Annotated in this window: 49 protein-coding genes, 1 tRNA gene and 8 pseudogenes (1 of these 58 cut by a window edge); 39 read left to right on the top strand and 19 right to left on the bottom strand. The window is 57.1% G+C overall.

The window, feature by feature from the left end; translation table 11 throughout:
* The 5 genes and pseudogenes from ACZ1GM_RS13660 to thiD all read left to right on the top strand — a co-directional run bounded on the left by ACZ1GM_RS13660 (position 1) and on the right by thiD (position 4,300).
* Complete coding sequence (locus ACZ1GM_RS13660) at positions 1 to 171, top strand: NepR family anti-sigma factor (protein ID WP_472676934.1); 171 nt, start codon at positions 1 to 3, stop codon at positions 169 to 171.
* Positions 171 to 770: a sigma-70 family RNA polymerase sigma factor gene (locus ACZ1GM_RS13665; protein WP_472676935.1), complete on the top strand. Its 600-nt coding sequence runs from the start codon at positions 171 to 173 to the stop codon at positions 768 to 770. The genes ACZ1GM_RS13660 and ACZ1GM_RS13665 overlap by 1 nt, the downstream gene beginning before the upstream one ends.
* A gap of 87 nt (positions 771 to 857) precedes the next feature.
* Positions 858 to 2,033, top strand: a complete 1,176-nt coding sequence (locus ACZ1GM_RS13670; RefSeq protein ID WP_472676936.1) for an AI-2E family transporter — start codon at positions 858 to 860, stop codon at positions 2,031 to 2,033.
* Positions 2,034 to 2,115: 82 nt separating this feature from the next.
* Entirely contained in the window at positions 2,116 to 3,453 is a 1,338-nt protein-coding gene (gene glmM / locus ACZ1GM_RS13675) for a phosphoglucosamine mutase (RefSeq protein WP_472676937.1), read from the top strand.
* Positions 3,454 to 3,569: 116 nt separating this feature from the next.
* A pseudogene (gene thiD, locus ACZ1GM_RS13680) lies at positions 3,570 to 4,300 on the top strand (bifunctional hydroxymethylpyrimidine kinase/phosphomethylpyrimidine kinase).
* 11 nt (positions 4,301 to 4,311) lie between these two features.
* On the opposite strand, the gene ACZ1GM_RS13685 reads toward thiD, so the two are convergent.
* The gene (locus ACZ1GM_RS13685) at positions 4,312 to 5,184 is read right to left on the bottom strand and encodes an LOG family protein (protein ID WP_472676938.1); all 873 of its coding nucleotides are present in this window, start codon (positions 5,182 to 5,184) and stop codon (positions 4,312 to 4,314) included.
* Between the two features lie 69 nt (positions 5,185 to 5,253).
* A tRNA-Gln gene (locus tag ACZ1GM_RS13690) sits at positions 5,254 to 5,327 on the bottom strand.
* A gap of 186 nt (positions 5,328 to 5,513) precedes the next feature.
* Here ACZ1GM_RS13690 and ACZ1GM_RS13695 point away from each other — a divergent pair.
* Together ACZ1GM_RS13695 and ACZ1GM_RS13700 are read left to right on the top strand one after the other, a co-directional pair.
* Positions 5,514 to 6,718 (top strand): annotated as a pseudogene (locus ACZ1GM_RS13695) (Ppx/GppA phosphatase family protein).
* The gene (locus ACZ1GM_RS13700) at positions 6,715 to 7,395 is read left to right on the top strand and encodes an RlmE family RNA methyltransferase (protein ID WP_472676939.1); all 681 of its coding nucleotides are present in this window, start codon (positions 6,715 to 6,717) and stop codon (positions 7,393 to 7,395) included. The pseudogene ACZ1GM_RS13695 and the gene ACZ1GM_RS13700 overlap by 4 nt, the downstream one beginning before the upstream one ends.
* Before the next feature lie 24 nt (positions 7,396 to 7,419).
* Here the strand turns inward: ACZ1GM_RS13700 and ACZ1GM_RS13705 are convergent, their stop codons facing one another.
* Positions 7,420 to 8,079 (bottom strand): c-type cytochrome, encoded by a 660-nt coding sequence (locus ACZ1GM_RS13705; RefSeq protein ID WP_472676940.1) that lies wholly within the window; start codon positions 8,077 to 8,079, stop codon positions 7,420 to 7,422.
* A 153-nt stretch (positions 8,080 to 8,232) separates the two neighbouring features.
* Here ACZ1GM_RS13705 and ACZ1GM_RS13710 point away from each other — a divergent pair.
* Positions 8,233 to 9,124, top strand: a pseudogene (locus ACZ1GM_RS13710) (prephenate dehydratase).
* Positions 9,125 to 9,136: 12 nt separating this feature from the next.
* On the opposite strand, the gene ACZ1GM_RS13715 reads toward ACZ1GM_RS13710, so the two are convergent.
* Positions 9,137 to 10,219 carry an isoaspartyl peptidase/L-asparaginase family protein gene (locus ACZ1GM_RS13715; RefSeq protein ID WP_472676941.1) on the bottom strand — a complete coding sequence of 361 codons (1,083 nt, stop codon included), beginning with the start codon at positions 10,217 to 10,219 and terminating at the stop codon, positions 9,137 to 9,139.
* A 77-nt stretch (positions 10,220 to 10,296) separates the two neighbouring features.
* Between ACZ1GM_RS13715 and ACZ1GM_RS13720 the strand changes: the two genes are divergently transcribed.
* Positions 10,297 to 11,454, top strand: coding sequence for a mechanosensitive ion channel (locus ACZ1GM_RS13720; RefSeq protein ID WP_472676942.1), 1,158 nt, complete (start codon positions 10,297 to 10,299; stop codon positions 11,452 to 11,454).
* 541 nt (positions 11,455 to 11,995) lie between these two features.
* Here the strand turns inward: ACZ1GM_RS13720 and ACZ1GM_RS13725 are convergent.
* Positions 11,996 to 12,778 (bottom strand): HvfC/BufC family peptide modification chaperone, encoded by a 783-nt coding sequence (locus ACZ1GM_RS13725; protein ID WP_472676943.1) that lies wholly within the window; start codon positions 12,776 to 12,778, stop codon positions 11,996 to 11,998.
* Positions 12,775 to 13,611, bottom strand: a complete 837-nt coding sequence (gene bufB, locus ACZ1GM_RS13730; RefSeq protein WP_472676944.1) for an MNIO family bufferin maturase — start codon at positions 13,609 to 13,611, stop codon at positions 12,775 to 12,777. Before bufB ends, ACZ1GM_RS13725 begins: the two co-directional genes overlap by 4 nt.
* Before the next feature lie 274 nt (positions 13,612 to 13,885).
* Here bufB and ACZ1GM_RS13735 point away from each other — a divergent pair, with 274 nt between their 5' ends.
* The 9 genes and pseudogenes from ACZ1GM_RS13735 (at position 13,886) to ACZ1GM_RS13775 (ending at position 20,120) form a co-directional block, all read left to right on the top strand.
* Positions 13,886 to 14,170 (top strand): BufA1 family periplasmic bufferin-type metallophore, encoded by a 285-nt coding sequence (locus tag ACZ1GM_RS13735; protein WP_472676945.1) that lies wholly within the window; start codon positions 13,886 to 13,888, stop codon positions 14,168 to 14,170.
* A gap of 33 nt (positions 14,171 to 14,203) precedes the next feature.
* Positions 14,204 to 14,668, top strand: coding sequence for a DoxX family protein (locus ACZ1GM_RS13740; RefSeq protein ID WP_472676946.1), 465 nt, complete (start codon positions 14,204 to 14,206; stop codon positions 14,666 to 14,668).
* Positions 14,669 to 14,698: 30 nt separating this feature from the next.
* Entirely contained in the window at positions 14,699 to 15,229 is a 531-nt protein-coding gene (locus ACZ1GM_RS13745; RefSeq protein ID WP_472676947.1) for a sigma-70 family RNA polymerase sigma factor, read from the top strand.
* 1 nt (position 15,230) lies between these two features.
* Positions 15,231 to 15,872 (top strand): DUF1109 domain-containing protein, encoded by a 642-nt coding sequence (locus ACZ1GM_RS13750; RefSeq protein WP_472676948.1) that lies wholly within the window; start codon positions 15,231 to 15,233, stop codon positions 15,870 to 15,872.
* Between the two features lie 136 nt (positions 15,873 to 16,008).
* Positions 16,009 to 17,151: a flavodoxin-dependent (E)-4-hydroxy-3-methylbut-2-enyl-diphosphate synthase gene (ispG, locus tag ACZ1GM_RS13755; RefSeq protein WP_472676949.1), complete on the top strand. Its 1,143-nt coding sequence runs from the start codon at positions 16,009 to 16,011 to the stop codon at positions 17,149 to 17,151.
* Between the two features lie 15 nt (positions 17,152 to 17,166).
* Entirely contained in the window at positions 17,167 to 17,571 is a 405-nt protein-coding gene (locus ACZ1GM_RS13760; protein ID WP_472676950.1) for an NAD(P)-binding protein, read from the top strand.
* The gene (locus ACZ1GM_RS13765) at positions 17,495 to 18,616 is read left to right on the top strand and encodes an NAD(P)-binding protein (RefSeq protein ID WP_472676951.1); all 1,122 of its coding nucleotides are present in this window, start codon (positions 17,495 to 17,497) and stop codon (positions 18,614 to 18,616) included. The genes ACZ1GM_RS13760 and ACZ1GM_RS13765 overlap by 77 nt, the downstream gene beginning before the upstream one ends.
* Entirely contained in the window at positions 18,606 to 19,196 is a 591-nt protein-coding gene (locus ACZ1GM_RS13770) for a thioredoxin family protein (RefSeq protein ID WP_472676952.1), read from the top strand. Before ACZ1GM_RS13765 ends, ACZ1GM_RS13770 begins: the two co-directional genes overlap by 11 nt.
* A gap of 32 nt (positions 19,197 to 19,228) precedes the next feature.
* Positions 19,229 to 20,120, top strand: a pseudogene (locus tag ACZ1GM_RS13775) (histone deacetylase family protein).
* Positions 20,121 to 20,123: 3 nt separating this feature from the next.
* Here the strand turns inward: ACZ1GM_RS13775 and ACZ1GM_RS13780 are convergent.
* A complete protein-coding gene (locus ACZ1GM_RS13780; protein ID WP_472676953.1) occupies positions 20,124 to 20,675 on the bottom strand; it encodes a hypothetical protein in 552 nt (183 codons plus the stop codon).
* A gap of 36 nt (positions 20,676 to 20,711) precedes the next feature.
* Between ACZ1GM_RS13780 and ACZ1GM_RS13785 the strand changes: the two genes are divergently transcribed.
* Positions 20,712 to 21,452 (top strand): murein L,D-transpeptidase catalytic domain-containing protein, encoded by a 741-nt coding sequence (locus ACZ1GM_RS13785; RefSeq protein WP_472676954.1) that lies wholly within the window; start codon positions 20,712 to 20,714, stop codon positions 21,450 to 21,452.
* A 12-nt stretch (positions 21,453 to 21,464) separates the two neighbouring features.
* Here ACZ1GM_RS13785 and ACZ1GM_RS13790 read toward each other — a convergent pair whose 3' ends face one another.
* On the bottom strand, positions 21,465 to 22,877 hold the full coding sequence (locus tag ACZ1GM_RS13790; RefSeq protein ID WP_472676955.1) for a L,D-transpeptidase family protein: 1,413 nt from the start codon (positions 22,875 to 22,877) through the stop codon (positions 21,465 to 21,467).
* A 162-nt stretch (positions 22,878 to 23,039) separates the two neighbouring features.
* On the opposite strand from ACZ1GM_RS13790, the gene ACZ1GM_RS13795 reads away from it, so the two are divergent.
* The 5 genes and pseudogenes from ACZ1GM_RS13795 (at position 23,040) to ACZ1GM_RS13815 (ending at position 29,227) form a co-directional block, all read left to right on the top strand.
* Positions 23,040 to 23,699, top strand: a complete 660-nt coding sequence (locus ACZ1GM_RS13795) for a DMT family transporter (protein WP_472676956.1) — start codon at positions 23,040 to 23,042, stop codon at positions 23,697 to 23,699.
* A gap of 18 nt (positions 23,700 to 23,717) precedes the next feature.
* Positions 23,718 to 23,936 carry an EamA family transporter gene (locus ACZ1GM_RS13800; protein WP_472678581.1) on the top strand — a complete coding sequence of 73 codons (219 nt, stop codon included), beginning with the start codon at positions 23,718 to 23,720 and terminating at the stop codon, positions 23,934 to 23,936.
* A 414-nt stretch (positions 23,937 to 24,350) separates the two neighbouring features.
* Positions 24,351 to 27,024 (top strand): annotated as a pseudogene (gene acnA / locus ACZ1GM_RS13805) (aconitate hydratase AcnA).
* 181 nt (positions 27,025 to 27,205) lie between these two features.
* Positions 27,206 to 27,739, top strand: a complete 534-nt coding sequence (locus ACZ1GM_RS13810) for a rhodanese-like domain-containing protein (protein ID WP_472676957.1) — start codon at positions 27,206 to 27,208, stop codon at positions 27,737 to 27,739.
* A gap of 81 nt (positions 27,740 to 27,820) precedes the next feature.
* On the top strand, positions 27,821 to 29,227 hold the full coding sequence (locus ACZ1GM_RS13815; protein WP_472676958.1) for a hypothetical protein: 1,407 nt from the start codon (positions 27,821 to 27,823) through the stop codon (positions 29,225 to 29,227).
* A gap of 522 nt (positions 29,228 to 29,749) precedes the next feature.
* Here ACZ1GM_RS13815 and ruvB read toward each other — a convergent pair.
* The 3 genes and pseudogenes from ruvB to ruvA all read right to left on the bottom strand — a co-directional run bounded on the left by ruvB (position 29,750) and on the right by ruvA (position 31,920).
* A pseudogene (gene ruvB / locus ACZ1GM_RS13820) lies at positions 29,750 to 30,791 on the bottom strand (Holliday junction branch migration DNA helicase RuvB).
* On the bottom strand, positions 30,788 to 31,312 hold the full coding sequence (locus ACZ1GM_RS13825) for a hypothetical protein (RefSeq protein WP_472676959.1): 525 nt from the start codon (positions 31,310 to 31,312) through the stop codon (positions 30,788 to 30,790). The pseudogene ruvB and the gene ACZ1GM_RS13825 overlap by 4 nt, the downstream one beginning before the upstream one ends.
* Positions 31,312 to 31,920, bottom strand: a complete 609-nt coding sequence (gene ruvA, locus ACZ1GM_RS13830) for a Holliday junction branch migration protein RuvA (RefSeq protein ID WP_472678582.1) — start codon at positions 31,918 to 31,920, stop codon at positions 31,312 to 31,314. The genes ACZ1GM_RS13825 and ruvA overlap by 1 nt, the downstream gene beginning before the upstream one ends.
* Before the next feature lie 351 nt (positions 31,921 to 32,271).
* Here ruvA and aroC point away from each other — a divergent pair, with 351 nt between their 5' ends.
* Complete coding sequence (gene aroC, locus ACZ1GM_RS13835) at positions 32,272 to 33,342, top strand: chorismate synthase (protein ID WP_472676960.1); 1,071 nt, start codon at positions 32,272 to 32,274, stop codon at positions 33,340 to 33,342.
* 394 nt (positions 33,343 to 33,736) lie between these two features.
* Positions 33,737 to 35,942 (top strand): annotated as a pseudogene (gene katG / locus ACZ1GM_RS13840) (catalase/peroxidase HPI).
* An 89-nt stretch (positions 35,943 to 36,031) separates the two neighbouring features.
* Here the strand turns inward: katG and ACZ1GM_RS13845 are convergent.
* Genes ACZ1GM_RS13845 through ACZ1GM_RS13855 form a run of 3 tightly spaced genes read right to left on the bottom strand, consistent with a single transcriptional unit; the run spans position 36,032 to position 38,535 of the window.
* Positions 36,032 to 36,592 (bottom strand): Smr/MutS family protein, encoded by a 561-nt coding sequence (locus ACZ1GM_RS13845; protein WP_472676961.1) that lies wholly within the window; start codon positions 36,590 to 36,592, stop codon positions 36,032 to 36,034.
* Positions 36,589 to 37,845: a murein transglycosylase A gene (gene mltA / locus ACZ1GM_RS13850; protein WP_472676962.1), complete on the bottom strand. Its 1,257-nt coding sequence runs from the start codon at positions 37,843 to 37,845 to the stop codon at positions 36,589 to 36,591. The genes ACZ1GM_RS13845 and mltA overlap by 4 nt, the downstream gene beginning before the upstream one ends.
* 33 nt (positions 37,846 to 37,878) lie before the next feature.
* Positions 37,879 to 38,535 carry a Tim44/TimA family putative adaptor protein gene (locus ACZ1GM_RS13855; protein ID WP_472676963.1) on the bottom strand — a complete coding sequence of 219 codons (657 nt, stop codon included), beginning with the start codon at positions 38,533 to 38,535 and terminating at the stop codon, positions 37,879 to 37,881.
* 274 nt (positions 38,536 to 38,809) lie between these two features.
* Between ACZ1GM_RS13855 and secB the strand changes: the two genes are divergently transcribed.
* From secB to ACZ1GM_RS13875, 4 genes are all read left to right on the top strand, one after another.
* On the top strand, positions 38,810 to 39,352 hold the full coding sequence (secB, locus tag ACZ1GM_RS13860; RefSeq protein WP_472676964.1) for a protein-export chaperone SecB: 543 nt from the start codon (positions 38,810 to 38,812) through the stop codon (positions 39,350 to 39,352).
* Positions 39,353 to 39,486: 134 nt separating this feature from the next.
* A complete protein-coding gene (gene murJ / locus ACZ1GM_RS13865; RefSeq protein WP_472676965.1) occupies positions 39,487 to 41,058 on the top strand; it encodes a murein biosynthesis integral membrane protein MurJ in 1,572 nt (523 codons plus the stop codon).
* Between the two features lie 23 nt (positions 41,059 to 41,081).
* Positions 41,082 to 42,140, top strand: coding sequence for a tryptophan--tRNA ligase (gene trpS, locus ACZ1GM_RS13870; protein ID WP_472676966.1), 1,059 nt, complete (start codon positions 41,082 to 41,084; stop codon positions 42,138 to 42,140).
* A 146-nt stretch (positions 42,141 to 42,286) separates the two neighbouring features.
* A complete protein-coding gene (locus ACZ1GM_RS13875; protein ID WP_472676967.1) occupies positions 42,287 to 43,027 on the top strand; it encodes a DUF4136 domain-containing protein in 741 nt (246 codons plus the stop codon).
* Between the two features lie 76 nt (positions 43,028 to 43,103).
* Here ACZ1GM_RS13875 and dut read toward each other — a convergent pair whose 3' ends face one another.
* From dut to ACZ1GM_RS13895, 4 genes are all read right to left on the bottom strand, one after another.
* Positions 43,104 to 43,565, bottom strand: a complete 462-nt coding sequence (gene dut, locus ACZ1GM_RS13880; protein WP_472676968.1) for a dUTP diphosphatase — start codon at positions 43,563 to 43,565, stop codon at positions 43,104 to 43,106.
* A complete protein-coding gene (locus tag ACZ1GM_RS13885) occupies positions 43,558 to 45,300 on the bottom strand; it encodes a bifunctional phosphopantothenoylcysteine decarboxylase/phosphopantothenate synthase (RefSeq protein WP_472678583.1) in 1,743 nt (580 codons plus the stop codon). Before ACZ1GM_RS13885 ends, dut begins: the two co-directional genes overlap by 8 nt.
* A 233-nt stretch (positions 45,301 to 45,533) precedes the next feature.
* On the bottom strand, positions 45,534 to 47,096 hold the full coding sequence (gene ubiB, locus ACZ1GM_RS13890; RefSeq protein ID WP_472676969.1) for a 2-polyprenylphenol 6-hydroxylase: 1,563 nt from the start codon (positions 47,094 to 47,096) through the stop codon (positions 45,534 to 45,536).
* 3 nt (positions 47,097 to 47,099) lie between these two features.
* Positions 47,100 to 47,831: a class I SAM-dependent methyltransferase gene (locus ACZ1GM_RS13895; RefSeq protein WP_472676970.1), complete on the bottom strand. Its 732-nt coding sequence runs from the start codon at positions 47,829 to 47,831 to the stop codon at positions 47,100 to 47,102.
* A gap of 123 nt (positions 47,832 to 47,954) precedes the next feature.
* Here ACZ1GM_RS13895 and mutM point away from each other — a divergent pair, with 123 nt between their 5' ends.
* The 5 genes and pseudogenes from mutM (at position 47,955) to ACZ1GM_RS13920 (ending at position 52,572) form a co-directional block, all read left to right on the top strand.
* Positions 47,955 to 48,770 carry a bifunctional DNA-formamidopyrimidine glycosylase/DNA-(apurinic or apyrimidinic site) lyase gene (gene mutM / locus ACZ1GM_RS13900; protein ID WP_472676971.1) on the top strand — a complete coding sequence of 272 codons (816 nt, stop codon included), beginning with the start codon at positions 47,955 to 47,957 and terminating at the stop codon, positions 48,768 to 48,770.
* Positions 48,771 to 49,025: 255 nt separating this feature from the next.
* Positions 49,026 to 49,286 (top strand): 30S ribosomal protein S20, encoded by a 261-nt coding sequence (gene rpsT, locus ACZ1GM_RS13905; protein ID WP_472676972.1) that lies wholly within the window; start codon positions 49,026 to 49,028, stop codon positions 49,284 to 49,286.
* Positions 49,287 to 49,741: 455 nt separating this feature from the next.
* On the top strand, positions 49,742 to 51,205 hold the full coding sequence (gene dnaA, locus ACZ1GM_RS13910; protein WP_472676973.1) for a chromosomal replication initiator protein DnaA: 1,464 nt from the start codon (positions 49,742 to 49,744) through the stop codon (positions 51,203 to 51,205).
* 191 nt (positions 51,206 to 51,396) lie between these two features.
* A pseudogene (locus ACZ1GM_RS13915) lies at positions 51,397 to 52,172 on the top strand (HesA/MoeB/ThiF family protein).
* Entirely contained in the window at positions 52,165 to 52,572 is a 408-nt protein-coding gene (locus tag ACZ1GM_RS13920) for a YidH family protein (RefSeq protein ID WP_472676974.1), read from the top strand. The pseudogene ACZ1GM_RS13915 and the gene ACZ1GM_RS13920 overlap by 8 nt, the downstream one beginning before the upstream one ends.
* Before the next feature lie 103 nt (positions 52,573 to 52,675).
* On the opposite strand, the gene ACZ1GM_RS13925 is transcribed toward ACZ1GM_RS13920, so the two are convergent.
* Positions 52,676 to 53,392, bottom strand: coding sequence for an NAD-dependent deacylase (locus ACZ1GM_RS13925; RefSeq protein ID WP_472678584.1), 717 nt, complete (start codon positions 53,390 to 53,392; stop codon positions 52,676 to 52,678).
* Positions 53,393 to 53,439: 47 nt separating this feature from the next.
* Here ACZ1GM_RS13925 and dapB point away from each other — a divergent pair, with 47 nt between their 5' ends.
* The 4 genes from dapB to ACZ1GM_RS13945 all read left to right on the top strand — a co-directional run.
* Positions 53,440 to 54,168: a 4-hydroxy-tetrahydrodipicolinate reductase gene (gene dapB / locus ACZ1GM_RS13930; RefSeq protein WP_472676975.1), complete on the top strand. Its 729-nt coding sequence runs from the start codon at positions 53,440 to 53,442 to the stop codon at positions 54,166 to 54,168.
* Positions 54,169 to 54,177: 9 nt separating this feature from the next.
* Positions 54,178 to 54,990, top strand: coding sequence for an ion transporter (locus ACZ1GM_RS13935; RefSeq protein WP_472676976.1), 813 nt, complete (start codon positions 54,178 to 54,180; stop codon positions 54,988 to 54,990).
* A gap of 38 nt (positions 54,991 to 55,028) precedes the next feature.
* A complete protein-coding gene (nth, locus tag ACZ1GM_RS13940) occupies positions 55,029 to 55,679 on the top strand; it encodes an endonuclease III (protein WP_472676977.1) in 651 nt (216 codons plus the stop codon).
* Between the two features lie 108 nt (positions 55,680 to 55,787).
* A protein-coding gene (locus ACZ1GM_RS13945; protein ID WP_472676978.1) for an acyltransferase family protein crosses the window boundary here: on the top strand, positions 55,788 to 56,542 show its 5' portion. The gene runs 253 nt beyond the window's last position; only the first 755 of its 1,008 coding nucleotides appear in the window; its start codon is at positions 55,788 to 55,790; the stop codon falls past the right edge of the window.

Genomic DNA, 56,542 nt, shown 5'->3' on the forward strand with positions numbered 1-56,542 from the left:
ATGATGTCGAACCGACAATCAAAGACAATGCCGCAAAAAGGCGGTAGCACGAAGTCCGAGGAGGGCGCCGAATGGGCTGATAGCCTGCGTCAGCTTTATGACTCGGTCGTGGATGAGGAGCTGCCCGATAGCTTCAAAGATCTGTTGGCCAAATTGGATAACGATTCCTGATGGCTTCGGCGGAGCGTACGAAAAACGAAAAAGCAGACTTCAGGCGCGAGTTGACTGAAGTCGTCCCGCATCTGCGTGCTTTTGCGCGTGGCCTTTGCGGACGCGCCGATATGGCCGATGACCTAGTCCAAGAAGCTTTGCTAAAAGCATGGGCTGCTCAGGAACGATTTGAGCCAGGCACCAGCATGCGTGCATGGACATTCGTGATCCTTCGCAACGTCTACCTGACAGATATGCGCCGCAATCGTTTTCGTGGCGAATATGATGAGGGCGTCGCCGAGCGCATACTGACTGCTCCTGCCGGACAGGAGGAGCCACTACACTTGTCAGACATGCACCGTGCTCTGTTAACCTTGCCGCCTGAGCGGCGCGAAGCTCTGTTGCTCGTTGGCGCTGGGGGCTTTTCCTATGAGGAGGCGGCGAACATTTGCGGCTGCGCGATTGGTACGATCAAGAGCCGTGTCGGGCGAGCTCGCGCGGCACTGAATGATATGCTGACAAGCGGCAACATTCCGCAAAGATCAAGCGATGACGAGATTGCACATAAAGCGATTCTGGAAGAACTCGATCAAGTGGCAGCGGGCGAAATCACGCAATAACACTGTTATTCCTACAGGGCTGATCACCATGATTGACAATGCCGCGGGCCTTGCTTGGATCGCCAACCAAGGACATGAGGGTCGGCCATGAACAGCGACAACGATCCCATCAAAAATGGCAATGGCGCGCCAACGAGCAAGCGCATGGCATTTGCTGCGCAAGAGCTACGCCTGATCTCGACGCTGGTCATGCTCATCAGCATTGGACTTTTCTTCGCGCTGCCATTCGTCTTGTCGATCGGGTCAGTGGTGTTTTTGCCGATCACGGCGGCACTGATCCTCACCATAGTACTTTCGCCACTGGCCGATTATCTCGCCAAGTTGGGATTGCCCAATGTGCTGGCATCGTTTGTTGCCTTGCTGCTGGCTTTGGCGATCATCATTGCCTCTTTTGCGCTGATTTTGCTGCCTGCAGTGGCGCTATGGGATACTCTGCCTGATTTGTATCGAGGCGTGCTCTCCCGCTTTTCTGAACTGCGCGACCAGTTGGCATGGGTTGCAAACCTCAACGCCGAGATAGCGGCATTACTGCAACGCGGCGGTTCACAGGAAGTGGTAGTCGCAACCCCAAGCCTGCTGGAGGAGCTTGCCCTGGCAACCCCCAGCGTTGTGATTGAGGTTATCCTGACAATTCTCATGGCGTTTTTCATGATCGAGGCACGTGTACGCCTGCGCCAGCGGCTGTTGACTGCACGCACGTCTTTCGGGGCGAGCATCAAGGCTGCAACGGTGCTGCGCGAGATACAAGATCGTGTCGCTTCCTACATTTTGACGGTTGGTCTCATCAATGTGGGTGTTGGTATCGTCGTCGCGCTGGGGGCATGGATATTGGGAGTTGATGCTCCGATCATGTGGGGCGGACTGGCCGCGCTGCTTAACTTCATTCCCTATATCGGGCCGACCTTGATGATCGCGCTGCTCGCAGTATTCGGGATCGGCACGACAGAAACAGTCTTGCTTGGCCTGATCCCTGCTGCGGCATATCTCGGCCTTCATACGATTGAGGCGAATATCATCACACCTGCAGTGCTCGGCGCGCGCTTCACGGTCAATCCGGTCATGATCTTGATCGCTCTGAGCTATTTCTCGTGGATCTGGGGCATTCCAGGAGCGCTCTTATCTGTCCCGATACTTCTTACGCTAACTGCTCTGTTCGACCATATCGGCACCCCCAACATAGTCGGCTTTGTCTTTGGAGAACCGTTGTTCGAAAACAATCGCCTTGTCTTGGGGCTTGATGAAGACGGGCGTAAACTGTCGTAAAAGGCTACCAAATCAGGGCCACATAGCCTATCCGCCGAACCATTAGCCAACAGGCCAGTTTGGGATGGAATTTCGATAGAAGATGGCACGCAAATTTTTCGGGACTGATGGAATTCGCGGGCGCACCAATAAGGGCGCAATGACCAGCGAAATGGCGATGCGCGTGGGGCAAGCCGCCGGTGCGCATTTTCGCCGCGGTGATCACCGGCATCGCGTGGTGATTGGCAAGGATACGCGCCTTTCAGGCTATATGATGGAAAGCTCGCTCGTCGCTGGCTTTACCAGCGTCGGAATTGACGTGATCATGACTGGTCCGCTGCCTACACCTGCAATCGCCATGTTGACGCGCGAGATGCGCGCTGACCTGGGCGTGATGATTTCCGCCAGCCACAACCCGTATGAAGATAATGGCATCAAGCTGTTTGGACCAGACGGCTTTAAGCTGTCCGATGAAGATGAGCTGGCCATTGAGGCGCTGCTCAGCGAAGAACCGCAATTGGTGGATGCCACTGAGGTTGGTCGCGCACGGCGGATTGAGGACGCACGTGGGCGTTACATTCATGCGGCGAAGCAATCCATCGCATCAGATGTGCGGCTTGATGGCCTGAAGGTGGTGGTCGACTGCGCGAACGGCGCAGCCTATCAGGTCGCGCCATCAGTGATCTGGGAGCTGGGAGCGGAGGTCATCCCACTGGGCGTCTCGCCTGACGGGACAAACATCAATGATGGGGTAGGCTCCACCGCCCTTGATGCGATCAAGGCAAAAGTCATCGAAAGCGGCGCGCATATCGGTATCGCGCTAGATGGCGATGCAGACCGACTTATTGTGGTCGATGAGCGCGGCCAGACTGTTGACGGCGATCAGATCATGGCGCTGATCGCAACGCGGATGGCTGAGAAAGGCCAGCTGACCGGCGGCGGGGTCGTTGCGACAGTTATGTCAAACCTTGGTCTGGAGCGGCATTTGCAAAGCCAAGGTCTGACGCAGGAACGGACAAAAGTCGGTGATCGCTATGTTCTTGAACGCATGAAAGAAGGCGGCTTCAACGTCGGCGGCGAGCAATCTGGACACATGATTCTGCTGGATCATGGCACCACAGGCGATGGCACGGTGGCGGCGCTGCGCGTGCTCTCCAGCCTCGTGCGGGCAGGAAAGCCTGCAAGCGAATTGCTCCACCAGTTTGATCCGGTCCCACAATTGCTCAAAAACGTTCGCTTCGAAGGTGGCAAACCGCTCGAAAATGAGACGGTTAAGCAAGCTATTGCTGAGGCCGAGGCAGAGCTCGCAGGAACAGGCCGCTTGGTCATTCGCCCGTCTGGGACGGAGCCCGTTATCCGTGTGATGGCGGAAGGCGACGATGCCGCTCAGGTCGAGCGGGTTGTCAACAGCATCTGCGATGCGGTCCGCGCGGCGGTTTAATGACCGCCAAAGTCCCATTACAGAATTCCAAGCGACAACCGCCCCGCATTCTCTCCATTGCCGGATCGGACAGTTCGGGCGGTGCGGGCATTCAGGCCGACCTGAAAACCGTCACCATGCTGGGCGGGTATGGCATGACCGCCATTACCACTGTGACAGCGCAAAACAGCGTTGGTGTTCAGTCGATTGCCCCCATGAGCGGCGACGTGGTGCTCCAGCAAATCCGAAGTTGTATCGAAGATATTGGTGTTGATGCGATCAAAATCGGCATGGTGCACGATGTTGCTATAGTTAGCGCCATCATTGACGGAATTGAGAGCATCAGTGCCCCTGTTCCGGTTGTCATTGATCCGGTTATGATAGCGACTTCGGGTGCCACCCTGATCGCGCCCGATGCGATCGCGGCGATGCGCGAAACACTGTTTCCATTGGCGACGCTTATCACACCCAATCTGCCGGAGCTGGAACATCTTACCGGGCGCACTTTGCCCACTGGTGATGAGATGGCGGAAGCCGCAGAGATATTGGCCGCAGAGACCGGCGCGGCAATCTTGGCAAAAGGGGGCACGCCGATGATGACCGCATCATCGATATACTGATGCCCGCCGAAATCCCGCAAGGAGCGCGCGCGGTATCTTTCAACCATGCGCGAATCAATACGAGACACACGCATGGCACGGGATGCACATTATCCGCGGCGATTGCGACGCTGCTGGGGCACGGCCAACCTTTGGAAAATGCCGTTCGCCTGGCGAGGCAGTTTGTATATCAGGCCATTGCGAATGCGCCCGGCTTTGGCGAGGGTAGCGGACCGCTAGGCCACCAGGCAGTGCGATCCTTGTTTTGAATTACCAAACCCTAGCGGCCTAAATCGTAAAACTCCGCAATGTGCGCCCAGGCCTCATCGGCGGTCTCGCACCAATGGAACAGGTCCAGATCCTTGTGGCTGATCGTTCCTTCATCCGCGATCGCTTCAAAATCAACCACGCGCGTCCAGAAATCCTTGCCGAACAGCAGGATCGGCAGCGGCTTCATTTTCCCGGTCTGGATCAGCGTTAGCAGTTCGAAGAATTCATCGAAGGTCCCAAAGCCACCGGGGAACACCGCCACGGCCCTTGCACGCAGGAGGAAGTGCATCTTGCGCAGCGCAAAATAATGGAAGTTGAGCGACAGGTACGGCGTCACATAGGCGTTGGGCGCCTGCTCATGCGGCAAAATGATGTTGAGGCCGATGCTCTCTGCCCCGGCATCGCTCGCGCCGCGATTGGCCGCCTCCATGATCGATGGCCCGCCGCCGCTGGTCACGACAAATTGACGCTTTCCATCCTCGATAATGGATTTCTCACTGACCATTTTGGCAAGCGTGTGCGCCTCTTGGTAATACTTCGCCTTGGCCGCAAGGTTGGCGGCGACGCGTTGCTCCTGTTCGGTCCCATCCTTTGCCGCATCAATCTTCGCCTGCGCCTCTTCCGGCGAAGGAATGCGCGCTGAGCCATACATCACCAGTGTCGAACCAACACCGGCCTCGTCCAGAAGCATTTCCGGCTTCAGCAGCTCCAGCTGAAAACGGACCGGGCGCAATTCATCGCGCAGCATGAAGTCAACATCACGAAAAGCGAGTTTGTATGCAGGATGCTCGGTTTGCGGCGTGCCATGCGGTCCGTCATCAGCAAAATCAGCCTCCTGCTTAGCGCGGTAGAATCGGCGATCTTTCAAGTCTTTTTCAGTCATTTCTTGGCCCTACTGTTCAGATTGAGCAGGGGCAAGGATTGACCATTTCCCGATGCAATTGTCTGTTTCTGGATGCCCCGTGAGGATTCGAACCTCAATTGACGGAGTCAGAGTCCGTAGTCTTACCATTAGACGACGGGGCATCATTGAAATCGCAGGCGAGTCGCACTCGGCGGCTGCGGTGAGGCGCGGCATCTAGGCACGCGACAATCCGAGGTCAAGGCTGGCGTGAATGCCTGCATCTTGCCCATTTCCCCGTGCAGCGCTATTCTAAGTCCAAGTTCTTGCAGGGCACACCCTTGCAAGTGAGTTTGGAAAGATCAGTAACTATGGCGGGATACGCTCCGCCGGGCAGGAAAAGGAAGGATCGCAACAAAAGGGGCACCAGGTCCGGCAAAGTAGCCGATTTTCGCTACAAGAGACCCCAGCGATCCGACGAAAAGAAAGTGCAGGCGAGGCCGTCCGAGACTATCGGTGCGGCAAATGACCGGGGCAGTCCGCATGAATGGAATGGCTCCCGGCAAGCATATGCTGCGTTGGATTTAGGCACCAATAACTGTCGCCTCTTGATCGCGCGCCCTTCGGGCGAGCATTTCACCGTCATCGATGCGTTCAGCCGAGTTGTGAAGCTTGGTGAGGGTCTCGCTGCAAATGGGCGACTGTCCGATGCGGCGATGGATCGTACGCTTTCCGCATTGAAGGTCTGCGCAGAAAAACTGCGCCGCCGCCGCGTTCATCTGGCACGCTCAGTCGCGACCGAGGCATGCAGACGCGCCTCCAATGGTGCAGACTTTATCGCCCGCGTCCGTGAAGAAACAGGGATTGCGCTCGACATAATTTCTGCTGAGGAAGAGGCGCGTCTTGCGGTTTTGGGGTGCCATATCCTGCTGGACGATGGTGCCGGCCCTGCAATCATTTTCGATATTGGTGGCGGGTCGACTGAGCTTGTGCTGATTGAACCTGGTGCTGCAGTGCCGCGTATTCTCGATTGGGTCAGCGTGCCCTGGGGGTCGTCTCGTTGACGGATAGCGTCCGCTCCCCTGACGGGACGCGCGACGGACGCGCCGCGCGTTATGCGGAAATGCGTGATCTGGTTCGTTCAAGCTTCGACCAATTCGCGGAACGGATCGCACCGATGGCCGAAACCGCAAAAGCGATGCGTTTGCTCGGCACAAGTGGCACCGTGACCACTCTGGCCAGTCTGCACCTTGAGCTTCCCCAATATGACCGCAAGGCAGTGGACGGCTTGATCGTCCCTTCTCAGGCGATGCGCGATATTTCCGAGCGACTTTCCACGATGAGCGGAATGGACCGCAAGACACTGCCCTGTATCGGCGATGATCGTGCCGATCTGGTGGTGGCAGGATGCGCGATCCTTGAATCGATCCTGGACATCTGGCCAGCCCGCAAACTTGGCGTCGCCGATCGCGGAATTCGCGAAGGCATCCTGCGAAGTCTGATCGCCGCAGATGCCATGGGTGAACAGCACCGGTATGATTTGCAACGTTTGCGCAGCGCGACGCCGAAGCGATGAGCCGATCTGGCAAAGATGCCGACCGACGGGTTCGCACAGCGAAAAAGCGTACAGCGTCTTCGACCCGCTGGCTGGAACGCCAGCTCAACGATCCCTACGTCAAGCAAGCAAAAGCAGAGGGGTATCGCAGCCGCGCTGCTTATAAGCTGATCGAACTGGATGAGAAATTTCGTTTCTTGAACGGCGTGAAACGTGTCGTCGATCTAGGCATCACCCCGGGGGGCTGGAGCCAGGTGGTTCGAAAGAAGGCACCAAAGGCAGGTATTGTGGGGATCGATCTGCTTCACACAGAACCCATCGAAGGTGTGACCATCTTTGAAATGGATTTCATGGACGATGATGCTCCGGCGAAGCTCAAGGCAGCGCTCGACGGCCCACCTGATTTGGTTATGTCAGATATGGCCGCGAATACGGTAGGTCATAAGCAGACGGATCACTTGCGCACGATGGGCCTCGTTGAGGCCGCAGCATGGTTCGCAATTGAAAATCTTGAGGATGGCGGCACATTTCTGGCCAAGGTCTTGGCTGGCGGGACCGACGCTGAACTGCTCAAAATGCTGAAATCGCATTTCAAAACCGTCAAGCATGCCAAGCCGCCAGCGAGCCGAAAAGGGTCGTCAGAATGGTATGTGATTGCCCAAGGTTATAAAGGAGCGGGATTTAAGGGAGGCGGCTAGCCCCCTCCTTTGCGAAACGCTACCTTAAGCTTCGCCTTCGTTGATTTGCGCCGCAGCGTCCTGTTCGGCCTCTGCTTCAGCCGCGACGTCTTCTTCCGCCTCAGTTTCCGCTGCTTCAATCTCCTCGTCGCCATCTGCGGTCGCAGCGACGAATTCAGGGATCTCAAGGTTAGAGCCATTGGCGTTCATATAAAGCATGACCGCTGCGCGATCCTCGACCTTGGACAGGCCAGCAAAGCTCATCTTGGTGCCATTGGCAAATGCACGCGGGCTCTTGAGCCATGCGCTCATTGTGTCCCAATCCCAAGCACCGCCTTTGCTAGCGAGAACGTCTGAATACGCATACCCTGGCGCACCACCACCAACGGGCTTGCCCATAATGCCATACAGGTTCGGACCGATGCCGTTGGCCCCGCCCTGATTTACAGTGTGGCAAGCGGTGCACTTCGCAAACACGCTTTCGCCCTTGGACACGTCTACGCCGTCCATGGTCATCGCTTCTGCGATGGTCATCTCAGCCGCGGCGCCGCCGCCATCCTCAGGCGCATCGATGAAATAGCCCGGCTCCTCTGGGCTCACCGGCTTGTCAGCCTGAAAATAGATGCCTGATACGATCGCGCTACCCAGCGCAATAATTCCGGCAAAAAGCACCCAACCCGATGCTGTGTTGAACTTGTCGTCCATGCGTGTTGTACCCACGTTCTATCGAAATGTTTGTCTAGCGCGCCGCATTAGTATTGAGCAGCGATCTTCGCAAGTGCGATCACGACATTGCTGCTTGCACAGTCCGCAAATAGGCTTGCGAGGAGCGTGAAGCCCCGATAGCGCCGATCACCTATGCGTAACTTTGCCAAACCCGCTCAAGACATTGTCGCCAAAATGCGCGATGCGGTCGCTCTCGATCCAGCACGTGTCATCGCGATTGGCGGTGCACCTGGGTCAAATTCACACCAGGCTGCGCTCCAATTTGCGCCTGATGCCCTCCCCCTGCCCTGCTATGGCTTTCAGGACGCATTGGATGCTGTGAAATCCGGCGAGGCAGGATGCGCGATGATCCCTATCGAAAATTCTCAGCATGGCCGGGTCGCGGATATCCATTTCCTGTTGCCGGAAAGCGGGCTTAGCATTGTCGCAGAGCACTTCATGCGGATCACGCACGCATTGATGGGGGTCGGCACTGGCCCCTATGATGTCGCATACAGTCACCCCCAGGCGCTCGGCCAATCTCGCATGTTCCTCAAGCAACAGAACATGGTTGGGCTCAGCCACGCGGACACGGCAGGTGCCGCTGCATTCGTCGCGGAAAAAGGCGATCCCAAAATCGCGGCAATTGCTCCGCCCATGGCCGCTGAACTCTATGGCCTGAATATCGCACAGTCAGAAGTCGAAGACGCACAGGACAACACCACCCGCTTTGTTGTGCTGGCTAAGGAGGAACGGGATCCCGCGACTATCGAAGGGACCGCGATGACGACTTTCATCTTTGAGGTGAAGAACATCCCGGCACGCACTTTACAAGGCGCTTGGCTGTTTCGCGACCAACGGCGTCAACATGACCAAGCTGGAGAGCTACCAGAAAGGTGCGAGTTTCGCCGCGACGATGTTTTACGCGGATATTGTCGGCGCGCCGGGTGACGAGCATGTGGATCGCGCGCTCGACGAGCTCGCATTCCAATGCAACACCGTGCGGATGCTGGGTTCGTACGCGCAGGTGCGCGAGCGCGGCTGATATAAGGTTGCGTTACTCGTCGCCACCAAAGATCGCGACTTCACTCAAGCCATCGCTATTGGCCCTGCCGCGATACATTCCGGCGGTATTGAAGCTGTAGAGTGCATGGCCATCCGGCGTGACGAGAATGATGCCACCGTCACCGCCAAGCTGTTTGACTTCGGCCATGACGGTATCTGCCATCAGCTGCGCTACTTGTTGCTCGGGCTCGCCATCAATGGGTCCGGCCTGCATCGCGGAAAAGTCCGTACCACGTACAAAGCGCAACAGCGTGCAGATTTCATGCGCTACGCCGACACGAATAAAGTACTCTCCCCATCCGGTCGCCGAAACTGCGCATGAACGATTGTCGGCGTAAGTGCCCGCGCCGATAACCGGGGCATCACCGATCCGGCCCCAGCGTTTGCCCGTCATGCCTCCGGTGGAAGTGCCTGCGGCAAGGTTACCGTCCTGATCGAGCGCCACCGCGCCGACCGTGCCAAACTTGTGATCTACATCCAGCGCGGAGAGCCGATCTGCCTTCAGTCTTTCGAGAGCGCGTTTGCGGCTTTCGGTTTCGAACCAGTCTTTACCAACCGTCTCAATATCCTGTGTCGCAGCAAACTCTTCTGCCCCATCCCCGCTTAAAAACACATGCACGCTTTCCGTTCGCACTTTGTCGGCGAGCAGGATCGGGTTCTTGATTGATGTGACCCCGGTAACGGCACCAGCGCTCCGATCGCGGCCATCCATGATAGAGGCGTCGAGTTCATTCGCGCCCTCCCAGGTATATACCGCGCCACGCCCGGCATTGAATTTCGGGTCATCTTCCAACAGCACAATGGTCGCCTTGATCGCATCCATCGCGCTGCCGCCGTCTGCCAGGATTGCGGATCCTGCATTCAGGGCTTTTTGCAACGCCGCTTCATATTCCGCCTCAAGCTCCGGCGTCATCCGCTCACGCGTGATCGTGCCTGCACCCCCATGGATCGCGATAGACCATTTCGGGTCAGACGCGTCCTCAGCGCGAACCTGTGACGACAACGTCAGTCCGCAGACAAAAAGAACCGCCAACAGCGCCTTCAGAATCGTAAATCTTGTTACATTGGCCGTCATTTACGGTTTGTTCCTTCGGTTATCTGTGCGTCCGTGCTAACCTCTCGGTGTATTTCACGCAAATGGTGGGGGAAACTATGCTTTCGCAATATGAATTTGACCAAGCGCTGGCGATGGAGCTGGCTACAAAAGCCGCTCAGGTCGTCGGTTTTCTAGTCGTCACATGGGTTCTGGCCAAGGCGGCCAAGTGGGCCTTCGCAAAATTGGTTGATCGAGTCGAATTGCTTCAACGCGGCACCAGCAGTGGATCATCGATAGGCGAATCCCTGGGTAAAATTGTGTCGCTGTTCATCTGGCTATTCGGCCTGATGGGGATTTTGAGCGTGCTGGAACTGGATGCGGTCGCAAGCCCGATCAACTCACTGCTTGAAAATGTCGTAGGGTTCATTCCTAATTTGGTCGGCGCAGGCCTGATTTTGTTCATTGGCCTGATGATTGCTGGCATCGTACGTGACATCGCGACCACTGCGATGCAAACCATCGATCTCGACAAGTGGGCCAATAAGGGCGGCGTTGATAACGTCACCGGCAACACCGCGATCAGCAAGACGATTGGTCTGATCATATACGTGCTTATCGCGATCCCGGTCGGCATTGCGGCCTTGGGCGCATTGGACGTGACGGCCATTTCAGCGCCAGCATCTGAAATGCTCAGCATGATCCTAACCTCTATTCCAAAGATCATCGTTGCGGCGCTGCTGCTCGGCATCGGCTATTTCATCAGCAAGTTCGTTGTGGGCGTGCTGCAGGAATTGCTGAGCGGCCTTGGTGTTGACCGCTCGCTAGAGGCGACGGGTCTGCTGCCAGAGGGAACCACAGCCAGCTCGATCATTGCACGCATTGTGCAGGTGGCGATCATCCTGTTCTTTGCCATTGCCGCGACAAATCAGCTGGGCTTCGCGCAGCTGACCGATATCCTCAACGAAATACTGCAACAGGGCGGCAGCGTCGTGTTCGGTGCAGTGATCATCGGGGCAGGCTTCCTGATCGCGAATGTTCTGGCAAAGCTGGTTGGCGGGGCAAGCGAAGGCTCGTCAGCAGCCACCATCGTACGCTGGGTAACGATCATCCTGTTCACCGTCATGGGCCTGCAGAAAACCGACATTGGCGGCATGCTGCCCGGCAATGCATTGCTGGTCATGATTGTCGGCGCTTCGGTTGCTGCTGCTCTGGCGTTCGGCCTTGGTGGCCGCGAGTGGGCCGCACGTAAACTCGACGAGTGGGACAAGAAGTAAGCGAATGCGCTGACCACACAAAAGGTTAGCCAAGATTTAGGGCGCGAGGGAACAACCTTCGCGCCCTTTTTTGTTAATCCCAAGTCGCGCGCACTTGCGCAACTGATTACATTTGTAACTTGATAACAGTTGTAAAATGTAAAATCCGAGCATTGCAAATCTCGGCAAGTCGGCTAAATGCTGCACTGCAACACAGGGCATCTGAGATCGCAAACGACCGGATAGCCCACAGGCAGAAATGGTAAGAACCGCGCTGCCAAATAAAACGCATACATAGTCAGAGAGGACTGACACTTACGAGTTTCAGCGTAAGCGCCATTGGCATTGCCGATGCGATTACGCTGGCGTTCAGGCGCGCCCTTGGGTGGCTTTCCAGGGCGTCGACTGAACACAACGAAGAAGCACCGACGCATGATTCGGCTTGTCCTAATAAGGGTAGCCAATCGAAAGAATTGGTGTCCTTCGGGTCAATCCCTGGGAGCGCGGCTTTAACCGGTCGCGCTCCCCTTTTTATGGGACCGCAAATCTCGACCGAGTCAGGTTAGCGCAAACCGCCGATAAAGCCATTTTGCAGCCACTGCCCCAACATGCCGCCAGCAACAGCAGCGGCGCTCTCTTCACCATGAACGGGTATCAGCGCCGCGCAAAGCTCTGCAAAGCTCTGCCCTTCCATCATCGAAATCAACGCGCGACCTTCCTCCTGAGAAACAGCGACAAACACAGGCTGCTCATCCTCACGCCAGATTACAAGACTTACAGGCTCGGCTATCGGATCGGGTCGTGCTTCACCACTTTCGCGAGAAAGTGCCTGCCAAACCGGGACCCAATCGTGAGCTACAGACAGGACCGCAAGGCCGGGCAGGAAAGTTAAGCGAAGGTCAGCCCAGTCCTGGTCCCCAAATTCGGATGTTTTGTTGGAAAAGCCTTCTACGGTAAGCGAATCCATATCGGCTGCGCGCGACGCAAACTGCATCGTCTCTTCAATCGCCGCCAGCTCTGCCAGTTCTGGTCGATCTGGATAGAGCGCACGCAAGCTGTCCGAAAAGTCTGCACCAACATTGTCAATCGACCAGCTTGAGGAAGGCTTTGCGATCACATGATTGATCGCCGCCTGCCGAAATGCTTGCTCTCCGGCGAGAGACCATGTCCGCTCGTAGCTTTCGACAATCGTATCGACCATTCGGGCGCGGTAACCGCGACGATAAATTGCCATACCGGCCTGATGCCGAGCGTTCCAGCCGTTGGGGAAATCACGCTCTTCCTCAAGAACGTGCGCCATGAACTCGCGCTGCATCGCGCCCAGATTTGAACTGGAATCACTCAATGCATCACCGTTTCACGCGCTTTGGCACCCAATGTGCGCGCTTTGCCAAGCTCTTCGAGTAATTCAGGCAACGGGGGAATGGAATCGTCTCGCTCAATCATCACCGCGACATCGCCCAATTCGCGATACGCCTGGGCAAACAAGTCCCATACATCGTCGCAAACAGGGCGATCATGCGTGTCGATGATAATCTCACCCGGCGTGTGCCCGGCCAGATGCATTTGCCGGACGCTGTCCTTAGGGATCCCGGCAAGATAATCCTGCGCCGACCAACCGTGGTTTTGCGCGCTGACATAGATGTTGTTTACATCAAGCAGGAGACCGCACCCCGTTCGCGTCGCCATCGCGGACAGAAACTCCCACTCCGCCATTTCATCATCGGGAAACGTCACATAGCTCGACGGATTTTCAAACAGCATAGGGCGGCCCAGCGCTTCCTGTGCATGGTCGATATTGTCACACACCACATTGAGCGCCTCTTGTGTAAGCGGCAGTGGCAATAGGTCATAACTGTTGTGAGCGCTGGTGCGGGTCCAGCACAAATGGTCGGATACCCAAAGCGGTTCCATTCGTTCGGCCAGCTTCGCAAGTTTCGCCAAATAGTTTTTATCGAGCCCTTCTGCAGAGCCAATCGACATGGATACTCCATGCAGGATGACAGGGTGCCTGCTGCGCACTTCTTCAAGAATACGCAGATGCTTACCCCCTTCCATCATGTAGTTTTCGCTGATGACCTCAACGAAATCGACCGGCACCTCTGTTTCGAGAAACTCTGCGTAGTGCGTCTTGCGCAGGCCTAGGCCAAAACCGGCAAAAGGGGCGATCGATGTCATTGGTAAAACCTCGCACGGATCAGTGAAATTGAGAAGGGGGAAGATCCGGTGCGGTATCGAGGGGGAGGATGGGGTCAGCCGCACCGGATCACTGGGCAATTCGCGACTTATTATAAGATGGTTACACCCGAACAATTTTTTCGAAAAAATTTCCATCAATGTAACCCTTTCCGTATGCCCTGCGAACTGCAGAGTGTTCCGGCGCAATGCTGGTTCCATGAGATTACGGTTCGGCCCCTAACTATGACCGAGCGCATATTGATGGAGATGAACAATGAAAAACAATTCAGTAGCTAACATCGCTGGCCTCGCACTAGCAGCAGGCATCGCAACTGGCCTCGCCGCGACACCTGTAGCCGCGCAAAAGGCTCCGGTTGAAAAATGCTATGGCGTTTCAAAGGCTGGCAAAAATGATTGCGCCGCAGGCCCAGGTACAAGCTGTGCCGGCACGTCAACCCGCGACTATCAGGGCAATGCCTGGACATACGTCAAGAAAGGCACTTGCGAGAACATTAAAACGCCAAAAGGCAACGGCTCGCTCAAGCCCGTACGGCGCTAAGCGACCTCTAACTGGCAGGAAATGAGGTGAACCATGCAAAGTTTAGTATCCTTGTATGATCGACTGATCGCACTCGCATCATCACGCATCGTGGAAGGGCTGGCTTTGCTGGTCACCCGCCTGGCGCTGGCTGGAATATTCTGGCGCGCATATAAAACGAAAGTTGTCGAAGGTACTTGGCTGGAAATCGATGAGATCCAGTACTTTATCTTCGAAAATGAGTTTGCAGGGCTGCCGCTCTCGCCAGACTTGGCTGTTCCATTGGCCACATATGCGGAGTTTTTCTTCCCCATTTTGGTGGCTTTCGGTTTAGCGACACGGTTCGGTGCAGTCGCATTGATGATCATGACCCTCGTCATTCAGCTCTTCGTGTTCCCGACCGGGGATCACTTCTGGGGCTGGGCAATCACTCCGATTGCGCTGGCGCTCATCCTCATCGTTAGAGGCGCTGGAGTGTTCTCACTCGACGCCCTTATCGCATCACGCCGCACAAAGTGATAGTGTGAGTGCGACCGGGAGGATGGTGCCATGATTGCTGATGAAACAACCCTGGCGCAATTGATGGCGCGTGGACAGGAAGGTGACAAGCAAGCTTACACCGTCCTGTTGTCTGAAGTGCAGCTATGGCTCGAACGCTATTTCCGTCGACGTGTGTCACCCGCTCAGTTGGATGATCTGGTTCAGGAAGTAATGATGGCGGTGCACAATAAGCGCGCAACCTGGGATCCAAACAGAGCTTTTCTGCCCTGGCTTGCAGCCATCGCTCGCTATCGCTGGATCGACCATCTACGCAAAGTCTATCGCAATGCTGAAGATGAATTGGGCGATTACGACGCAGCAGAAGACAGCGAAGAAGAAGCAGTAATGGCCCGAATGAGCCTCGAGCGTTTGTTCGTCCATCTGCCCGACAAACAGAGCGAAGCCATTGAGCTCGTAAAAATCGAAGGCCTCTCTATCAAAGAGGCCGCCGAAAAAACCGGCCAGAGCGAAAGCCTGGTCAAAGTGAATATTCATCGTGGACTTAAGAAGCTATCCGCGATTGTTGAGAAGGCTGAATAAAATGAACAGGGTCCCTAACCCGCTCATCGCAGAGCTTACAGAAGACCTACAGCCGGTCCGTCCATTGCGGATGATACACGGCATTATCTTTGTAGCCGTTGCTGCGCTTGTGACGATCACAGCGGTCGAACTGGTCGACGGCTTGTGGCGCGGCATGCTGGAAGGGCGCGCAACACCATTCTATTTTTTGACCAATGGTATGCTGGCTCTGCTTGGTGCTGCTGCCGCTCTGGCGGTGGTGCGTATGGCTTCCCCGCATGTCGGCAACACACATGATGGCGCCCGCTGGTCATTCGCCATGCTGGGTCTTCTGCCCGTAACTGCAATCATGGTGCTGGCGCTGCAGGGTTCCTTTGCAGAGATCTTGCATGATCGGTTTGGCATTGAGTGTTTTGCATCCGGCACTGCCTTTGGTCTGATTACCGCCGGTGTTTTGACCATGTGGCTGCGCCGAGGTGCTCCGGTGTCGATCAATTCCGCAGGTTGGTATACCGGTATTGCAGCCGGTGCGATTGGCAGCTTCGCTTTTGGTCTTGCCTGCCCGATTGATACCGTTGGTCACCTTGGCATCTGGCACATTGCACCAGTTGCGGTGAGCGCGGTGCTGGGTCGGCTAGTCGTCCCAACGCTGGTGCGCTGGTAAGCTAACGATCCAAATTTTGACCTTGTATTAGGGCGCGGCTTGCAATGCAGGTCGCGCCCTCCTCGTTTTGCCCCCTCTTTTATACGGGTTGGCCATTGTCATTGCCCCTTCATGCGTGCGCGCTTATATGCGCTCCATGTCTTCAGTCAGACCCTGGCGCGATATAGAACGCCGCGAATGCCGCCAAATCATGGTCGGCGATGTGCCCGTTGGTGGCGATGCTCCGATTACGGTGCAAACCATGACCAACACCCCCACCGAAGATGTCGGCGCAACCATCGATCAAATCCGCCGTTGCGAAGATGTTGGCTGCGACATCATCCGGGTGAGCTGCCCAACTGAAGAAGCTACCGAAAATTTCGATCAAATCACCCGCGCTGCCAACATCCCCATCGTTGCGGACATTCATTTCCATTACAAACGCGCACTTGAGGCAGCCGACAAGGGCGCCGCATGCTTGCGGATCAACCCCGGCAATATCGGCTCAGGCGACCGCGTGGCAGAGGTGGTCCGCGCTGCAAAGGCCAATGGCTGCGCAATCCGCATCGGGGTGAACGCTGGCAGTCTGGAAAAAGACCTGCTTGAGAAATACGGTGAGCCCTGCCCGGAGGCGCTGATCGAAAGCGCGCTCGATCATATCAAGCTGTTGCAGGACCACGACTTTCACGAATTCAAGGTGGCGGTTAAGGCGTCTGACGTATTTCTCGCGGTTGCGGCCTATCATGGGCTGGCCGAAACCGTGGATTGTCCCCTGCATCTTGGCATCACCGAAGCAGGCGGATTAATCGGCGGCACTGTCAAATCGTCCATCGGTATGGGTAGCCTGCTTTGGGCCGGGATCGGCGATACAATTCGCGTGTCCCTGTCGGCTGAGCCGGAGGAAGAGGTCAAAGTCGGCTATGAAATGCTGAAAGCCCTTGGCCTACGGACGCGCGGTGTACGCGTGGTTTCTTGCCCCAGCTGTTCGCGGCAGGGGTTCGATGTGATCCGCACGGTCGAAACCCTCGAAAAGCGGCTTGAGCATATCAAAACGCCGATGAGCCTTTCTGTGCTGGGCTGCGTCGTCAATGGCCCCGGTGAAGCGCGCGAAACCGATATCGGCCTGACTGGTGGCGGCAGCGGCAAGCACATGGTCTACCTTTCAGGTGTGAAGGATCACCACATTGAGAGCGACGACATGCTCGATCACATCGTGAAATTGGTCGAAGAAAAGGCCGCCGCGATTGAAGCAGGCGATGCAGTCGCATTTGATCCGCATGCGGCGGAGGCTGCGGAATAAAGCAGAGGGCGATGCATGACTGAATTGGAAACCGATTATCTGGTCGTGGGGGCAGGTGCCGTGGGGATGGCCTTTGTCGATACGTTGCTGGATGAAGACCCCAATTGCCATGTCACCATCGTCGACAAACATGCAAAACCCGGCGGGCACTGGAACGATGCTTATTCGTTTGTCACTCTGCATCAGCCAAGCGCCACTTACGGTGTGAACTCAATGGAACTGTGTTCTGATCGGGTCGACACGCATGGGCACAACAAGGGCATGTATCCGCTCGCCAAGCATGCCGAGATACTCGCGTATTACGAGCGGCTGATGAATGAGCATTTTCTGCATAGCGAGCCGGGTGACGTATCGACCGCTGACCGAATATGTTTCTGGCGAGAATGGATCGCACACGGCCCGCGCGATCATGACCAGTGAAGAAACCGCGGTTACCGTACGCCGCAAGCTGGTTGACGGAACCTATTTCCAGACCTCAGTTCCCTCAACGCACAAGCCCGGATTTGAAATTGCTGACGGTACGCCGTTTACAATCCCCGGCGACCTGCCAAAGCTCTGGAAAGACGCCGCAAACATCCCACAGAATTTCGTCATTCTTGGCGGCGGTAAGACAGCAATGGATACCGGTGTCTGGCTGCTAGAGGCGGGTATAGCGCCAGATCGGATCGGCTGGGTGCGCCCGCGTGACAGCTGGATGTTCAACCGCAAATACCTTCAGCCCGCCTACAGCCATCTGGAAGAGCTGCTGCAGTTCCAGATGGCGCAAATGCGCGCCGCAGCGACGTCGCAAACTGGTGACGAGATGTTCGCGAAGCTGGGCGAAGGCGGATATATGCTGCGGATCGATCCAGACACGACGCCCAGCATGTTTCACTTTGCTGTCATCTCAGAGGCGGAGATTGAGATGCTCGGCGCAATCAGGCAGGTCTATCGGCAAGGCCGCGTGACGCACATTGAGCCGGGCGCAATGCACTTTGCAGATGAGAAAGTGGACGTGGCAGCAGGCACACTGTTTATTGATTGCACCGCCAGCGCGGTGCCTTTCGAAGCGCGTCACAAGGAGCGCCCGTTTTTTGACGGCGACGTGATTACACTCCAGCTCGCCCAGTCGCCATTCGTGCCCTACAGCGCGGCGCTCGCGGCGTTTCTTGAGGTGAATTTCGAGACCGACGAAGAACGGAACGCGATGGTCCCACCGGCACCGCTGACGGACACAACCAGCACTTATCCCGCCGCATTTCTCGCCAATCTACGCAGCACGGGCATCTTATCAAAGGTGCCCGAAGTGGGTGCTTGGCACGCCAAGAGCCGCCTGCATCCAACCGGGCCAGCAATGGCGCGGCTCGCCGCCGAGGGCAGCCCAAAACTCGCCGCGATGGGACCGATGATGGCAACAATTCAGGAGTGTCTGCCTGGCATCACGGAATTGGGCATGAAAGCATACGCTGAACATAATGGCGGCTGAGTCGGCGGAAACAAAGACCGCCGAAACTGAGCAGGTGAATAAGCGGCTGGTCCTTGGCCTGGCAGTCTGCGTCGGGCTGCTGATCGCGAGCCTGAGTGCGCTTGGTATTATGGCGTACAAAACTGGGGTGCTTACGTCCTTCGCTGGCGGACATAATTACCCTGAGGCTGAGCTCTACGATGCTTCTATCGATGCGACTGCCGAGGTTGACGCCGCACTGGCCCGCGCCAGCGAACGCGACGTCAATGTCATGCTCGTATTGGGAGCAAACTGGTGTCACGATAGCCGCGCATTCGCTGGATGGATGGAAACTGAGCGCTTTGCCGAAATGCTCGAGAAGCGGTTCGAGGTCGTTTACGTCAATGTCGGCATGCCGCAAAGCGATGATGGGCATAACCTCGACATCGCCAAGCGGTTCGGTTTTGAAAGCCTTGAAGGCACGCCAACGGTTCTAGTCATTGCGCCGGATGAGACGGTGCTCAATGCGGACACCGCCAAGACATGGCGCAACACCGCTAGCCGCGAAGAGGACGCCATTTATAATGAGCTGGTTGAACTAAGCGAAACGCAAGCGATCTAACCTTGCTTCACGTTGTGCATCACGCCGATTATATGGCGCCGCGCCCCGAGCGTGGGACGTTCAAGTTCGACAAATACTACCTCGTGATGGAGGCCCTGCGCGAAAGCGGCGTGCCCGTCACAGAGCATGCCCCAGATCCCATGCCGCGCGAATGGCTGGAGGCAATACATGACCCCGACTATGTCGATGCAGTTTTCCGTGGGGATGTCTCACGTGAGAAGGAACGCCGCATCGGCTTTCCGGTGACGCCGCAGATCGCCAGCCGCGTACGCCATACCAATGGCGGCACATGGCTCGCCGCGAGGCTGGCGATGGAACACGGCTATGCGGCCAATAGCGCGGCTCGGAAGCCACCACGCGCTCCATGATACCGGCGCGGGCTATTGCGTTTTCAACGATCTGGCGGTTGCGTCAAACCGCCTGATTGCAGAGGGTGATGCAAGACGCATCCTCATCATCGATCTTGATGTCCACCAAGGCGACGGGACCGCCAGCCTGACTGCACTGCGCGATGATATCGCAACCCTCTCTGTGCATGCGGAGAAGAATTTTCCGGTGCGCAAGGCACGCTCCAACATAGATTTGGGCCTGCCGGATGGCACCACTGATGATGGGTATATGGCTGTGCTGCAAAGCCACATACCCAAGACGATTGATGGCTTTGCCCCGGACTTAATCCTGTATCAGGCCGGTGTTGACCCGCACAGACAAGATAAGCTTGGAAGGCTTGCACTGACTGATGACGGCCTTGCTGCGAGAGACCGTTTCGTGGTCGAGCAAGCGCGTGAACGCTCCATCCCCATCGCGAGCGCGCTGGGCGGAGGTTATGGCGACGATCAGCGAGCAGTGGCAGAAAGACACGCCCGCTCAATGATCACTATGGCCGACACAAACACCCGCTTCTTACCGCCGAAAAACGCTTAGGCGTCACCAATAGATATCGACATAGTCGGTCAGATAATCGCACCATTCAAATTCGCGCAGTCGCCAATAGGGGCGGCTCTGAGTCACAGCGAAATGCCATGTCTTATCCGCTTCACAACTGCGCCCGATATCCGGGGTGTCGGTAATGGCGATCTTGCCCTCAAACGTGAAATAGTCACTGCTAATCTCACTGACATAGCCATCGACGAGCATCTTGCCCGGGCCATTAGACGCGCTCTGCACAGCAGTGAGACGAATGACACCATCATCCAGCCGGGCATTGACCGATCCGCGCCGGTCCCAGGTGATCCATTGCAGCGTAGCCCCTTTGGCGTTTAACAGGCGCTGGGCCGCTTCTTCGTCGAGAATGCGGGTTGGCCGCATCGGCTGCATGAGTGGTTCAGCGACAACGAATGTCCCGGTGGCACTTGCGCTGGTATTTCCTGTCGTTTCAACGGGCTCGGGCGACGTCGCATTGGGGCTCGCACACCCACTGGCGATCGCAAAAGTCGCGCCCAGACAGGATAATGCACCAATTCGAATAGCTTTATTCATGACTTGCACAATTACGCTGTGCTATTGAGCTATGCAATGAAACGTCGCGAAATCCTGAAGGGCGCTCTCGCCTCCGCCGCCATGGCAAGCGTGGCCACTCCGGTAAGAGTAGCTGCACAAGTCAATCCAACCGCCGCTCGCGATGCTCGACTAATCGCCACAGCCCGCGAACAACTCGCCCGCGTAGGCGATCAGATATGGCGCAAGGATATTGTCGGCATCGCCGATTTTGGAATTCATTCGTCTGAGCAGCGCTTTCATTTTGTCGATCTCGCGCAGGAACGCGTGAAGAGTTTTCATGTCAGCCATGGTGATGGCTCTGACCCCGCACATGACGGCTGGCTAAACCGATATTCCAATGTTGAGGGTAGCCACTGCACCAGTCGCGGCGCCTATATGACGCGCAGCTGGTATGTCGGGCGTTATGGTACGTCTATTCGACTGGACGGGCTTGACCCAACCAACTCGCTTGCGCTTCCGCGCGCAATCGTAATGCATCAGGCCGAATATGCGCGGCCCGAACATGTGTCGCGTTGGGGTCGGCTGGGCCGTTCAAACGGTTGCTTTGCCATGGGCCCTGATCAGTTTGACACTGCTCTGCTAGAACTCGGTGGTGGGCGCTTACTGTTTGCCGATAGCCTAGGCTTTGCTACCGACGGAACCGTTGTCACACCGCCAGTCGCGCAATGGGATGACGGCCCACGCGTTAGCGGCCTGCAACTGCTGCGTCCTGAGCGCGAGAATACCTTCCAGCGGACAAATCCAGGCGCATTCTAAGTTTTTAGCCCTTTACCCCGCCCGCGGATCATTCTCGATCACGATCACCTCTTCTTGGGTCTCACGTAAACGCTCTATCTGGCGTGGCTTTTCCAGCGCAGCGAGGACAGGCTCATCGCGGCCATAAATGTCCTTGAACGTCTTCAGTTCGCCATCAATATCCTGCGCCATCGTGAAATAGGTGATGTAGACCGGCCACTCATTCTTGATGTCATACAGCGTGTACTTGCCGCTCGCAGTGATCGTTTCGACCTCTTTCTGGATCTCCGGAATATCCGCCTTGGTCTGCATATTGCCCAGCATCGCCATCGTCATGGCCAGCGTGCGCGCGCCCTCAACACGAATACAGCCATGGCTGAGCGCGCGATTGGCGTTCTTAAACAGGTGTCGCGAGGGCGTGTCATGCAGGAAAATCGCGTGGGCGTTGGGCATATGCAGCTTCATCAGTCCCAGCGAATTGGTTGGCCCCGGCTGCTGCACGACGGTGATCCAGCCATTCGCACCCTTTGTCGCCTTATACCCATTGCGCTTCGCCCACGCCGGATTGTTGAGGACCTTATTTCCAAGCCCCTCGCCCTTCACGATTGATTGCGGCACCGTCCAGGTCGGGTTAAACACCACGCCCTCGACCATCTCAGCTAGCTGCGGCGTGGCCTGACGGCCAGGCTTGCCAACAACCGTTTTGTAGCTGCGGATAATCTTGTCATTGACGGTCAGGCGCAGCTGATATTCCGGTACATTGGTCAGGAGATATTTCTTACCCAGATCCTGAGCCAGCCAGCGCCAACGATCCATATTTGCCCTGATCAGTTTGCGCCGATCCGGATCATCGGTTTGCGCCAGCGCCTCTTTCAACTTTGCATAGTCAGGATGCACCGGATTGAGCGCGGTAAGGGTTGAGGTGATTGCGCCGCTGGCCAATGCATCTTCAAGAAGTTTGCCAGTCGGCATACGGTCAGCGTCAGGATCAACCACAAACCACTGCTTGCGAGATTCCATCGGAGTACGGCCATCGCGCAGATCCTCGACCAGCCACACGAAAGCGCGACTGGCCAGAGCGTTCAGGACTTCGCCTTCGCCTGCCGCAATCGCGGTGCGCAGGCTTTCAGGCCCATAATCTGCCGGGTCGAGCCCTTCCGAACCTATGCCATCGATAAATGCCGCGAGCTCTTCCGCCTGCGCCACTGACCACTCGCCGGTCAGCCCGTAAGTCTTTTGCACCACCTCGGCCTGCTCAGCAAAAACAGTGCCTTCAAATGCCTCTTGCACTGAGGTTGCTTGCTGTGTCGGCTGAGATGTTTCTGCCTGCGCTGTATCTTGTGCGGTTGGCAGCAGATCCTGTGGTTCAGCATTCTGCGCAGTGGCCGTTCCAGCCGCCAGCAGTCCCGCCGCAAGCCCAGCTAAAGAAACACGAATTTTCGTCATACAACCCACCGATACTCAATCATAATGCCTACTGCGCACCACGATTTCCAATACACTATCTGACCGCTATTTTCCAAGCTCGCGCCTTACCCTTTCCTGAATTCAGTGAGTTTGGCCTGAATTCGCTTGCGAGCGATCGGCACGAGCTTATGCAACAGCACAATGAACGGCCCGAAGCACACTGCGGATCACAATTGGAAGCCGTTTGTCGCAACGATCATCGGCATCGCATTCTTTTCAGCCATGGACGCCGTGATGAAAAGCGCATCATTGGCTGTCGGAGCATATAGCGCGTTCTTCCTGCGCTGCGTGATTGGCTTTGCGATCATCTCGCCGATCTGGTGGGCAAGAACACGCAAATGGCCGGGCCGTGACGCGCTTCGCGTCCATCTGATTCGCGGAACGGTGGTCGCATTTATGGGCTGGACGTTCTTTTTTGCACTCGTGCGGCTTCCACTGGCGGAGGCCATTGCCCTGTCTTTCATCGCTCCGCTGATTGCGCTTTATCTCGCCGCATTGCTGCTGGGTGAGACAATCCAGCGCAAGGCGATCATAGCGGCGCTACTGGGCCTGGCAGGCGTGGCCATAATTGTTAGCGGTACGCTTGGGGCAGGAAGAAATGAGTCACGACGCCATCATTGGCCTGATCGCTCTGTTGCTGTCCGCCGTCCTATACGCCTGGAACCTGATCCTGCAGCGCCAGCAAGCATTGCTTGCTTCGCCGAGCGAGGTCAGCACCTTCCAAAATGGAATTGTGTCGCTCATATTGCTGGGCTTTGCGCCATTCCTGCTCGTCTTGCCGCAGGGTACGGTCTGGCTTGAGCTAACCTCCGGCGCTTTATTCGCTGTTGCGGTCGCTCTTTTCTTATCCTGGGGTATGCCCGCGCAGAGGCGCAAGCGCTTGTTCCAATTGAATATACGGGGTTTTTGTGGGCGGCGTTGTTCGGTTGGCTCTTATTTAATGAAGAACTGAGCGCAACCACGCTCGCCGGCGCTGGGTTGATCGTTATCGGGTGCTGGATCGCCACCAGAAAACCACAAATGCAGAGCCCGCCATAATTATGGTTATGGTCGGGTCTCTGCTGATGCGTCCGAGGGCTCGTCTGCGGTCTGTGCCGCAGCTGGGCTGGAATTTGGGGTGAGGAACACCGCTGCCGCGAAACATGCCACCACTGCTGTGATCGCGGCAATGACACCGGCGCGAAGGCTAGCCAATCTGGCCTCGACCGATGTGTCCCCCATTACGCGGTGCCCCTCTGCGTGTAACTGCGTATGCAAAAGCCTCTAATCGACGGCTTCGGATTGACCTAGTAAACGGTTGTAACATCTGTAACCGCTTCTCGATTTTCGCCAGCCAGAACCATAAGCTAACTCTTGACCAATTCGCGCGAAACGCGCAGGTGGCGGGGCATAAATGGCCGCGCGAATGGTTGGACATGCTGCGGCTTTCAAATCAGAAAGGAAATCGCGCGCATGACTCAGGTCGGCAAGGACACGCTCGGAACACGTTCTACCCTAAATGTTGGCGGCAAAGAATACGCCTACTACTCCTTCGCCAAGGCGGAAGAGTCGATTGGTGATGTGTCGAAATTGCCATTCAGCCTGAAAGTCCTTTTGGAAAACATGCTCCGCTTTGAAGACGGCGGTTTCACCGTCGGTGAAGAGCATGTCCGAGCGGTTGCTGATTGGCAGAAGAACCCGGTTACTGGCAGCGAAATTCAATACCGCCCTGCCCGAGTCCTACTGCAAGACTTTACCGGCGTTCCTTGCGTCGTTGACCTTGCTGCAATGCGCGATGCGATCAGCAAGCTTGGCGGCGATACTGCCAAGATCAACCCGCAGGTTCCGGTCAATCTCGTGATCGACCACTCTGTAATGGTTGACGAATTCGGGCACCCCAAGGCGTTTGAGAAGAACGTGGAACTTGAATATGCCCGAAATGCGGAGCGCTATGACTTCCTCAAATGGGGCTCGAAGAGCTTTGAGAACTTCTCCGCTGTGCCTCCCGGCACAGGCATCTGCCACCAGGTAAACCTGGAACACATCGGCCAGGGCGTATGGTCAAGCCAGGATCAGGACGGCGTGACCGTTGCCTATCCCGACACCTGCGTCGGCACAGACAGCCACACAACGATGATCAACGGCCTTGGCGTACTCGGCTGGGGCGTTGGCGGGATCGAGGCAGAAGCCGCGATGCTTGGCCAGCCTATCTCGATGCTGATCCCGGAAGTGGTCGGATTTAAACTGACCGGCAAAATGGCCGAAGGTGTGACCGCAACGGACCTCGTGCTGACCTGTGTGCAGATGCTGCGCGAAGTTGGCGTCGTTGGTCGTTTCGTTGAGTTTTACGGTCCTGGCGTTGCCAATCTGACGCTCGCCGACCGTGCGACCATCGCGAATATGGCGCCGGAGTATGGAGCGACATGTGGTTTCTTCGGCATTGACGACAAGACGCTGGATTACATGCGCCTGACAGGTCGCAGTGAAGAGAACATCGCACTGGTTGAAGCCTATTCGAAAGAGCAGGGCATGTGGTTTGAGCCGGACAATGAGCCGATCTTCACCAAGACGCTCGACCTCGACATGAGCGTAGTCGTTCCCAGCCTCGCTGGGCCAAAACGCCCGCAGGATAAGGTCATACTTCCCGAGGTGGGTGAGCTGTTCAATGGCGACCTCAAGACGACTTACAAAAAAGATGCGCCGGTTCGCGTAGATGTGGCCGACACCGATCATGACATTGGCGACGGCGATGTCGTGATTGCGGCGATCACCAGCTGTACCAATACGTCCAACCCAGACGTCCTGATTGCGGCAGGCCTAGTGGCCAAAAAAGCCAATGAGCGCGGAATGCAACCCAAGCCATGGGTCAAGACCTCGCTTGCACCCGGAAGCCAGGTTGTGACCGATTATCTCGTGAAATCGGGCTTGCAGGACGATCTCGACGCAATCGGGTTCGATCTGGTCGGATATGGTTGCACCACGTGCATCGGCAACTCTGGCCCGCTCGCTCCACCGATCAGTGCAGCGATCAACAACAATGATATCGTTGCCGCTTCCGTCTTGTCGGGGAACCGCAATTTCGAAGGCCGCGTCAGTCAGGATGTGCGCGCGAACTTCCTCGCCTCGCCTCCGCTCGTTGTGGCATATGCGCTAAAAGGTACTGTCACTGAGGACATCACCACCACGCCATTGGGTCAGGATAAAGACGGCAATGACGTGATGCTCGCCGATCTGTGGCCAACCAATGCCGAGATTGCAGAGAACCGCGCGGCCAACATAGACCGCGAAATGTTCGAAACCCGCTATGCCGATGTCTACAAAGGTGATGAGCACTGGCAGGCGATCCAGGTTGAAGCATCCGATACCTATCAATGGCGTCCGGGCAGCACCTATGTTGCCAACCCTCCGTATTTCGAAGGCATGGAAATGACGCCAGCGCCAGTCACTGACGTGATTGATGCAAAGCCTCTGGCCGTGCTCGGTGACAGTGTTACGACTGACCACATCTCACCGTACCGGTGCGATCAAGGCAGACAGCCCCGGCGGCGAGTATCTGATGCAGAATCAGGTCGCAAAGGCTGACTTCAACTCATACGGCTCGCGTCGCGGAAATCATGAAGTGATGATGCGTGGCACCTTCGCCAATATCCGCATCAAGAACGAAATGGTACCCGGTGTTGAGGGTGGCTACACCACCTATAATGGCGAGCAGATGGCGATTTACGACGCCGCGATGAAGCACAAGGCCGACGGCACACCGCTGGTAGTAATCGGCGGCAAGGAATACGGCACGGGTTCATCGCGCGACTGGGCCGCGAAGGGCACCATCCTGCTGGGCGTGCGCGCAGTGATCGTTGAGAGCTTTGAGCGTATTCACCGTTCTAACCTCGTTGGCATGGGTGTTCTCCCGCTACAATTCCAGGAAGGTCAAGGCCGGGAGAGCCTCGCATTATCAGGCGATGACAGCTTCACCATTAAGGGTCTGGCTAACCTCGAACCGCAGCAGGAACTCGAGATCGAAGTCACCCGCGCCGACGGCAGCAAAACCAGCTTCACCGCGCTGTGCCGGATCGATACCGCCAACGAAATGGAATATTACCGCAATGGCGGCATCCTCCATTACGTGCTGCGGAAGTTGGCGGCATAAAGTGAAAACTGCTGTTCTCGCAATCGTGCTGCCAGCGGTTTAACACTGGCGGCTTGCGATGCTTCGGCAGCTGAAAAGTCGAAGGAATCCGAGCCCGTTTCTGTTCCTTAGATGTGAGATACGTTCAGCGCAGTGACATCCCGGTAGCCCCATTCTTCGTCACGCTGAACGGAGATGGGACATGTATCGATTGGTGTTGGGATTCGCGATTGTGGCGATGGCGACCACTGGCCATGCACAAGAGGCGGCACCGGCGGAGCCGCAAATTGATTATGATGGCTTTGCCGCGCTGACCGAAAGTGTGCGAGTAATCCGTGCAGAGCGGCTTCTCAACAAGGACACCTTCTTCACCAAAGCCGCAGCACCCGATGCGCTTATCCTCGACACGCGTTCGACCGCCGCCTTTCAGCTCGGCCATGTTGCCGGCGCAGTGAACCTGCCTTTCTCGGACTTTACCGATGAAAAGCTGCGCGACGTCATTGGTGATAACCCGAACCGCCCAATCTTCATCTACTGCAATAACAATTTCACCAACGACATCGCCCCTGTCGCGCTCAAAGCCGCACCGCTCGCGCTAAACATTCCGACTTTCATCAACCTGCACGGATATGGCTACACCAATGTGTGGGAACTGGATGGTGTCATGTCGGTGAAAGACATCGATTGGGTGGGAACGGCGCTGGAACAACAGCGGCTCTTAACGAACGCCAGCTAGAAAAAGGGCGGTCGTCCTGTCTGGAAAGCCGCCCGTTTAGTTTGAAGTTCCGCTTGATTCGCTACCGATCAGGCAGCTTTCTTGCGGCTGAAAATCTCGCGCAGTTTCTTGCGGCGCAAAAGGACTGCAGCAACCACACCGAACAGAACCGTCATTGGCGGTGCAGGAACTTCGGTTCCGCTGGTCGTGCCGCCAGTCGTTCCACCGCTGGATGACGATGTAGACGAACTTGATGATGAGCTAGAGGAAGAGCTGCTGCTAGAACCAGAGCTCGAAGAGCTGGTGCTCGATGTCATGTTACCAGAGCTTGAACTGCTGGTCGCGCCGCTCGAAGTCGCACCGCTTGACGTCGCGCCACTGCTGGTTGCGCCTCCAGACGTCGAGCTGCTTGATGAGCTAGATGATGATGACGACGAGGAAGAGCTGCCAGAGCTGGACGATCCGCCGGAGCCACCTGACGAACTTGATCCACCTGAGGAGCCGCCTGATGAACCACCGCTCGTGCTCGTCATGCCGCCAGTACTGGTCATCCCGCCGGTTGAACCACCGCTCGAGGCCCCACCGGAGCTAGACGAGCTGGAAGAACTTGATGACGACGTGCTGCTCGAGCTTGATGAACCACCAGATGAGCTGGAGCCACCTGAGCTGCCGGACGAGCCGGAACCACCGCTCGAAGAGCCGCCAGTCGAGCCACCACTGGTCATACCGCCCGTACTGGTCATGCCGCTTGTGCTGCCACCGTGGCTGGTCGAGCCGCCGGATGAGCCTGAGCTACCGCCCGAAGACGAGCTGCTCGAGCTTGACGAACCACCAGATGAACTGCTGCCACCTGAGCTGCCCGAAGAACCGGACCCGCCAGAAGAGCCACCGCTGCTCATGCCGCTGGAACCCATACCACTGGTTGATGCGCCACTGGATGTCATGCCGCCGCTTGAGCCGCCGGAGCTTGAGGAACTTGAAGAAGAGCTGGAGCTGGATGACGAACTGCTCGATGATGAGCTGCTGACATTGCCGCTAGAGCTGGAGGTTGTCGTAGAAGACACTTGGCCCGTGCTGCTCGAAACCGCACCCGTACTCGTGCTGGTTGAAACTTCACCGGTTGATGATGTCACACCGCCAGTGCTGGTCGATGTTGAGATTGCACCTGTGCTCGTGCTGGTTGAGACCTCGCCGGTTGACGAGGATATCTGTCCTGTGCTGCTCGAGACTTCACCCGTTGAAGACGAAATCTGGCCCGTGCTCGAGCTGGTGCTGCTTGAAACGCTGCCGTCATTGTTATTGACGATCTCAACGATGGTTTCACCACCGCCGCCGCCGCCTCCACCGCCGCCAAAGAAGCCGCCGAAAAAGCCGCCACCAAACGCCGCGAGTGGTGCTGCGAGACCGCCACCAAAGCCGCCGCCGATTGAGCGCGATGCGCCGCCGCCGGAGACCGGGCGACGCTCTGGAAGTGGCGGAACCGGTACAGGGGCCAGCGCCGTACGATAGACCGGCGGGCAAACATTGTCAGGATTGCGCGCAGCCTCTGGCGAAGTCGCCGGGATACACTCAAGTTTGCGAACGGTGCGAACTGCTGGTGTTGGGGTTGGCTTTGGCCGCTTAGGAATAGTGCGTTTCGCACGCTTGATCGGCTTGGGCTTGGCTTGCTTAACATAGCGAGGCCCCTTCACCGATTGTTGCGCAGACTTATAAGACGGCGCATCCGTGATCGGCTTTTCCGCCACATGGACCGCGCCGCCCGCGACAAGCGCGCCGCCTGCTGCGGTTGCGGATAGTTTGGCAAGAGCTGCTTTTACCGACATAGTTCAACTTCCTATTAGGTCAGGAAAGCGAGCCAACCTCTCTTCCCCACCAGACCCTTTTGCTCGATCCGCGAATCTCTATGCGTCCGAGCGTTAACCTTTATTACTCACTCGGCACACTGATTGTAAATTTTGCAGATGATGGCGAGCAGTTTGCGCCACTTGTCTCTGATTGGGACCGGCGCTTTCGGCTTTCTTACTCGGTACGTTAACTGTCTTTGTTAAATAGGTTTTTCTGGGTCTCCGCCGCCTGCGGAGGGGCATCGATATTAAGATGTTCCCAACCACGATCGTTCAAACACCGCCCCCGTGCGGTCCGCGCAATCAGCCCCAATTGAATGAGATAAGGCTCAATAACGTCCTCAACGGTATCGCGTGGTTCAGCGAGTCCCGCCGCCAAGGTCTCCACCCCAACTGGCCCACCTTTATAGATATCGGCGATCATCATCAGATAACGGCGATCCATCGCATCAAGGCCGAGCGCATCGATTTCCAGCCCTGGTCAGAGCGTTGTCGGCGAGCGCGCGAGTGACTGTGGCTTCGCCCGCGACATGGGCAAAGTCGCGCACCCGGCGCAGCAATCGGCCCGCGACACGCGGTGTACCGCGCGAACGGCGGGCAATCTCGCGCGCGCCGTCTTTATCGATATTGAGGCCCAGCAGCTTCGCAGCGCGTGAGACCACCAGATCCAGCTCATCATGGGTGTAGAAATTGAGGCGCACCGGAATACCAAAGCGGTCACGCAGCGGCGTGGTCAGCAGGCCTTGTCGCGTGGTCGCGCCCACCAACGTGAAAGGCGGCAAGTCGATCCGCACACTGCGCGCCGCTGGTCCCTCGCCAATAATCAAGTCGAGCGCGCGGTCCTCCATGGCGGGATAGAGCACTTCCTCGACCACGGGATTGAGGCGGTGAATCTCGTCAATGAACAGCACATCATGCGGCTCCAGGTTTGTGAGCAACGCCGCCAGATCGCCTGCCTTTGCGATGACCGGGCCTGAGGTTGCGCGAAAGCCAACGCCCAGCTCGCCAGCTATGATTTGTGCCAGCGTGGTCTTGCCCAGCCCCGGCGGGCCAAAGAACAGCGTGTGATCCATCGCCTCGCCGCGCGACTTGGCGGACTCAATAAAAACGCGCAGGTTCTCGCGCGCGGATTGCTGCCCGATAAACTCTTTGAGAGACTTAGGACGCAGCGCCGCGTCAGGATCGTCGGGTTGCCTGTCGGGGGAATGGATGGGTTGGTCTTCGGTCATTCTGAAGCCGGATAACCATAATTTGGAGGCGAGTGAGTGGGCTTATATGGCCGATCAGATGGCCTCTTATGATACTGCAATGCTTCCTGAAACTGCCATTCGGTGAGCGCAACAGCGTGCAGATCATTCCCTCCCATGAGGGCGTATATTTTAAAGCCGCACTCGCTCAGCTGTTTATTAACAACATCGAAAAGCACGGCGCTTGCAACTGCCCAGTGATCGAGTCCGGCATTTTGGCCATAGACCAATTGGGTCTCATCCAGAGTGTGAATGCTGTAGTCAGGTGTCCCTTCTTGGCTTTGAGTAAGCGCCTCCCATCGCACACATGGATCAGCGATAACCCTCGTAATCGAAGCATAGCCGTCAACCATTCCACCTTCGGCAAGGTTTTCAGCGTCGAGAGGAATCGCCGTCGCATAGTCGATTGGGTCTTCAGTAGGTGTTTCGTCGACTGAGCCTCTGGCATCACTACAGCCCATAGTAGAAGCCAACCCGGCGAAGATAACTGAAAATCTAGCCATCACCCAGCCGCCTTCTTTAGTGCCACTCGGATGAGATCGCCCTCTGCGGCGTCCTCGCCAAGCTCGCTCTGAGCGCGCGCGACCGCCTGCGCCGCGACCGCAGGTTTAAAGCCAAGGTTCTCCAGCGCGCTCACCGCATCCGCGCTTGCACCGCCAGCCTGTGAGATCGCCGTGGCGGGCACGCCTGCCATACCTCCGCCCGGTAACGCTCCGGCCTTGTCCTTCAGCTCGTTGACGATGCGCCCGGCCAGCTTTGGCCCCACGCCTTGCGCGCGGGCCACCATCGCTGCATCGCCGCCCGCGCAGGCATCACGAACCTCGCCGGTCGAAAGCGCCGACAAGATTGCCAGTGCCACTTTGCTGCCCACCCCCTGAACCTGTGTCAGCAAGCGGAACCAGTCGCGCTCTGCACTCTCCGCAAAGCCCAGTAAGCGCATGTCATTCTCGCTCACCTGGAGATCGGTATGCACCGTGCACCCCTCGCCCACTTCGCCCAGCGCCGCGAGCGTTTTCGTGGAGCAATGGACCAGATAGCCGACGCCCTGCACATCGACGATGGCCCAATCCTCGCCCACTTCGTCGAGCCTGCCGGATAGTTTTGCGATCATGGGTGCTGTGTGGAGGAAATTGGTGTGCGATGCCATAGGCGAGTCTTTGTTTTCCGCACGCCATCCCGCGCGCGATATCCTCGGGCCTTACCTGCGCAAGCGCAGAGGCCCTGCGGGCACACAGTCGTGCTTGCGAGACCTGCGGTCTCGATCCAGTTCGATCCGCCAACGGACGGATCGCAAGGGCGGCTGCCCGTCGGCTACGTTAGGCCGGGAAGCGAAGCTGGCCAAAGGCCAACCCTACGTGAGCGGACGCGAACGCCGGCGCTTGAGGTCAAAACAAACAAAACCCTCCTTCACCTCAATCACCCATATCTCGACACGCACCGATGTTGCGCTATGGAGACCGCTATGAGCTGGAATACATTCGGACGCGTGCTGCGCTTTACCACTTGGGGCGAAAGCCATGGACCTGCGCTTGGCGCGGTGCTGGATGGCTGCCCGCCCGGACTGGAACTGAGCGAGGACGTGATCCAGCCATTCTTGGACGCGCGCAAACCGGGTCAGAACAAATTTACGACGCAGCGCAAGGAGGCTGATCTGGTGAAGATCCTCTCTGGCGTATTCGAAGGCAGGACGACCGGCACACCGATCAGCCTGATGATCGAGAACACCGATCAGCGCAGCAAAGACTATTCCGAAATCGCCAAAACCTATCGCCCAGGCCATGCGGACTACACCTATGACGCAAAGTATGGCTTTCGCGATTATCGCGGCGGCGGCAGGTCAAGCGCTCGCGAAACGGCTGCGCGGGTCGCGGCGGGCGCTGTGGCGCGGCTCGCTATCCCTGAAGTCAAGCTGACGAGCTATGTGAGCGAGATTGGTGGCGACACAGTTGATCCGGCGAATTTCGATGCGAGCGAAATCAACAACAACCCGTTCTGGTGCCCCGATGCCGCAGCTGCAGAGCGCTGGGCCAAACTGGTTGATGACGCCCGCAAAGCAGGATCCTCGCTCGGCGCAGTCGTAGAATGTGTCGCGGAAAGCGTACCCGCCGGATGGGGCGCGCCGGTCTATGCAAAACTCGACAGCGATCTCGCCGCAGGAATGATGACCATCAATGCCGTCAAAGGCGTCGAAATTGGCGAAGGCTTTGGCGCAGCGCGGCTATCTGGCGAGCAAAATGCTGATGCTATGTCGCCGGGCGCGGACGGTTCAATAGACTTCGCCGCCAACCATGCGGGCGGGATCGCGGGTGGTATTTCCACCGGGCAGCAGGTGGTGGTGCGCGTCGCGTTCAAGCCGACCAGTTCAATCCTGACGCCAGTCGATTCGATCACCAATGAAGGCGAAGCGACCCAAGTGCGCACCAAAGGTCGCCATGATCCCTGCGTGGGCATTCGCGGCACGCCCGTTGTGGAGGCGATGATGGCGCTCGTGCTGGCCGATCATAAGATGCTGCACCGGGGGCAAGTTGGTTAGTTTTGCGCACACGCCTCCGCGTGTGCATCCTCGATGCGATCTTTCGCCACGCTACAGAGCATCTGAGGGCGCGCGGTCGCGCTTGCGGCTCGCTAGCCGCTCGCCGGACAATTCCAAGTTGAAATCATCCACGGGGATGCGGAGCACGGTCGGCGACGAGCCGACCGCAAAGGCCAACGGCAGTCCGCAGCGACGTGCACTTGTCCGCAAGTCGCGAGGAAATCGCAGCACGGATGTGCTGCGGAAAACCAAAAGCGCTCTTAATCTACTTACTCACTCAATCACAACCAATCAATCGATTGGACGAATTACCGTGAAACCGTCATGAAGGGTTGGCAAACGACTCAGCGGCGGCGATTTCGCCTATTTCATTTCAGCTAAGGAGAGACTCCCCATGGATGCAGTAACCGGAGATATGGCGAACGGATGCCCGTTCGATCATTCCAATGACACACGCTCGCTTTTGGGCCGTACCAACAAGGATTGGTGGCCAGAAACTGCGAATGTTGAAATTCTCACGGAGGGTGGTCGTTCGGCAAACCCGCTTGGTGAAGACTTCGACTACTGCGAAGCATTCAATGCGATCGATTATGATGCGCTAAAGGCTGATCTGACCGCGTTGATGACGGACAGCCAGGATTGGTGGCCCGCCGATTATGGTCACTATGGCCCATTCTTCATCCGTATGACTTGGCACGCCGCAGGCACCTATCGAACAGGCGACGGTCGTGGCGGTGGTGGCAGCGGCCAGCAACGCTTCGCACCGCTCAACAGCTGGCCCGATAACGGCAACCTCGACAAGGCGCGCCGTCTGCTGTGGCCGATCAAACAGAAATACGGCAAGAACATCAGCTGGGCTGACTTGCTTATCCTAGCCGGTAACGTCGCGATTGAGAGCATGGGCGGCCCGGTCTTCGGATTTGGCGGCGGACGCAAAGATGTGTTCGAGCCGGAAACGACCTACTGGGGTACGGAAGAGCTGTGGGTTGATACCGGCGCTGAGACCCGGATCATTCCAGACGAAGGTCGCGCTCTTGAGAACCCGCTTGCAGCGATCCAGATGGGTCTGATTTACGTCAACCCGGAAGGCCCGGGCGGCAATCCTGATCCGCTACAATCAGCACGTGATATGCGTGAAACTTTTGCGCGTATGGCGATGAATGACGAGGAAACCGTTGCTCTAACCGCTGGTGGCCATGCCTTTGGTAAGGCGCACGGGGCGAAACCTTCCGACACGTTTGGAGGCTCTCCAGAAGGTGAACATCTGGCACTTCAGGGTTTTGGTTGGCTGAACGATGCTGAGGAAATCGGCAAAGGTCATATTACTACGTCCGGCATTGAGGGGGCATGGTCCAACACACCTACTGAGTGGAACGGCAATTACTTCCGCCTCTTGCTCGATTACGAGTATGAGCTGGTCAAGAGCCCGTACCGGTGCGCAGCAATGGCAACCAATCGACCAGCGGGAAGAGGACATGGCGCCTGACGCGCGTGACCCTTCCAAGAAGGTTCCAACCATGATGACCACCGCCGATATGGCGCTGAAAGTGGATCCGGAATATCGCAAGATATCCGAACGGTTTCGTAGCGATCAAGCTGCCCTTGACGACGCATTTGCGCGTGCATGGTTCAAGCTGTGCCACCGTGATATGGGGCCAAAGGCGCGTTACCTCGGCCCAGAAGTGCCAGAAGAAGACATGATCTGGCAGGACATTGTTCCAGCTGGTTCAACGCCATCGGACAGCGCGATTACTGACTTCAAGTCTGCGGTTCTTTCGAGCGGCCTAACAGTCAGCGAGCTCGTCAAAGCCGCATGGGCTTCCGCGTCGACATATCGCAATTCTGACCACCGCGGCGGCGCCAACGGTGCCCGCGTGCGCCTCGCCCCGCAAAGTGGGTGGGCGGCGAATGACCCCGATGAGCTCGGCAAGGTGCTGAACAAGTTGGAAGAAATTCGCGGCGACATCTCCATGGCAGATGCGATTGTTCTGGCAGGTGCCGCAGCGGTTGAGAAAGCTGCTCAGGATGGCGGATTCAACGCCAGCGTCGATGTGACCACCGGGCGCGGCGACGCAGGCGAAGAGCACACCGATTCAGAGAGCTTTGAACCGCTTGAGCCATTTGCTGATGGTTTCCGCAATTATCTGCGCAATAAGGCGTCAGTGAAAACGGAAGACTTGCTCATCGACCGCGCACATTTGCTCGGCCTGTCCGTGCCTGAAATGACTGCGCTTGTCGGCGGCATGCGCGCATTGGGTGCGGTCAGCGGCAACACCGGCCACGGTGTCTTCACCGACCGCGCTGGGACGCTCAGCACAGACTTCTTCGTCAACCTCCTCGATATGGGCAACAAATGGACCCCAGTCGATGGCAGCGAAGACGAGGAATATGTCGCGACTGACCGCGCAACGGGCGAAGAAAAGTGGCACGGCACACGCACCGACCTGATCTTCGGCTCAAACTCACAATTGCGTGCGCAAGCAGAAGTGTTTGCAGAAAGCGGCAATGAACAGCTGTTTGTCGATACCTTTGTCACCGCATGGACCAAAGTTATGGACGCAGATCGGTTCGACCTCAGCCACGCGAAATACCACGCCTGATCTCGCTGTAGATCGGCAAATCAGACCCCCTGGGTCGCACCAAGGGCCCTCGGCAGAAATGCCGGGGGCTTTTTTGGGCGGCGGTAGCTCTATCCGCGCCTCAAGACGACATAGAGAGCGCCATCACCTCCATGGCTACGATGCGCCTTGCGGATGGCAGCGATAGAACTTCCGTGCTCGCTCGCCGCAAGCCAATCGAGCAACTTGGCGCGAATTGCTCCGCGTTTTTCGCCGCGATCAGCGGGATCGACCGGGCGTGATTTTCCCGCAATCACCAGCACAACACGTGCGCCCATCGCCCGAGCCTGCGCCATCCCGCGCATCAATCGCTTATGCGCTGCATCCAGCCCCGCCCCATGCATATCGAGCGTGAAATCCGGTTCCAAACGGCCTGACTTGATCTTGCGCTCCCAATGCGAATCAAGCCCCGCCGAACTGGCCAGACGCGGCTGTGTTGGCACCACTGGACGCGCAGTCGCCTGGATTGAACGCGGCGGCGTTTTGCGCGGGGGCGAAGCGGTCTCTGCTGGCTTGCCGCCCAAAAGGGGTGCTGGACTCATCGGCTTCTTGCGATCGAGCGGCGTCACGCTTTCGGTAACCTTGGACCACAAGATGGCCTCGGCCTCGCTCAATCCCCGCGGCGGCTTCATTGTGAATTTTTTAGGCGCTGTACCGTCCCGCGTGGCAACAGGATCAGCGCCCTTCCGCGCCCGCTCATCCCACCGGCAATTTCACGTGCATCGCCGCCGTTGCCCCAAAAAGTATCAAATCGATTGGGGCCTTTAATCGCGCCGCCGGTATCCTGAGCGACCCACAACCCATCTGCAACGTCGCGGTCGAGATCGAGCCATACCGGCGCACCATACGGAACAAAGCGCGGATCGACCGCGACAGAGCTTTCACGCCGAACAGGCACACCAAGTGACCCAAGCGGTCCGTCAGTGTTGAGCTCTCTGAAGAATATCCAGCTCTTGTTGAGCCGCATCAGATCCGCGCCGTCACGCGGGTTCTCGCGCAAATATTGGACAATCCCTTGCATTGAGCCAGAATATTGCCCCGGCCCGTCGCCGATCAGGCCGCGGTCACGCATAACGCGCCCAATACCAACATATTCGCGGCCATTCTGGCCAGCGTAGCCAATCCGCATCAGCTCCCCATTGGGAAGCCGCAAAAGACCTGATCCCTGAATTTGAAGAAAGAAAAACTCGATTGGATCAGCAGCCCAGGCAATTTCTAGATTTCTTCCCGAGAGCGCGCCGGCTTCGATCTCCGCACGCTCGTAATAGGGAGCGGCATAGTTACCATTCAGATCGGTCCGGCCAAGCGGCGCACGACCCGTGCGCTCGCCATCGCGCACATCGTTAGGCCAAACGCGCTTTAGATCTGGCGGCATACGATAAACGGGAACGTCGTAGCCGGGGCGTCGGGTTCGGCTGCCCAGGATTTCGGGCTCAAAATATCCGGTCGCGAAGGCCTCGCCCGAACCGACAATGGCGGTTTCAAAATACTCTGTGAAAAACTCCGCTGCATTCGCGCGGTTGCGTGGGGCGGCATCGCAAACCTGCTTCCAATCGGCTGGCCGGGTCAAACCTGACTGATCATCGCGGCTTAGCAGTCGCGGGCACGTTTCGATAAACGCACTGAGCGCTGCCTCCGCATCATCGCGCGAAAAGCCGAGCCTGGCCGGAAGTGGCCCCTCGCGAACGCCAGCCATTGCTGCGCTGGTTGGTTCAGGCCTGGGTGAAGGCGCCGGGTCAGGCCTTGTCGGAGCGTCAGTTTGTGTGGGAATTGGCGGTAGAGGCGCCCGGCCTGGATCACGACCGCCCTCTGGTACCAAGCGGATACAGCCCGCCAGCAACAGCACTGAAAACAGCGCAGCCATACGTTTCGAACCGAACCGCATACAGCGCTGTCTCCCGGTCAAAATGGAGGCTGTTTAGCCTTCGTCCGTTTCATCAAGACGCCAATCAGGACCAGCGGCATCTACGTTGCGCATGAACGTCCAGATGTCACGGCTTTCAATCGCATCATCGAGCGACCCGGCGATCACATCGCCATCTTTATTGCGAGTAACAGCAGCAATATCAGACACGAACAGAACCGCGATGCGCGCGACCCTACCGTCCATTTCTGCAAACTTCACGGTCGCGTCTTCGATACGGATCAGCTTGTTATCGAGCGTCTCACCTGCCGCCTCGCGAGCGTCTATCGCAGCCTCAAAGCTGGCATAAACGTCATCATCGCACAGCTCGCGCAGAGTCTCTTTATCGCCCTCCCAGAAGGCCTCCAGGATCATGCCATAGGCGCCCTTGGCCCCTTCGATAAATGGCAAAAGATCAAAACGCCCATCAGCCGCAGCGATATTGCGCAAACCATCCTCAACACCTGCTGGCATGGAATTTTGCACCAGCGAGACCGCTGGCTTGCCCATTGGCGACGCAACACGCTCATCCTCGTCGGCAGCATCTTCTTTACGCTCAAAGCGGTGCGGGATGATCTCTTCCTCATGTTCAGCCCGACGTCCGAGCACAGAATAGAGACGAAGCCCCAAAAAGGCTGCAACCATGGCTAGAATGACGATTTCGAAAATCACTTCATGCACCTGCAAATTACGATTCGTACCGTATCTTCGATCTGTGGAGCACAATCGCCAGCCGATTTCCAACAATGTCCTGCCCTAGATAGAAACAAAATTCAAATGAACAACGCGCAACTGCTCCGGTATAGAGCGAAATTGAGGCCCGTTTCATCGCGGATCAGCAATGTTGCCGCTGCGCAAAGCACCTGCTAGGCGCGCTCCGCAACGCATGGGCGCAAACACGTTTCAGCTCACGCATAACAAAAGACAGCAAAGAAAGTATTTTATCATGGCCGAAGAAGACGGCGTTCTGACTGATCTCAATCCCGATCCAGCCGCTGGCGCGAACGGCGCCGACACGCAGCCAAGCGCAGGCATCATTGCGCAATATGTAAAAGATCTGTCAGTCGAAAATCCAAACGCGCCAGAGGCGTTTCAATGGACTGATCAGCCGCAAATCGATCTGCAGCTAAATATTGGCGCGAACAAGGTGAATGACGAGATCCACGAGGTCGAGTTGAAAGTCGTCGTCACTGCTTCAGGCGAGAAGGGCAAATTCTATCTCGTCGAGTTGTCCTATGGCGCCTTGGCAGGTTTGCGGAACATCCCTGAGCAGCAAGCGCACGCGTTTCTGTACGCCGAGGCCCCTCGCCTTCTCTTCCCATTTGCGCGCCGGGTGATCTCTGATGCGACGCGGGACGCAGGCTTCCCGCCATTCACGATGGACCCGGTCGATTTCGGTGCACTGTATCAGCAACGCATCGCGCAGGTTGCACAAGAGCAGCAGGGCGGCGCAGCAGCGCCCGCTGGCGGCGATGTCGGCAACGCCTAGAAGAGCGCAGTTTTCCACCTTGCGGTCACCCTGAGCTTGTCGAAGGGTCGCTTTTACTCTTAGCACCGTGATCGAAAAAGTGCGGTGCTTCGACAGGCTCAGCACGAACGGAGGAACTTCGTGGGCCTTTACCGATGAGCCTGCTTAAGAATGTTGGCACGATTGGCGGCCTGACAGCCGTCAGCCGTGTGTTTGGCTTTGTCCGCGATATATTGGTTGCGCGCGTGCTTGGCGCGACCGCGATGGGCGATGCTTGGCAGCTCGCCTTCATGCTACCCAACATCTTCCGCCGATTGTTTGCGGAGGGTGCGTTCGCCAGCGCCTTCGTGCCGCTCTTCAATCGCCGTATGAAAGAGGACGGCAATCACAGCGAGGCCCGCCAGTTCGCCGAAAATGTCATGGCCGTCTTGTTGCCGATCCTGATTGTTTTTGGCGGCCTGGCGATGATGGCAATGCCGTGGGTGGTGGACTATTTCGCCCCTGATGGATTGTCGCGAGATGCAGACAGCCTCGCCATCGCGGTACAGATGGGGCGCATCACATTCCCCTATTTGATGTTTATGAGCGTCGCGACATTATTTGCGGCAGTGCTCAACTCGCTATCGCGCTTCGCGGCGGCCGCAGCGGCGCCTATCCTGCTCAACATCTGCTTGATTGTCGCATTGGTTTATGGCGCATCGCTCGAACCAGGTATTCTCGCCCGGCGCGATGCGGCCTTTTGGATGGCAGTGGCGCTGTCGACTTCGGGATTCTTGCAGGTTGTCTGGCTAGGCTTTTGGATGCGCAAGGCCGGTTTCCGCTTGTCACTCGTCGCCCCGCGCATGACCAGCGGTGTGAAAGAACTGGGCGTGCTTGTTGTGCCTGCTATATTCGGCGCAGGAATTTATCAGATCAGCAGGTTCGTCGACTTGTTTTTCCTCTCCACTTTGGAGGTTGGCAGTTACGTGTATCTGGCTATGGCTGATCGATGGAATCAGCTACCGCTCGGAATCATCGGCATTGCGCTGGGTACTGCGATCCTGCCCGCTCTGTCCCGCCACTTGTCACGCGAAGAGCCAGAGGAAGCAGCACGCCTCCAATCCAACGCTATTGAACTAGCGATGCTGCTGACGCTCCCATGTGCGGTCGCTTTGTTCTTTACCGGGCGCGCATTCGTTCGCGTGTTTATGACCGGGCAGGCATTCACCCCGGAAGATGCTGCGATCACGGGGACCGTGGTCTCCGGACTTGTTATCGGCCTACCCGCTTATGTGCTGGTCAAAGTGCTGACGCCAAACTTCTTCGCCCGCAAGGACACACGCACGCCAGTGATTACTGCCGCATTGTCTTTGATTGTGACCATCGGTCTCAACATCCAGCTGGTCCCGGAATATGGCGTGCTTGGCCTTGCCATTGCAGGCGCGATGGGCGCGTGGTTCAACATCGTCCTGTTGACGGCAATTCTCTATCGCAAAAACTACTTTCGCATGCCGGGACGCATCGCGTTTCGTCTTGTGCGAATTGCCATCGCATCAGCGGTAATGGGCGCCGCGCTCTGGTGGCTAATGACCCAGATCGAAAGCTGGTTCGCTGGGAGTATTGTCGAGCAAGCGGGCGGCATCGTAGCTATTCTGGGCATCGGTATCGTAACCTATGGTCTTGCAGCGATTGTTCTCGGTGTGCTTGACAAAGCCACCCTAGCACGGCTGATGCGCCGCCAAGCCTAACTCCAAAACTCAGAGTACATACAATGCGTGTCGTTTCCGGAATTCAGCCTACGGGCAATCTGCATCTTGGCAATTATCTAGGCGCCATCCGCAATTGGGTAAAAATGCAGGACGAGATGGAAGCTAGCAACAGCGTTAAAGTAGCGGAAGGCGGGAGTAGCGCACAAAAGAACCAGTGCCTATTCTTCCTCGCTGATCTGCATGCAATCTCGATGCCGCATGATCCGGCGGAACTGTACGCGGGGACGCTCGAGATGACGGCGGCACTTGTCGCGTGCGGAATCGACCCCAGCAAATCCATCTTGTTCAACCACGCGCAGGTCCCCGCCCATGCTGAAATGCAGTGGCTGCTCGGCGGTACGGCGCGGATGGGTTGGTTGAATCGGATGACCCAATGGAAGGACAAAGCAGGCAAGAACCGTGAGGGCGCGAGCGTGGCTTTGTTCGGCTATCCGGTGCTGCAAACGGCGGACGTGCTGCTGTATCAGGCGACTCACGTGCCTGTCGGCGATGATCAGAAGCAGCATTTGGAGCTGGCTCGCGACATCGCGCAAAAGTTCAACAATGACTTTGCATCAGAGGAAGCACCTGTCTTCACTCTGCCCGAACCTATCGTGCCGCCCGAGGCGGCGCGGATCATGAGCTTGCGCGATGGTTCATCCAAAATGAGTAAGTCCGATGCGTCTGAAATGAGCAGGATTAACCTGTCCGATGATGCCGACACCATGATGCGCAAGATCAAGAAGGCAAAGACAGATCCGGAGGCACTGCCCAGCGACACGGAAGGTCTTGACGATCGCCCGGAAGCGCTGAATCTGGTCACAATCTATGCTGCGCTGAAAGAATGCAGCTTGGCGGACGTGCTGGCTGATTATGGCGGAGAGGGCTTTGGCAAGTTCAAGCCCGCTTTGGGCGAATTGATGGTCGAAACTCTGGCCCCAATCACGCAGCGCTTCACACAGCTGATGGAAGATCGCGAAGCGCTGGATGCCATTCTTGCCCAAGGCGCAGCAAAGGCGCGTGAGCTGGCGGCGCCAACGCTGGCCGACACATATCGCGCGCTCGGCCTGCTACGGAATTAAAGAAATTTAACATAAAATTGAGCAGGCAAGGCTCAATATTCAAACTCGGTTCATTGCCGAACACACATTTATGCAAGGCTGGCGTCATTGAGGAGGACGGTGATACCGCGCTTTTATGAGTCGGGTTTGCTACGAAAGGACTGATCATGACCACCCGTAAAAAGGCCGAGGCTAGCGCCGGGTCAAAGGGTTGGGGGCGCTCGCTAAAATTGGCCTCCGTTCCGCTGTTACTTGTCGGCCTCGCCGCCTGTGCCACACCTTTCAAAGCTGATGTTCAGCGGTTCCAATCGCAATTACCAGCGCCGACTGGAGAGACTTTTGCTGTTGTCGCGGATGATCCCAAATTGGCGGGTGGCCTTGAGTTTGGTCAATATGCCGATTTGGTCGAGGCGCAAATGGCGCGCTTGGGCTATTCAGAGGCAGCACCTGAAGAGGCGACTTTGCTCGTCCGATTTGATTATGGTGTCGACAAGGGCCGCGAGCGAGTACGGACCACTGGCGGTTATGGCTCTGGCTTTTATGATCCCTTCTTCAGCCCATGGCATGGTTTTCGCCGGGGCCGATTCTATCGCTCACGTCTAGGCCTGTACCGCTCGCGCTTTTATGGGCGTAGTTGGGGCTATGGATTTCACGACCCATTTTTTGGCGGGCCGGAAGTTCGCAGCTATACCGTATTCAATAGCGACATTGAGCTGAAAATTGATCGTACAGCAACCGGCGAACGCCTTTTCGAAGGCAAGGCAGAGGCGCTGTCGCGTTCAAACCGTTTGCAGCACCTGGTACCCAATCTGGTCGAGGCGATGTTCACCGATTTCCCTGGAAATTCAGGCGAGACACTGCGCATTTCCATCGCACCCGAAAAAACGAAAGTGCGGCGGATTGATTGATCACCGCGCTTAGAAAAATCACCGAGAAGGCGGGCCTGAGAGGGCTCGCCTTTTTCTTTGCCCGAAGCTCGTAAACTCAAACTAGGTTTGCGTGGCCGCCTGTTGAGCCAAAACCACCCGCACCGCGTGCAGTCTCATCAAGCTCGTCAACTTCCAGCCAATGGGCCTGAACGACCGGGGCCAATACCAATTGTGCGATCCGGTCGCCACGTTCAATCGCAAAGCTGGCCGTGCCGTGGTTGATCATGATGACCTTCAACTCGCCGCGATAATCGGAATCGATTGTGCCCGGTGTGTTGGGCACAGTCACAGCATGTTTAAGCGCCAAGCCGGAACGCGACCGCACCTGAATCTCATACCCATCCGGGATCGCCATCGCGAAACCTGTTGCCACAGCTTGGCGATCGCCCGGCAGTAGAGTGATCGCCTCCGCCGCGACAACATCCATCCCCGCTGCGCCGGCGGTCGCGTAAGCTGGCATATCCAGCCCTGCACCGTTGGGCAGTCGCTTAATCTGTACGCCAACTGCCTCAGTCATCACTCTCATCATCACCATCGCCCGCCAGTGCCGCGGCGGCACGCTTGACCAGCTCGCGCGCAACATCTTCCTTGGGCATTTCTTCCAGTTTCTCAACGCCTTCGCTGGTCACAACCTGAACCTGATTCATGTCGCCGCCCATCACGCCGCCATCGCCGGTGTCGGTGACATTATTGGCGATGATCCAGTCAGCGCCCTTGCGCTTGCGCTTATTCTTCGCGTTTTCGAGGACATTCTCGGTTTCTGCGGCAAAGCCAATGACCAGTTGCGGTCGTTTCTTGCCTGCCGAGACACTCGCAAGAATATCCGGGTTCTCTTCAAGGATAAGGGCAGGAGGCGCTGACCCGCGCTTCTTCATTTTCTCTGCTGAAACATCGCGCGTACGCCAATCGGCGACAGCCGCAACCATGAACGCTGCATCTGCTGGCAGCGAGTTCTTCACCGCATCGGCCATTTCGCGCGCGCTTTCGACATCAATCCGATCAACGCCCACTGGCGTTGGTAAATGCACTGGCCCAGCCACCAAAGTCACACGCGCGCCTGCCGCTGCGGCCATTGCGGCAATGGCAAAGCCTTGCTTACCGCTCGAACGATTGGCGATGTAGCGAACCGGATCGATTGGCTCCCAAGTTGGGCCAGCGGTGATGACAACGTGTTTGCCGTATAGCGGGCGATGTTTTGGATCGGGATCAAATTCCGGTTGTCCAGCCAGCGGGTCTTGCTCAGTTGGCCCTGCAACAGAGATACTCTGCCTATCACCAGCAATCGGCTGCGGCATAGCCGCAGCGCCCTTCTTCGCCACCTCGTGATTGATGGCCTCGGGATCAGTTGGCGGCGCGGAATTGGCACTGCCCTTCTTAGCGAGCAGCGGCCCATCAAGGCTAGGCTCCGGCAAAGTTCCGTCTTCACCAGCGCCTTCGTCATCACGCGGTAAGTCGACAAACTCTTCGGCGTCGGCGGGATCAAGCTCTGGCAGGCTCTCCAGCTCTTCCTCGATTTCTTCATGGGAGCGTTTTTTCGTAGAGCGTGAAATTATTGACGACAACAGACCACCCAGCCCGCTGCCACTGTCTTCCTCGACTTCCTCTTCACTCTCTTGCTCGAACGGCTCTGGCTCAGCTTCGGTGAGCTCTACCTTGGCCGATCCATTGATCACCTGCTGCGAAGGTGCGGGCAGTTCGGGTACATCGATATCCATATCGAGTGCTTCGGCAATTGCAGCCAAAATAGCGGGCGGTTCCGGCAGACGGCCCGGGCCAAACTCGCCGCACGCCATCGCCCCTTCATCCGGATCCATTACATGCACACCGGCCTGACGCAGCCATTCGGCATTACGCTGCGTCGCTTCATGCTCCCACATGCGCACGTTCATGGCTGGAACGGTCAAAACAGGCTTATCAGTTGCAAGCACGAGAGTTGTGGCCAAATCATCGGCGATGCCCGCAGCCATCTTGGCCATCAGATCAGCCGTTGCAGGACACACCACGACCAAATCCGCCTCGCGCGATAGCTGGATATGGCCCATCTCGACCTCGTCTTTGAGATCGAAGAGCGAGGTGTAAACTTTGTTTTCGCTGAGCGCGGCGAGCGCCATCGGGGTCACAAATTGCTGCCCACCCTCGGTCACTACGCAGGTGACATCGCCGCCAGCCTTGCGGATCAGACGCACCAATTCGCATGCCTTGTAAGCAGCGATGCCGCCGCCCACGACTAGCAGGATACGCGGACCGCTCATCCGCGCACCGGCATCGTCGGTATTGTCCGCTGCGTCTGTGATACGCACTGGCGAGTGCATTCCCATTGTTCCATCCAGCGCTTGCTAGCGCCCCCTACCCCGTAATTCCAGCGTCTTGATGCATGCGAGGGTGCGGCACACATCACGCGTCGCGCGAAAGCATGCGTTAAGCACAACATGGTCTACGGACAGATAAGCGCTATGGTTAATGCGAGGAGAAGCGGCGTTAACGCTTAGCCGAACCAGCCTTGCGCCATGGCCAGCCAACTCGCGCCAGCGCCAATCGCGGCTGCAATGAGATAGCCGAGCACCCCATTTCCGTTGGATTTCGCCTTTCGCTCCCACATCAGCTCAACCTCTGGAACCGGTGGCGGTTCTGGGGCTCCGCCTTTGGGCGGAAAGCGATCCTCGATCCGGCGCACCAGATCTGGGATGCGCAATAGCGTTTCGGCATCCTCGCGAACGCGGTCAGCGATGGCTGATTCCGGCCCCAGCTCATCTCGGATCCAACTGCGCACATAAGGCGCAGAGGTATCCCACATATTGATGTCAGGGTTGAGCTGCGTCGCAATCCCCTCAACCATCACCATCGTTTTTTGGAGCAGCAGCAAATGTGGCTGTGTTTGCATGTCGAAATCGCGCGTTATGGCAAACAAGCCATCAAGCATCTGGCCGACGCTCAACTCGCTGACAGGCTTGCCGCGCATAGGTTCACCTACTGCCCGCAGCGCCGTTGCAAACTCGCCCACATTGTGATGGCTCGGCACATATTGCGCTTCGAAATGGATCTCGGCGACCCGGCGATAATTGCCTGTCGTGAGGCCATACAGGATCTCCGCCAACCACTGGCGAGCGCGCAAATCAATGCGGCCCATAATCCCAAAGTCGATAGCAACGATTGTGCCGTCATCTTTCACGAACAGATTGCCCTGATGCATATCGGCGTGAAAGTATCCCGCGCTGATTGCCTGTTTCAGGAAGGTCAGTACCAGCCGCCCGGCCAGCTCTGGGAGGTTGTGACCCTCCGCTTCCAGCTTGGCATTTTCCGAGATTTTGATCCCGTCGATCCACTCAATGGTCATCACACGGCCATTGGTGCGGTCCCAATCAATCGCAGGAATCTCATAACCCTCGACGCTCGCCATATTTTCCGCGAGCTCCGATGCGGAGGCGGCTTCGCGTCGCAAGTCCAATTCGCGATTGGTCCAACGCTTGAAATTGGCAATGGTTAGTTGCGTACGCAGACGCCGCGCCTCTTCACCGCCCAGCGCCTCAAGATGTGCAGCGGCCCATTCATACGTCTGAATGTCTTTCTCAAACTGCTCACGAATGCCGGGACGAAGTACCTTTAACGCAACGTCACGGCCATCACTGGTCACGGCGCGATGAACTTGCGCAATTGAGGCGGCGCCAACCGGCTCTGGTTCAATATGCGAAAACAACGCCGACAGTGGCTGATCGAAAGTCGCCTGCACCGCCGCCTCAATTTCCGCAAACGGAACCGGCGGCAGGTTATCTTGTAATGTCAAAAGGTTGTTTGCCGCTTCTTCGCCGACCAAATCAGGCCGCGTTGCGAGCGATTGGCCCAGTTTGATCGCAGCTGGGCCAATCGCACGAAAAGCCCCCGCATAATCAGGCGTCTTGGGCTGAAACGTCCCGAAGCGTGCGACCCGAGCCAGTCGTTTCACCGGTCGCGGCGTGTTTGGGTCATTCTCGATCCCGCGCAAAGCGCCGTGTCGCGCCAGCGTCCGGCCCCACTTAAGGAGCCGCCAGATATGCGTTGCAGGCCTTGTCACGCGCTAGATTTTCCAGCCTGAATGGATCGCCACCGCACCGCCAAAGATCGGCTCAACCCGCGTGTTCACAAAGCCCGCATCCCGGATCATCTGCTCAAACATCGGCATTTTGGGAAAGCGGCGGATCGATTCAGCGAGATAGCGATAGCTGTCTTCATCTTGCGCAATCATCTTACCCATTTGCGGCATGACCTTGTGCGAATAGACATCGTATATTTGTTTGAAACCAGTCCATTCCGTGCTCGAAAATTCCATGCAGAAGAACCGACCGCCATAGTCCAAGACACGGTGCGCCTCTGCCAATGCCTTATCGATATGAGTCACGTTCCGAATACCGAAAACAATAGTGTAGGCGTCAAATGTTCGGGAGGGGTAGCTTAGCTGCTCGGCGTTCTGACAAGACCAAGATAGCCCCTCAATGCCGCGATCCATGGCCCGTTCAATGCCCACGTCCAGCATATCCTGGTTGATATCGGCAACCGTGACTTCGGCTTCACGAGCGGCCATGCGGAACGCGATATCGCCAGTACCGCCGGCCATATCCAGAATGGCCTCCCCCGGCTGTGGCTTCACCCGCTTGACGAAGCGATCTTTCCAAAGCCGATGCATGCCGCCCGACATCAGGTCATTCATGATGTCATATTTACCAGCAACGCTGGAAAACACCCCTCCAACCCGCCTGGTCTTCTCGTCCGGGGTGATGTCTTCGTAGCCAAAGGAAACTGTATCGCTCATGTGGCTCGCCTTAGTGGGAATTGTCAGCGGCGCAAAGGGTGTTAAAGCGCATCTGTGTTGCGCCCTTTTCGGCATCATCCGAAAGCTGTCGCCGTTACCCTTGCATTTGCGAGCCGAACAGAAATGCCAGAGCTTCCCGAAGTAGAAACTACCGTTCGCGGACTCGCTCGCTTTATGGATGGTGCAACGATCACGCGCGTGGCCGTGAACCGACCCGATTTGCGGCGTCCGTTTCCGCCCGATCTTGTTCAGGCGTTGACCGGATCACAAGTCTTGAGACTATCGCGCCGCGCCAAGTATGGCCTGATCCATACCAATCGCGATCAAGTGATGGTCTTTCATCTCGGTATGAGTGGCAGGTGGCGGATCGACCCAGCTGAGGCCGAAAAACACGACCATCTCATCATCGAAACAGCGAACAATCACTTCGCCCTGAATGATCCGCGCCGCTTTGGCTCTGTCGACTTGGTTTCAAAAGCCACCCTCGACCAATGGCCAGCCTTCGCGGCACTCGGCCCCGAACCACTTGGGTCTGCTCTGACAGCAAGTTGGCTACGAGAGGCGACCAAAGGCCGCGCTCAGGCGATCAAGCTCTTGCTTCTCGATCAAAGAGTCGTGGCCGGACTCGGCAACATTTATGTGTGCGAGGCGCTGTGGCGTGCGGGCATTCACCCACGCAAAGCTGGTGGCAAAGTCACTAGGCCGCAATTGCAGCGGCTTGTTCCCGCAATTCAAGAGGTCCTCACTCAGTCGATCGAGGATGGCGGCTCAACACTGCGTGATTTTGCGCAGCCTGATGGCGAACTTGGCTATTTCGCCACCCGTTTCGATGTCTATGGTCGCGAGGGGGAAGGGTGTCGGCGGGATGATGGTGGCACCATCCGTCGCTTCACCCAAGGAGGGCGCAGCACTTGGTTCTGCCCAAAGTGTCAAAAGTAAGAGACTTGGTTTTGGTGGGCCTTAGCCACCCGCGCCCTCGGTCTTTCCACCCGGATGGTATCCCGGTAGGCTCCGGGTGGAAGGGTGGAGGGCGCGGGCGGTTCGGCTAACGCATCAGAAACCAACCAAACCGAATCCTTGACCAAATGCATCAGCCCGCTTATGTGGCGCGCTTTCGAGCGGTCCGCCGCCGTTTTACGCAATTTTGATTCAGATCGATCGGTCATCACAAGATGACCCGAAGCAAGGACAGACATGGCCAATACGCCGCAAGCAAAAAAGCGAATTCGTCGCAACGCACGCCGGGCAGAAATCAACGGCGCCCGGATGAGCCGAATTCGCTCATTCGTCAAAGACGTTGAGACCGCCTGCACCAATGGTGACAAGAAAGCGGCTGCAGAGGCCCTTAAAGCCGCTCAGCCTGAATTGGCTCGCGGTGTGGCACGCGGTGTGATGCACAAGAACACAGCGTCGCGAAAGCTAAGCCGCCTGACGAAGCGAGTCGCTTCACTCTGATTCGCTGCTTTCCGGGTGCTTTTTAGGCACTTTGAGGCGCTGATTTGTAAGGGGCCGACACTGATGAGTGTTGGCCCTTTTGCATGCCCGACGTCAAACCACCTCGTTGGCGTCATTGTGCGCTGCATTAAACCCAGCATTTTCCACGATTCGCGCGTTAACTTTTGCGAAACTATCGCGTTTTCAAAGGCATGAACGCACCCCTGCGGGTTTGCGCTGAGTCAACTGAAATATTTCTATTTTATTTCATCGCACCCCCTTGCTCTCTTTCTCCAGCACGGCATAACTGCAGCACCTTCTGATGACGGACAGCATCGGAATTCACAGTTTTGGCGCTTGGGGGAACATGCTGGACAAAGACGTCTGGCGTGCTTGGGGAAGACTTGCTCTGAACGCTTGGGTTTGGGTTTGATGCGGCGTGCCTTGGCGCGCCGCGTGAGATGGATTGCGCAATAATGACAAGAATCGGCGGTAGCGGCATGAAGAAAAAAGGGCGGGAAGATTTGATGGAGGATGCCGAAGCGGTTAATCTCGCGGTCGATTGGGCGGACATTAGCCAGGGGCTGCGTAAGGACCTCGGCCATCAGCTTCACAGCCAGTGGATCAAGCCGATCCGAGTCGGGGCAATCGACAAGGAAACCGGCACACTAGAGCTTTATCTGCCAACCGAATTTTCGGCCAATTGGGTGAAAGATCGATTCGCTGATCGTCTGGCACTCGCTTGGAAAATCGCACGTAGCGAAGTACGCCATGTGAACATTTGTGTTCACCCAGGTCGTCGCCAAGTCGCTGACCTGTCTATGCATTCTGACAGTCGCTTGCCCGCCAATGACGGCGCGGACACATCAATGATGGCGATCTCTGCTGACACATTGGGGGATGCCGGATTTACCTCTAGCGTCGGGCTCGACCCGTCATTGACCTTTGCGGCATTCGTTACCGGTGAGGCAAACATTCTCGCCTGCAACGCGGCGCAACGGATGGGTGCACCTGAGGCACCGCAATTCTCTCCGCTCTATCTCAAGGCTGCGACAGGTCAGGGCAAGACGCACCTGCTACACGCCATCGGCCATGCCTATCTTCAGGCCCATCCACGTGCGCGGATTTTTTACTGTTCAGCTGAGCGGTTCATGGTCGAGTTCGTGCAGGCGCTGAAGCTCAACCAGATGATTGAGTTCAAGGCGCGGCTGCGCAGTTTCGATCTTCTGTTGGTTGACGACATTCAATTCATCATTGGCAAGGCCAGCGCTCAGGAAGAGCTGCTCTACACAATCGATGCACTTCTGGCAGAAGGCAAACGACTGGTCTTCGCCGCTGATCGCGCACCGCAAGCCTTGGACGGCGTTGAGCCACGTCTGCTGAGCCGACTGTCTATGGGCCTTGTCGCTGACATTCAGGCGGCCGATATTGAGCTGCGCCGCAAAATTCTGGAATCAAAACTCACCCGGTTCGCGCCGTTGGCCGTTCCCGATGATGTGATCGATTTCCTCGCCCGCACAATCACGCGCAATGTGCGTGAACTGGTCGGGGGCCTAAACAAGCTGATCGCCTATGCGCAGCTTACCGGCCAAGAGGTCTCTCTGCAGCTAGCGGAAGAACAGCTTACCGATATCCTCTCGGCCAATCGTCGCCGCATCACGATTGACGAGATTCAGCGTACGGTCTGCCAGTTCTATCGGATTGACCGTAGCGAGATGTCGTCCAAGCGCCGAGCGCGCGCTGTGGTGCGCCCGCGTCAGGTGGCAATGTATCTCTCAAAAGTGCTCACGCCGCGTTCTTATCCAGAGATTGGCCGCAAATTTGGCGGTCGCGATCATTCAACGGTTATCCACGCAGTTCGTCTGATTGAGGATTTGCGCACGCGCGATGCGGATATGGATGGCGATGTGCGCAGCCTGTTGCGGCAGCTTGAGAGTTAGGGGTTTTCTCTCGGCCTAGCCTAGCCGCCCGCGCCCTCCACCCTTCCACCCGGTGTTTACCGGAACACTATCCGGGTGAAAGGGTGGAGGGCGCGGGCGGCTAGGCTACTCAACACCAAATCAACGGCTTAGCCACCGACCCATCAACAGCCCTATCGACAGCCAATGCACATGATGCCAACAGGCTGTTCATGACGTTATCCCCTGCCAGATTGGAGCGCTTCGCAAGGCATATTGTGCTGCCCGAAATTGGCGGCGCAGGTCAGGCAAAGCTGGTCCAGTCGCATGTTGTGCTGATCGGTCTGGGGGGATTGGCTCGCCCGCACTGCAATATCTCGCGGCGAGCGGGATCGGACAGTTAACTCTCGTCGATGATGATGTCGTAGATGTCAGCAACCTTCAGCGACAGACCATTTTTACCAACCGCGACGTCGGCCATGGCAAGGCAACGAGCGCGCGCCGATGGCTTGCAAACTTTGACGACGCGATTGATGTGACGATCTCCGACGCGCGTATTGATAGTGCCAATGTTGCCGCGATCATTGAAGATGTTGACCTCGTCATTGACGGGACAGACAACTTTGCAACCCGGCTAGCGGTCTCTGATGCGTGTGTTACGTCAGGCGTGCCACTTGTCAGCGCAGCTGTCGGACGTTTTCAGGGTCAGGTCGGTGCCTTTGCCGGCCATTTGCCGGACCAGGCCTGCTACCGTTGTTTTGTTGGTGATGCGTTCGATGCCGAGGATTGCGACACTTGCGCTGAGGATGGGATGTTAGGCGCAATGGCGGGTTGGACCGCCAGCTTCGCCGCGATGCACGCAATCCGAGTGTTGTTGAACGGAGTTACCAGCTTAGGGGATCCACAATGGGGTATGGTGCATTTGCATGACGGGCTGAAGCCTGCCTTGCGATCATTCCGGATCGCGAAAGATGCAGCGTGTAAAGGATGCGGAACCACTGATGGCTGAGAATTCTGGAAAAAACGATCTCGCTGAAGAACGCACTGATCTTGCCGAGGATCGGACCGATTGGGCCGAAGACCGCACGATTATGGCCAATGAGCGTACCTTTGCCGGTTGGATGCGCACCGGGCTTGCCGCGGTTGGCATCGGTCTGGGTTTCAATGCTCTGTTCGGCAAACTGGAGCCCGTTTGGATTCCGAAGCTTATTGCCACTATTTTCATCGTGATCGGGATTTTCGTCTTTTGGGCAGCGCAAAGAAATGGGTGTCGGGTTCAGGAGCGATTACGCTCGCATGAGGCAGAACCAATTGAGGGCACTAACCTTAAATTGATCGCTGCGTTCATGGCCATTGCCAGCGCGTCACTGGCCATCGCGATCTGGTTGATGGAGTTTCCCGATTCATAGCTTTTAAAGCCAAGCCACCCGCGCCCTCCGCCCTTCCACCCGGATAGTGTCCCGGTAGGCTCCGGGTGGAAGGGCGGAGGGCGCGGGTGGCTTGGCTAACGCACTACAATCCCAAGACCTCATCCACCCACTGCGGCACGAGCGCACTCGCCTTACCTTGTCGCGATTCGTCGAACCATTGCGAACCTTCTGACCGCTCCAGATTGAGCTCCAGCGTGGCGACACCCATCTCGCTCGCTTCGCGCACAAAGCCGGCCGCCGGATAGACCGCGCCTGATGTGCCTATGCTGACGAACAGATCCGCATTGCGCAGCGCAGAATAGATCCGTTCCATCTGATACGGCATCTCGCCAAACCAAACGACATCAGGCCGCAAGGTGGGCGCCTGACATATCGGGCAAGGCGGGCGATCACTCATGGTCGCATGCCAAGGGTTGCGCATTTCGCAGGAGGTACACAGAGCGCTCTTCAGCTCGCCATGCATATGCAGCACGTTCTGCGTGCCGCTCATTTCTAAACAAGCCCGTTCATGCAGGTCATCAACATTCTGAGTGACGATCAGCAGTTCGCCTGAAAACTCCCGATCAAGGCGCGCCAAAGCACGATGCGCATCGTTGGGCTCAACCTTTGAAAGCGCCGCGCGCCGCATGTCGTAAAATCCGAGCACAAGATCGGGATTCTTCGCAAACCCCTCAGGCGTTGCGACATCCTCGACCCGATGCTGTTCCCAAAGGCCGCCGGCATCGCGAAACGTATCAATCCCGCTTTCCGCTGAAATTCCCGCGCCGGTAAGCACCACGATGTTGCGAATATCGGTCATGCGCGCCATGAAGCACTGAGACACTCCTGAATGCAATGGGGAAAGCAATGGCGCAAATCGGGATCATCGGCAGCCAGGGGCGCATGGGACAGGCGATTGCCAGCCTGCTCGATGGCGATCCGCATACGAGCGCGGGTGGCGCAGACCATGGCGATGATGTGACAGCGCTGGCAACCAACGCCGATACATTGGTTGATTTCTCGACACCTGATGCGCTGGCTGCGAACCTTGAAGCAGCAAGGGCAGGCGGCATCCCCATTCTGGTCGGCACCACAGGACTGGAAGACGCCCATCATCGCGCCATCGATTCGGCGGCGGAGCATGTGCCTGTTTTACAGACCGGTAACACGTCACTCGGCGTGCAGTTATTAGCCCACCTGGTCCATCGCGCTGCGGAAAAGCTCGGCCCCGATTGGGACATCGAAATCGTTGAGATGCATCACCGCCACAAAGTTGATGCGCCATCGGGTACAGCCAAAATACTCGGAATCGCGGCAGCGGAGGGGCGCGGCATTTCGCTGACCGACAATACCGAGAGCGGGCGTGACGGCATGACCGGCGCGCGCAAGGAAGGCGTAATTGGCTTTGCCGCTTTGCGCGGCGGCACTGTCGCGGGTGAGCATTCAGCGATCTTTGCGGGCGAGCACGAACGCATCACGTTGACACACAATGCCGAAAACCGCCTGATCTTCGCACGTGGTGCAATCAAGGCCGCAAGCTGGATGATCGGCAAGCCGCCAGGGCGCTACACAATGAACGATGTGCTTGACTTATAAGCACAGTTTATGAGTGAGATAGCACCAACCCTCCGCGCGCGTCTGTATCAAGAGATCGATCCGCGTGCGCGCAATATTGAGGGGCTGTCGAACTTCAATAAAGTGATCGTGTTGCTTGTGCTGGGTGCCACAGCGGTTGCGATTCTACGCACTGAACCCGCGCTTCAGCAAAAGTATGGGAGCGATTTTTTCTGGTTCGAAATGGTCGCCGGAACCGTCTTTGTTGTTGAGTTTCTGCTTCGTGTCTGGACCGCACCCGAAGAGGCAGGTGAAGGGACGGCTACACAGAAAAGGCTGAGATTCATCGCTTCGCCGCTCGCAATCCTCGACCTGTTTATCATTGCCTCGATATTCCTGCCGCTGATTTTCGAAAACTCTGCATTCCTGCGATTGCTCAGGGTGTTCCGGATCCTGGCACTTGCGCGGCTCACGCGCTTTTCTCGTGCGCTCAATATGATCATCCTCTCAGTCTATGAGCGGCGCTATGATCTGCTGATCACACTTGGCATTGCCTGCTTTTTGATCCTTGGCGGTGCGACGGCGCTGTATTGGCTGGAGGGGTCAGTTCAGCCAGAAGAATTCGGGTCGATCCCGCGTGCGCTCTGGTGGGCGGTCATCACGCTGACGACGGTTGGCTATGGTGATGTCTCGCCGCTAACGCCCGAAGGCAAGATTGTTGCCGGAGCAGTGGCATTGGCGGGGATTGCATTGGTCGCGCTGCCCACCGGTATTCTGGCGGCCGCATTTAGCGATGGCATGCAGCGCCAGCGTGAGGCATTGCGGGAGGCATGCGAAGATGAGGATCCTGAAACGCCATCATGACACATTTCCGATGACCCCCACCAGATGATTCCTAGACAATGACAAAAGATCAGATCTTTGAATTTTTTCGCCGACTGGCCGAGGATAATCCCGAGCCGGAAACCGAGCTGGAATATGGCAACGCCTATCAGCTGGTGGTGGCTGTTGCCTTGTCTGCTCAGGCAACCGATGTCGGGGTGAACAAGGCGACGCGCGCGCTTTTTACGAAGGTCAAAACGCCGCAGCAAATGCTCGACCTCGGGCTGGAGGGGCTGATCGGCCACATCAAAACCATCGGATTGTTCAACTCCAAGGCGAAGAATGTCATCGCATTGAGCCAGCTGCTGATTGATGAGTATGGCAGCGAGGTTCCTGACATACGCGAGGATCTGGTGCGGCTGCCCGGCGTGGGGCGAAAAACCGCCAATGTCGTGCTCAATTGCTGGTTCAAGCAGGAAACCTTTGCGGTCGACACGCATATTCTGCGCGTCGGCAACCGCACAGGCCTGGCCAAGGGAAAGACGCCTGAGCAGGTTGAGGCAAAGCTTGAAAAACGCGTGCCTCAGCCCTTTCGCCTGCACGCGCACCACTGGCTGATCCTGCATGGCCGCTATGTCTGCAAAGCGAGAACGCCGGAATGCTGGCGTTGCCAGCTGACCGATCTGTGCAGCTTCAGGAAGAAAGTGCTGGAGGCGCCCAAGGGCCGATAACATCCTGCCACGCTCTTGGCCCACAATGATACGCCGGGTCATTATATTGACCAAAAATCGCACTGAAATATACGGTGCAGCTGCTCGAGGAGGGGCGATACGCGCGAAATGACACAGGGCGAACTCATCAAGCCATTGCATGGTCTGCGCGGCATGGCCGCCATGACCGTAGTGGTCGGCCATTATGGCTTTCCCGGCTCCACCGGGCTGGGCGTCGTATTGTTCTTCGTGCTGAGCGGATTTTTGATGGGCAAACTGTATTTGCCCAAGCAGTTCGATGCGCGGTCTGTCTGGCTTTACATCAGCGCTCGGTTTGCGCGTGTATATCCCTTATTTGCATTTGTCGTAGTCGCGACAGCTCTGATCAATATTGCGATACCCGAAGCCAATATTTTCGAGCTGAAAACCTGGCAGGTGGATGATCACTTGCTGCTATACGGCTCGAACATGACGATCTGGACGATCTGCGTCGAGTTTCAGTTCTATTTCCTGTTTGTGCTTTTCTGGTGGCTCACCAGCAAAGTCGGACACAGCCGATGGCTGGCCGCAGGCACGTTTGCCGCTGGCCTGATATGGGCAACGCTGACCTTCGAAAACAACGATTTCATCAATATCTTTGGCTACATTCAGGTCTTCGCGCTGGGAATTTTCATCGCGCTGGTGACTGACGACGTCAGCACAATGAACAAGAAATGGGCGCATGTGGCGCTCTTGGCTGCCCTGGCGATGTATGGTGTGGTCTACATCGTTGCCGCGCAATACGGCATCTATCGCGAGATTTACATTAACCCATGGGCGCTGATCGCCTGCGCGGGTATCGTGCTTGCCTCCATGGCGGCGGGCGATTGCTGGGCCAACCGCAT

The sequence above is a fragment of the Qipengyuania sp. JB2-7 genome, from assembly GCF_055693485.1.

What these genes read in the sequence shown, in the direction of transcription:
- ACZ1GM_RS13660 (WP_472676934.1), top strand. Translation starts at nt 1, where the DNA reads ATGATGTCGAACCGACAATCAAAGACAATGCCGCAAAAAGGCGGTAGC.
- ACZ1GM_RS13665 (WP_472676935.1), top strand. Translation starts at nt 171, where the DNA reads ATGGCTTCGGCGGAGCGTACGAAAAACGAAAAAGCAGACTTCAGGCGC.
- ACZ1GM_RS13670 (WP_472676936.1), top strand. Translation starts at nt 858, where the DNA reads ATGAACAGCGACAACGATCCCATCAAAAATGGCAATGGCGCGCCAACG.
- glmM (WP_472676937.1), top strand. Translation starts at nt 2,116, where the DNA reads ATGGCACGCAAATTTTTCGGGACTGATGGAATTCGCGGGCGCACCAAT.
- ACZ1GM_RS13685 (WP_472676938.1), bottom strand. Translation starts at nt 5,184, where the DNA reads ATGACTGAAAAAGACTTGAAAGATCGCCGATTCTACCGCGCTAAGCAG.
- ACZ1GM_RS13700 (WP_472676939.1), top strand. Translation starts at nt 6,715, where the DNA reads ATGAGCCGATCTGGCAAAGATGCCGACCGACGGGTTCGCACAGCGAAA.
- ACZ1GM_RS13705 (WP_472676940.1), bottom strand. Translation starts at nt 8,079, where the DNA reads ATGGACGACAAGTTCAACACAGCATCGGGTTGGGTGCTTTTTGCCGGA.
- ACZ1GM_RS13715 (WP_472676941.1), bottom strand. Translation starts at nt 10,219, where the DNA reads ATGACGGCCAATGTAACAAGATTTACGATTCTGAAGGCGCTGTTGGCG.
- ACZ1GM_RS13720 (WP_472676942.1), top strand. Translation starts at nt 10,297, where the DNA reads ATGCTTTCGCAATATGAATTTGACCAAGCGCTGGCGATGGAGCTGGCT.
- bufB (WP_472676944.1), bottom strand. Translation starts at nt 13,611, where the DNA reads ATGACATCGATCGCCCCTTTTGCCGGTTTTGGCCTAGGCCTGCGCAAG.
- ACZ1GM_RS13735 (WP_472676945.1), top strand. Translation starts at nt 13,886, where the DNA reads ATGAAAAACAATTCAGTAGCTAACATCGCTGGCCTCGCACTAGCAGCA.
- ACZ1GM_RS13740 (WP_472676946.1), top strand. Translation starts at nt 14,204, where the DNA reads ATGCAAAGTTTAGTATCCTTGTATGATCGACTGATCGCACTCGCATCA.
- ACZ1GM_RS13745 (WP_472676947.1), top strand. Translation starts at nt 14,699, where the DNA reads ATGATTGCTGATGAAACAACCCTGGCGCAATTGATGGCGCGTGGACAG.
- ACZ1GM_RS13750 (WP_472676948.1), top strand. Translation starts at nt 15,231, where the DNA reads ATGAACAGGGTCCCTAACCCGCTCATCGCAGAGCTTACAGAAGACCTA.
- ispG (WP_472676949.1), top strand. Translation starts at nt 16,009, where the DNA reads ATGTCTTCAGTCAGACCCTGGCGCGATATAGAACGCCGCGAATGCCGC.
- ACZ1GM_RS13760 (WP_472676950.1), top strand. Translation starts at nt 17,167, where the DNA reads ATGACTGAATTGGAAACCGATTATCTGGTCGTGGGGGCAGGTGCCGTG.
- ACZ1GM_RS13770 (WP_472676952.1), top strand. Translation starts at nt 18,606, where the DNA reads ATGGCGGCTGAGTCGGCGGAAACAAAGACCGCCGAAACTGAGCAGGTG.
- ACZ1GM_RS13780 (WP_472676953.1), bottom strand. Translation starts at nt 20,675, where the DNA reads ATGAATAAAGCTATTCGAATTGGTGCATTATCCTGTCTGGGCGCGACT.
- ACZ1GM_RS13785 (WP_472676954.1), top strand. Translation starts at nt 20,712, where the DNA reads ATGAAACGTCGCGAAATCCTGAAGGGCGCTCTCGCCTCCGCCGCCATG.
- ACZ1GM_RS13790 (WP_472676955.1), bottom strand. Translation starts at nt 22,877, where the DNA reads ATGACGAAAATTCGTGTTTCTTTAGCTGGGCTTGCGGCGGGACTGCTG.
- ACZ1GM_RS13795 (WP_472676956.1), top strand. Translation starts at nt 23,040, where the DNA reads ATGAACGGCCCGAAGCACACTGCGGATCACAATTGGAAGCCGTTTGTC.
- ACZ1GM_RS13810 (WP_472676957.1), top strand. Translation starts at nt 27,206, where the DNA reads ATGTATCGATTGGTGTTGGGATTCGCGATTGTGGCGATGGCGACCACT.
- ACZ1GM_RS13825 (WP_472676959.1), bottom strand. Translation starts at nt 31,312, where the DNA reads ATGGCTAGATTTTCAGTTATCTTCGCCGGGTTGGCTTCTACTATGGGC.
- ruvA (WP_472678582.1), bottom strand. Translation starts at nt 31,920, where the DNA reads ATGATCGCAAAACTATCCGGCAGGCTCGACGAAGTGGGCGAGGATTGG.
- aroC (WP_472676960.1), top strand. Translation starts at nt 32,272, where the DNA reads ATGAGCTGGAATACATTCGGACGCGTGCTGCGCTTTACCACTTGGGGC.
- ACZ1GM_RS13845 (WP_472676961.1), bottom strand. Translation starts at nt 36,592, where the DNA reads ATGAAGCCGCCGCGGGGATTGAGCGAGGCCGAGGCCATCTTGTGGTCC.
- mltA (WP_472676962.1), bottom strand. Translation starts at nt 37,845, where the DNA reads ATGCGGTTCGGTTCGAAACGTATGGCTGCGCTGTTTTCAGTGCTGTTG.
- secB (WP_472676964.1), top strand. Translation starts at nt 38,810, where the DNA reads ATGGCCGAAGAAGACGGCGTTCTGACTGATCTCAATCCCGATCCAGCC.
- murJ (WP_472676965.1), top strand. Translation starts at nt 39,487, where the DNA reads ATGAGCCTGCTTAAGAATGTTGGCACGATTGGCGGCCTGACAGCCGTC.
- trpS (WP_472676966.1), top strand. Translation starts at nt 41,082, where the DNA reads ATGCGTGTCGTTTCCGGAATTCAGCCTACGGGCAATCTGCATCTTGGC.
- ACZ1GM_RS13875 (WP_472676967.1), top strand. Translation starts at nt 42,287, where the DNA reads ATGACCACCCGTAAAAAGGCCGAGGCTAGCGCCGGGTCAAAGGGTTGG.
- dut (WP_472676968.1), bottom strand. Translation starts at nt 43,565, where the DNA reads ATGACTGAGGCAGTTGGCGTACAGATTAAGCGACTGCCCAACGGTGCA.
- ACZ1GM_RS13885 (WP_472678583.1), bottom strand. Translation starts at nt 45,300, where the DNA reads ATGAGCGGTCCGCGTATCCTGCTAGTCGTGGGCGGCGGCATCGCTGCT.
- ACZ1GM_RS13895 (WP_472676970.1), bottom strand. Translation starts at nt 47,831, where the DNA reads ATGAGCGATACAGTTTCCTTTGGCTACGAAGACATCACCCCGGACGAG.
- mutM (WP_472676971.1), top strand. Translation starts at nt 47,955, where the DNA reads ATGCCAGAGCTTCCCGAAGTAGAAACTACCGTTCGCGGACTCGCTCGC.
- rpsT (WP_472676972.1), top strand. Translation starts at nt 49,026, where the DNA reads ATGGCCAATACGCCGCAAGCAAAAAAGCGAATTCGTCGCAACGCACGC.
- dnaA (WP_472676973.1), top strand. Translation starts at nt 49,742, where the DNA reads ATGACAAGAATCGGCGGTAGCGGCATGAAGAAAAAAGGGCGGGAAGAT.
- ACZ1GM_RS13920 (WP_472676974.1), top strand. Translation starts at nt 52,165, where the DNA reads ATGGCTGAGAATTCTGGAAAAAACGATCTCGCTGAAGAACGCACTGAT.
- ACZ1GM_RS13925 (WP_472678584.1), bottom strand. Translation starts at nt 53,392, where the DNA reads ATGACCGATATTCGCAACATCGTGGTGCTTACCGGCGCGGGAATTTCA.
- dapB (WP_472676975.1), top strand. Translation starts at nt 53,440, where the DNA reads ATGGCGCAAATCGGGATCATCGGCAGCCAGGGGCGCATGGGACAGGCG.
- ACZ1GM_RS13935 (WP_472676976.1), top strand. Translation starts at nt 54,178, where the DNA reads ATGAGTGAGATAGCACCAACCCTCCGCGCGCGTCTGTATCAAGAGATC.
- nth (WP_472676977.1), top strand. Translation starts at nt 55,029, where the DNA reads ATGACAAAAGATCAGATCTTTGAATTTTTTCGCCGACTGGCCGAGGAT.